Raw genomic sequence first — 56065 nt, forward strand, 5'->3', positions numbered from 1 at the left:
TACAGCACTTTGCTCGCCCACCCCTGGTAACGCAGCTCCTGCTTCTGCGGCGTCTGCGCGAACGTCGGCATTGACGCCGCCCCGGCGACCGTCGCCGAAATATAGAGGATACCGAAGCGTATTGAATCAGGAAAGCGCCAGCGTTTCATGTGAGGTTCCGTGTCAGAGGCGATATGTCCCGTTTAGAACGCGCCGTCGTGCTCGAGCGTGATGCGATGAATGCGTCGCCGTGCGGACCCGTAGTCGCGTGCCGCGTAGTGCTGCACCTGACGGTTGTCCCAAATCGCAACATCGCCCTGCCGCCATTCGAAACGTGCCTGGACCTCGGGTGTCTTGACGAGGTCATACAGATAGTTGAGCAGGTTCTGGCTCGCAGTTTTGGAAACACCGAGCAAATGACTCGTATGTCCCTCGTTGACGAACACGAGCTTGCGGCCGTTTTCCGGGTGCGTCTTGATCACCGGCACCTCGATGGGCGGATATTTCTGCGCGGCGTCGCGCACGCGCGCCAGACCTGCCTCCACGCTGTTCTCCTCGCTGCCTTCCGGAATGTCGTATCCGCTCAGCAACTCGGCAAGTGCGCCCTTCTTCGGCGAGGCGATGAAGGTGTTTACTGCGCTCAGCTTCTCGAAGTAGCGGGCCAGATCGGCATCGAGCAAGTCGTAGACCGCCGCCGCCGAGGACCAGATCGTGTCGCCACCGCCGCCCTCGGGGATCTCCTGTGCGTGGAGGACAGTGGCTTTGGGTGGCTGATGCTGCCACGAGACGTCTACGTGCCAGTTGTCCGTGCCGCCTGAACGCGTGCTGTCGCTGTGCGCAATGACCTCGATCTCGGGAAAGTCCGTCACGGCAGGCAAATAGATGTTCTTGCGGATCGGATTGCCAAAAATGCGCGCGAGCGCCACGTGCTGCGCGGGCGTGAGGGTCTGCTCGCGAAAAAAGATCACGCCGTGATCGACGAGCGCCTGACGTAGTGCCTGCCGGTTCGATTCGCTCAACGGCTTCGAAAGATCGACGTTCTCGATCACCGCTCCGATCAGCGGTTTGTAGCGACGTACGTGCAGTTCCTGATCGGCGTCGGCTTCAGGTTGGGATGGCTTCAGTACCGTGCTCATTGAGTCCTCCGTGGTCAAGGCTGGGAACATCAAACCATCGGCGCTGCCACTCATGCAACGAAGCAATTGAAGGACGCTCTTCAACGTACGCATGCGTTGCATTGACGAATCGATCATTTGCCTTGCCCGCGGTCGTTTTCTATAGTCAAACGTTACGCGGCGTTCCGGCGTTCCGGCGTTCCGGTGCGGCATGGCGAATCAAAGACGTTGTGGCGGGCGGCCTCCACGCGAGAACGTGGCGTCGTCCAGCTTGCGTCGCCGTGCGCGATCTTATCGCGCCTGCGTGTCCACGAAGGCCGCGCAACGGTCGGCGGGCATCGTCAGGCGATCATGGCGCATGCACAACCGGCTCGCCCCCATACTCGAGCCGTAGGCGGAACCGAAAGAAGCCAGTCCGGGCATGCTCGCTTCGAGCAGTGCCCGATCGTCGGCCCAATGCGCGCAGCGCGCGCAAGTCCCGGATGAGGCGTCGCAGGCGCGGGCCGCGCGCACCGCTGGAGCATGCGCGTTCATTGTCCGAGCGCGAGCCAGTACGGGGCGAATACGTGCACCGAGAGCACATAGCCGATCACCACGTTGACCGCCACGCCGGCGGCGAACGCCGCGAGCGGTTTCAGGCCGGTTGACGAGAGCGCCGTGAAACGCGTGGTCAATCCGATGCTGAGAAAGCAGAACGTGAAGGCCCACGTGCGCAATGCGACGATCGGCGCCACGAATGCCGGGGTGACGACGCTGCGATATTCGGCCAGGGTGTAGTGAGAAGCGACCACGGTGACCAGCGCCGACGCGACCGCGAATCCGATGACGAATTTCGGAAACCGCGTCCAGATTTCCTTTGCGCCCGTGCGCGTCTGCACCGTGGCGTCCGTGTCGCGATCCCAGCGCGTGGTGGCGACAATGGCGAGCGCGAAGGCCCAGATGCCGATCCAGATGTCGCGGCCCACGACCTTCATCAACACGAACGCCTGCAGCGCCGCATCGGGCGCACCGGCCACGGCGCCCGTGGCGTGGCGCGCAAAGTCTCCGTATGCCTGGGCAGCGGCGATGCCCGCGGCATCGGCGAACTCGGAGGTGCCGATCCACGCGCCGGCGACACCGGTCGGCAGTCCAAGCACACGCGAGAGCGCCGGGAGAGCGAACACCATCACGATGGCCCAGACCACCACGAGCGTGATCGCCACCGAGGCCTGCTCGCGGCGTGCGCGCACCGCGCCGGCAATCGCAATGGCTGCTGATACGCCGCACACCGCGCCGCCCACACCAAGCACGGCGGCAAAGCGCTGATCGATTTTCAGCGCGCGCGCCACGCCGTAGATCACGAAGAACGTCGCAAGCGAGACGATGGTCGCCTGCCCGATGGCCACGGGTCCTGCCCAGACGATCAGCGTGAACGGCAACGTCGCGCCCAGCAGCACGATACCGACCTTGATATAGAACTCCACCCGCAACGCAGGGGCGAGCCATGCCGGGACCTTGAACAGGTTGGAGACGATCAGACCCAGCACCAGCGCGATCAACGGCGCCTCCAGGTTGTAGCGGTTTGCCTGACTCCACGCGGCAAGCGCGAAAATCAACGCTGACACGGCGAACACGACCGCGAACCCCGCCACGAATCGCACGACCGGCAAGCCGAGCGCCGCGATGGCGACCGAAAAGACGATGGCGAAGGCTGCAAAGAGCGCGAGGTAGCCTCTCGCGTGCGCGGCGGCATCGTGCGCGAGGGCGCCGGAGTCCGACCATCGCGCGGGCGTGACGGCAAGCACCTTGATACTGCTGCCGGACGCGAACAGCGCATACGCGACGGCGATCGCAAACAGGCCGACGGCGACGGCCCACCAGTCCTCGTTTCCCCACGGCCCGCGGCGCTCCTGCACCGACGCCGCGTTTGCGGCTCCACCGTTGCCGGCGCTTCCGGCAATCGACGTATGACTCATGATGTGACCCTGCCCATTCGTTGATCGCTATTTGCAAACGTTGACGTACCCACCGAGGTGCGCAATCCGCGTTTGTCGCGCTCGCGCGCAGATCAGTATGGATTCCAGGTGCACTGAATCTGAAATAATTTATTCACCTTTGCATATCTCGGCTATCTGCCCACCTCGTGTTCGAGGAGAGAGCAGTCACGAGTTTCGAATGAGGAATGACGTGTGGCGGCACACGAATCCGGCACGCGCCACACTAATAAGCTATACAAAACAAATGCGTTAGCTCGCGACAGGTGTGCCCCTATACTCGTCGCACCAGGGTTGCGCATGTGCGCGTGCCTTCGATCTTCGCCCGGTGGGCGAGAAAGTCGGCCCGGGTCAGAAGTGGAGACCCGTTGCGGAGCGCCACCTGAATTTCTGCAACACCTTCCTTTCGGATAGATAGCATGACTAATCGTAGCGCATTGGTAACGGGTGGAATGGGCGGTCTCGGCGAGGCAATCAGCGTACGGCTGTACGACGCGGGATACAGGGTCGCCGTCACCCACTCGCCGGACAACGCAGGCGCAAAGGACTGGCTGGCCAGAATGAAAGAGACGGGCCGCGATTTCCACGCCTGTTCCATCGACGTGGCCGACTACGATTCGTGCCAGCGCGGCGCGCAGAAGATCAAGAATGAACTCGGCCCCGTCGACATTTTGATCAACAATGCGGGCATCACGCGCGACATGACCTTCAAGAAGCTCGACAAGGTCAATTGGGACGCGGTGCTGCGCACCAACCTCGATTCGATCTTCAATATCTCGAAGCCGCTGTGCGACAGCATGGTCGAGCACGGCTGGGGCCGTATCATCAATATCTCGTCGGTGAACGGATCCAAGGGCGCCGTGGGCCAGACGAACTACGCGGCTGCGAAGGCGGGCATGCATGGTTTCACCAAGGCGCTCGCGCTCGAGGTCGCCCGCAAGGGGGTGACGGTGAACACCATCTCACCGGGCTATCTCGCGACGAAGATGGTCACCGCCATTCCTCAGGAGATTCTCGACACGAAGATCCTCCCGCAGATTCCAATGGGGCGCCTCGGCAACCCGGATGAAGTTGCGGCGCTCGTGTTGTTCCTGTGCTCGGACGAGGCAGGCTTTGTGACCGGCGCGAATATCCCCATCAACGGCGGCCAGCACATGCAATGACCGTCGCGCCGGGTCGTCGCGGCGGTCATTGCTGGACGCCCCAGCGCCTTACGGCTAGCGCCGCACTGCCAGCCGGCGCAGCACGGCAATCATCGTATCGACCTCGTCGCAGGTATTGAAGAAAGCGAGCGAAGGGCGCACGGTGGCTTCGAGGCCGTAGCGGCGCAGAATCGGTTGCGCGCAGTGATGCCCCGCGCGGACCGCGATGCCCTCCTCGTTCAGCGCCTGCCCGACCTCTTCCGGGCTGTACCCCTTCATGACGAACGACAGCACGCTTGCCTTGTCCGGCGCGGTGCCGATGAGGCGCACGCCAGGCACAGGTGCGAGCACGCTCGTCGCATAGCCAAGGAGATCGTGTTCATAGCGCGCGATATTCTCGATCCCCAGCCGCGTCACGTAGTCGAGTGCCGCGCCAAGGCCCACGGCGTCGGCAATGTTGCCCGTGCCGGCCTCGAAGCGTCCGGGTGGCGGCTGGAACAGCGTGCGCTCGAACGTGACGTCGGTGATCATGTTGCCGCCGCCCTGCCACGGCGGCATATCCTCGAGAAGCGCGCGCTTGCCATACACGACGCCGATGCCGGTTGGACCGAATATCTTGTGTCCCGAGAAGACGAAAAAGTCGGCATCGATGGACTGGACATCGACGCGCATGTGCGAAACCGACTGTGCGCCATCCACGAGCGCCTTCGCGCCGACACGATGGGCCATCTCGACAATGTCCTTCACCGGCACGATCGTCCCGAGCGCGTTCGACACCTGCGTGACAGCCACGATCTTCGTCCGGTCGCTGAGCAGTTTGCGGTATTCCTCCAGCAGCACCTGCCCCGAATCGTCAACCGGGATCACGCGCAGCACCGCGCCAGTCTGCGCAGCCAGTTGCTGCCAGGGCACGATGTTCGCGTGATGCTCGAGGTGCGAGAGAACAATTTCGTCGCCGGCGCCTACATGCTGGACGCCCCACGATTTGGCGACCAGATTGATGGCCTCGGTGGTGCCGCGCACGAAGAGGATCTCTTCGGCGGACGACGCGCCGATGAAGCGCCGGACCGTTTCGCGCGCCTGTTCGTAGGCATCGGTGGCGCGGCCCGCGAGCGTATGCGCGGCCCGGTGAATGTTCGAATTCTCGTGCGCGTAGAAGTACGCGAGCCGGTCGATCACGGCCTGCGGCTTGTGCGTCGTGGCCGCGTTGTCAAACCAAATCAGCTGCTTGCCGTTGACGCGCTCCTGCAGGATCGGAAAGTCGCGCCGCACCGCATGGACGTCGAACGGCGGATGCGCCGCCGGCGCGAGCGGCGCCGCCGGGTGTGGTCCCTCCGCCCGCTCTCGCCGCTGCGCGTTTTCGAACACGTAGAGCGCGTGGGGGCTGTCGGGCGTGCGCTGCACAAGCGGCAGCAAATCGCCCAAATCGTCTTCGGCAACGAGGCCGAATGCGCGCGGATCGCCGAAGTCGAGGGGCGGCGCAGCGACTTCCCGGGGTTCGCCCCGCCAACCATACTTCGCCGCATCGACGAAATAGAACGGCGATGCCGCCTGCGGGGCATCTGCCTGCGCCGCGGCCAGTTGGGTCGTGGCCATGGAGCGCTCGCCGGCTCCATTCAGTTCCGGCACGCCGAGGACAGCACTGCCGGCCCGGGGTTCGAGCGCGGGCGCGATCATCTGCACATTGTCGGGAATGCCCCGCTGTGCTGCGGCGTGGGGAGCGAGGCCAGGCGCGCGGTTGCCGAGCGAGAGCACGTGCGTTGGCGCACCAGGCAGCAGGTTGACGCCGGGCACGTACCCTTGCGGCGGACTCATGCCGGGCAACCCGGTGCCCGTGCCGCCCGGTCCGGCGAGCGGCGATCCGGCAGGCGCCGGGTTGCTCGCGGACGCAACCAGCGGCGCCGCCGCAGGCAACGCCGATGGCACGCCGCCCACTGCGGCGCTGGCGGCCGACACATCGGGCGCCGCGACGCCGCCTGGCAACGCCGAGAAGAACTCGTTCGCAAGGCGCGCGAGCAATGCGGGATCGGGCAGGCCAGCCGGCGATACGGGCGTGCCGGGCAACGGCAGCGTCGCCAGCGGATCAGCGGTAGGCGTAGTCATAGTCGTGGTACTTGCCGATTTCGACTTCGTCCAGCACCGCGAGCGCGTCCGGCGTATGGACGGCCAAAGAGCAGTACAGCGAGATCAGGTACGAAGCGATTGCCTGATTGTTGATGCCCATGAAGCGCACCGACAGCCCCGGCCCCTGTTCGCCGGCGACGCCGGGCTGATACAGGCCAACTACGCCTTGCCGCTTGTCGCCCACACGCAAGAGCAAAACTTTCGTTTTGCCGTCGGCGACAGGGACCTTGTCGGACGGAATCAACGGAATGCCGCGCCACGTAATGAACTGCGAGCCGAACAGGCTCACCGTCGGCGGCGGCACGCCGCGCCGCGTGCATTCGCGGCCGAACGCGGCGATCGCCAGCGGATGCGTGAGAAAGAACGCCGGCTCTTTCCAGACTTTCGTCAGCAGCTCGTCGAGATCGTCGGGTGTCGGCGCCCCGCTCAGCGGAAAGATCCGCTGATCTTCCTCGACGTTGGCCAGCATGCCGTAATCGGGATTGTTGATGAGCTGGCTTTCCTGCATCTCCTTGATCGTTTCGATCGCAAGACGCAATTGCTCCTTGATCTGATCGTGCGGGCTGCTGTACAGGTCCGAAATGCGCGTATGCACGTCGACAATCGTGCTTACGGCATTGAGGAAGTATTCACGCGGGTGCTCGTCGTATGGCACGAAGGTGGTCGGCAGTGCGCCCTCGTCTTCGCGCGCCGTGCAGGCCGCATGCACGGCCTCGGGATCCCTGACACGGTTCAGACGGTAGATGCCCGCTTCCACGGGCACCCACTGCAAGAGATGCGTGAGCCAGCGCGGCGTGATGGTGGAGAGTTGGGGAACCGTCTTGGTGGCATTGGCGAGCTGCCTTGCCGCGTTATCACCGAGCGCTGTCGGGCTTGCCGCGGGTCCGTTTTCGATCGTCGACATGAATGACTCCGGATTCTTTAGAAAGAACGGGAAAATGCATATGACGGTTCGTCATTATAGGAGTCGAAAATTGGCGGCCCAACAAGAAATTAAACAACCCAAAGAATGCAAACGTCGAGGGTGCAGCCGCTGCGAAATAAGCAACCTGCTAATCCACGAAGGCGCGTTCGATCACATAGTGACCTGGCGAGCTGTTCCTGCCTTCGACCAGACCGGCTTGCTTGAGCAGCTCCGTCGTGTCCCTCAGCATGGCCGTGCTCCCGCACAGCATCACGCGGTCAGCTTCGGGTGAGAACGGCGTCTGGCCGAGATCGTCAAACAGCTTGCCCGACGCGATCAGGTCCGTGATGCGCCCTTCATTCTCGAATTCCTCCCGCGTGAGCGTGGGGTAATACACGAGCTTTTCCCTGATCACCTCGCCGAGATACTCGTGGCCCGGCAGGTCATGCCGGATGTACGCCATGTAGGCAAGCTCGCCCTTGTGGCGGCAGGTATGCGTGAGGATGACGCGCTCGAAACGCTCGTAAATGTCCGGGTCCCGGATGATCGACATGAATGGCGCGAGGCCGGTGCCGGTCGAGAGCAGCCACAACGTCTTGCCGGGCAACAGGTTGTCGGTGACCAGCGTGCCGGTCGGCTTCCTGCCGATCAGGATCGTGTCGCCGACCTTGAGGTGCTGCAGGCGCGACGTGAGCGGACCGTCCTGGACCTTGATGCTGAAGAACTCCAGATGCTCCTCGTAGTTCGGGCTCACGATACTGTACGCACGCGTCAGCGGCTTGCCCTCGACGTCCAGGCCAACCATCGTGAACTCGCCGTTGTTAAAGCGCAGCCCTGGGGCACGCGAGCACGTGAAACTGAACAAGGTATCGGTCCAGTGATGGACGGATTGAACCGTTGCGAGATCGTATTTGCTCATGTTGTCTGAAGAAACGACGTTGGACGGGGCGTGTCCCGCGGGGCGCGCTTGCCGGGTCAGCCCGGACGCGTGCTCGCGATACGGTGGAGGCAGGCCGCGAGCTGGCGTCGCGGGCACCGGAAGGCTCGCCGCGAGGGCCTGGCAACCGCTTGAACGACACACCCCGTCAGCCCGACTGCGTTCTGGCGCATTGTCGTGCCCCAAACGACGCGCTGGAAACGAATTTGTTTTCATATGCAAACCGCTGCCGCGCGAGACCCGGCACAGCGCCCTTGCGCGGCCACGTAATCTGTTCCGCCAGGCGGCAACAGGCCACGCTCCCACTGAAAGATCCGCAAGCGATAGTCGGCCTCCGCTGCTTTGCGCCTGGCGAGGTCTTTTCCGCGAGCCGGCGCTTTCGCAATTGCCTGCGGCTGAGCGCGGCATACATCTGGGATGAGCGAATCGAAGACGGTGTGCGCCGCCTGGGGCGGCTCGCGCAGGCGTTGCTCGCGGGCTGAGTGCGAGGGTGTTTCATATCCGCCCCGCCGTTCCACTCAATCGTCAGAATCGCCCGGAAAGCAGATATCCCGCTTGCGGCACCTGCGCCTTTAGCCCGAGCGTCTTGAGAATCCGGTAGACCGTGGCAACGGACGCGGACAAAACGGGCTTGCCGAGCCGATCCTCAACCGTCTGAATGGAGGGCAGCGACGGCATTTGCACGCATGCCGACAGCACGACGGCATCCGCGTTGCGGATATCGAGGCGATCCGCATGCGCAACGAGGTTCGCAGGATCGAGGCGCCCCACTTCGAGATTGTCCGCGACCTCGAGGCTGATGGAATCCGTCACCTCGATGTCTTCGCTCTCGATGTAGTCGATGACTTGCTGCGTTAGCGACTTCATATACGGCGTAATGATCGCCACACGCTTGAATCCCATCGTCTTGATCCCCTCCACCAGCGCGCCGGCGGAACTCACGATCGGCGTTGGCGCACCATTGCCCTCCACCACCTTCTTCAAACGTGCCTCGGACTGGCGATGATAGCCGGCGCCCTGGCACATGATGGCGACGAGGCAGGCGTACGCCAGCACATCGCATCGCGCGTCGCTGAGCTCGAGCGCGCAGCGGTCGCTGTCCACGTCCATCTTGCGCAGCTCCTCCGGTGTCACGTGCATCATCCGCATGCGCGCCGAGTGAAACGTAAAACGCTCTTCAGGAAAGAGTCCGTAGCGCGACGTCAGCATTGCGGGAATTTCCGTCTCCATCGTGGTGTTGGAGCTCGGTACGATCTGACCAATCCGATAATGCTTCATTTCAAAATCCACCTTTACAAAAGTCATCAATTGCCACTCGTCAGTTCGACACCCCGCGTCTCGCGGAGGGCAAACACGAGCAGTGCGGCGCACACATAAGCGATAGAAGCGATGCAGTAGGTTTTCGTGAAGCCTATGAACGGCATCAGAGCGGGCACCAGCTTGATGCCGGCAATCGCGCCCACCCGGCCGAAGTTGAAGCAGAAGCCGGCGGCCGTCGAGCGCACGCTGGTCGGAAACAACTCCGCATACCACGCACCGAATCCGCTGAAATACCCTGTGAAGAATCCCAGCGCCGCGCTGAGCAACCCGATCACGAGGATGTTGGCCGCCGTCATGGCAAGCTTGCCGTGGGTCAGCGGGAGCATCGTCACGCCATAGGCGAACAACGGCACCGCGATCGCTACGCCCACGAAGAAGGCCGCGAACGCGCGCCGCCTGCCGTAACGCTCGGCGAGAACGCCGTAGTAGAGGTAGCCCAGCGTTGCGCCAATGCCCGTCCACACGAGGAATACCGGTGCTTCATCCACGCGCACATGCAGCACGCTCTGAAGATAGGTGGCGGTGAACGTGGTGATGATCCAGTAGCCGAACATGCCGAGGATGGAGATCACCAGTGCGATGAGCGTCGTGCGCCGGTATTGCGGCGCGAAGATCTGCGTGAGCGAAGCCTTCCTGGCGTTTTGCCGGAGAAATTCCCGATTGGCCAGCCAGACCGGGGATTCCTTGACGAACAGGAGAATGATCGCGCCCATCGCGTAAGCCGGAATCGACGCAAGGATGAAGAGGCGGCGCCACGAATCGGGATCGTTCGCGTTGAGGAAACTCCACGCGAAGATTGCGGCCAGCAAGCTGCCGCCGGACCAGCCGGTCTGCAGGAGCGAAATGGCTCTCGCCCGGCCCGAAGCTGGCCAGATTTCGCTCACGAGTGCGACGGCGGCCGACCAGAGGCCACCCACGCCGATCCCCACGGCAAACCGGTACACATTCAGCTCAGTCAGGCTGTGCGCGAATCCGCACAGCAGCGTGCCCGTGCCATAGGTCAGGACCGAGATCAGCAACGTGCGTTTGCGGCCGATCTTGTCGGACACATTGCCGAGAAAGAATCCACCGATGCCAGTCGCGAAGAGAAACCACGCAACCGTCGATACGACGTCACGCAGCGTTGCAGAGAACGTGTGCGCAACGGAAAGGATGATGAACCCAAAAATCGTGGCATCGAGCGCATCGAATAGCCATGCGCCCCAGCTCCCGCCCAGGTTGACGATGCGTCCGGTACGCGAGAGTTGGCCCGATGCTTCGGTGGGCTTGCTTTCGACCAGCCCTGTGACTTCCGCTGTTTTCACTTGCTCCTCCATTCGCTTCTCGATCGAATGTCTCGTATCGTAGTGAGGCGCCGAATCGGTGTATATCAGTCATTGGCGAGCCTGCCATCGTCAACCGCGATGGCAAGATCTGACCGCGAAAAACCGGTCAGGAATGCGAACGAAGATGATCGAAGAGGAGGCGCGCGACGGGAGATAGCGCATCCAAACGCCGCACGCAGATGAAGAGTTCGCGCGTTGCCCACGGCTCGGCGAGCTTCAGCGTGCGGGTTCCCGGGAGATGATAGATCGCGGCATTGCCGGCGGGCAGAATGCCAATGCCCACGCCAACTTCGACCATGCGGCACAACGCATCGTAGGACGACACCTCGACGTTGGCGCGAAGCGATTTCCCATGCCGGCCGGCGGCCGTGAGCATCTGAAAGCGCAGGTGCGTGCCGGCGCGCAGCACGACATGCTCGTAATCGAGTGTCTCACTGAAGGTGACTTCGTCGCGATCTGCGAGCGCGTGACCCACCGGCACGATCACCGTGAGTTCGTCGGTTCGAAACGGATACACCTCGATATCGGCGCTGTGCGGCAAATACGTGAAGATGCCGATCTCCGCCAGATTGTTGGCGATGCCTTCGGTAATCGTAAGGCTGTCGTGCTCCTGAAGCGAGATATGCACTTCCGGATAGCGCTCGTTGAATGACTTCACGAGCGGCGGCACGAAGGTCGCAATGGCCGAAATATTGGCGAAGACGCGCACCGTACCGCGTCGGCCGTCGGAAAAGTCCCGCATGCGCGCGACGATGTCGTTCAAGCCGTCAAGCACTTCGCGCGCCAGCACCGAAAGGTTCACGCCGGCCGCAGTCGGCGTGATGCCCTTGTTGGTTCTCACGAGCAGCTGGGTGCCGAGCATCTGCTCGAGCTCGCTTAGCCGCTTGCTCACGGCCGCCGCGGCAATATGTTCGCGCGCCGCGGCGCTGGCAATCGTGCCGTCCTCGATAACGGCTATGAAGAGCCGTAGTGACAACGGATCGAGCTTCACGACGCCCTCCACGCGCGGCGATCGCCTGCGGGGAACCTGCCTTGCACGTCAAGCCTTCCCGGAGGATGGCCGTGCGTCGAGCCACTCCACGATATTGCGCACGGTGTCGCCATAGAACGTGCGATAGAGCTCGCGCGAAACGTAGCCGATATGCGGCGTGGCCAGCACGTTGGGCAGCGTGCGGAACGGATGGTTGGCATCGAGCGGCTCGCGGTCGTACACGTCGAGCGCGGCACCGGCCAGCCGCCCGGCCTCCAGCGCATCGACCAGCGCGGCTTCGTCCACAATCGGTCCGCGCGACGTGTTGATGAGCCGGCTCGTCGGCTTCATTTGCGCCAGCTCCGCGGCCCCGACGAGGTGGTGCGTACGCTCGCTCAGGCGGACGTGGATCGAGAGGAAATCGGATGTGGCGAAGAGCGTTGCCTTGTCGACCCGCTGCACGCCCTTTTCCTGAGCACGCTCCAGAGTCAGGTTCTCGCTCCACGCAATGACGTTCATCCGGAAAGCACGGCCAATCACGCCCACGGCAGAGCCTATCCGCCCTAGCCCCAGCAGGCCCAGCGTCTTGCCGGCCAGCTCGGTGCCGAGCGACACCTGCCAGCCGCCGCTTCGTAACGATTCGTTCTCCAGAGGGATATTGCGTGCCATCGCGAGAATGAGCGCCCACGTGAATTCGATGGTCGGCGTCGAGGAGTAGCCCGTGTGGCGCACCTCAATGCCATGCTCCGCGGCCGCCTCGAGGTCGATCGCGGCGTTGGCGGGTCCCGTCGATGCGATCAGCTTCAGGTTCGGCAGTTTCTCGATGAGCTCGCGCGACAGCTCGGTTCGCTCGCGCATCACGCACACCACGTCGAAGGGCTCGAGCCGTTTGGCGATTTCGTCGACTTCGAAAAGGTGGTCCGTAAAGACGGTAATTTCCGCACGCGCCTTGAGCGGCGACCAATCGGCCTCACGCAGCGCGATGTTCTGGTAGTCGTCAAGAATCGCAACCTTGACCGGGAGTGAATCGTCCATGGCGCAGCTTCTCCTTTTATGGTGTGCGCATCGTTGGAGCGGCGGAACTCGAGTGGGTCCGCGCGGGAACGCATGTGGGGCCGATTGCGGAACCTGTGCGTCATGTCCCGCGCACGCCCCGTTGCGCTGACATCACCTCATGCCGTTGTGGCAGCCAGCGCCGGATAGTCGGTGTAGCCGGCACTCGTCGCGCCATACACGTTGGGCCAGTCTAGCTCCGCTAGCGGCGCGACGTTCGCGAAGCGGGCCGGCAGATCCGGATTGGCGATGAAGGGGCGACCGAACGCGACCATATCCACGAGCCCCGCCTCGATCAAGCGGTTGCCGCGCGCGCGATCGATATCGACGTTCGCGATGATCTTGCCGCGATAGCGCTCGCGGAAATGCCTGAACATGCCGTCGCCGGCCAGTGCAGCAAGCGGTGTCGCCCGGAGATCGGCCATCGCGCCCATCAGCAGCAAGTGCGAGAGGTCGAATTCATCGAGACGGCCAATCACGTATTCGGCGGTCGCAAGCGTTTCGTCCGTGGAAACGAAAGCGCCCGTTTCCGATGTCGCCGGACCGGTCTTCACGCCAACGCGATGAGCGCCAACGGCATTGGCCACCGTTTCCAGCACTTCGAACAGCAAGCGCGCACGATTTTCCACTGAGCCACCATATTCGTCGGTACGCAGATTCGTGCGCACGTTCAGGAACTGGTTGAACAGATAGTGGTACCCGCCCTGAATCTGCACGCCGTCAAAACCGGCCTCGATGGCGCGGCGCGCAGCATGGCCGAAATCCGCAACCGTACGGCGGATCTCACCCTTCTCCATGGCGCGTGGAATCACAGTGTCTTTCTTGCCCTGCGCGGTCACGCTCTGCTGCCGCGGATTGACAGCCGAGGCGGAGGGCGGCGCTTTGCCGCCGTGGAAATCGGGGTGTCCGAGCGAGCCCGTATGCCAGAGCTGCGCAACGATCCGCCCGCCGGCCTCGTGAACCGCGTCCGTCGCCCCTCGCCAGCCACGCACCTGGGCGTCGCTCCACAGACCCGGCACGTCGGCCCAGCCCACCGCGTGCGGACTCACGAAAACCCCTTCGCTGATGATCAGCCCCGCCGACGCGCGCTGCGCGTAGTACTCGGCATGCAGACGGTTGGGCGCGAGTTCAGGGTTGGCCGCGCGCATGCGCGTGAGCGGCGCCATCACAATGCGGTTTCGCAGATCGAGGTCGCCCAGCCGGATTGGCGTGAGCAAGGGCTGGTTGCTTTCCGGATGCATGACTTTCCTTTCGTATGACATTGACGGGCTCACCCAATCACAATGGTGGTCGACATTGAGTTTAGGGGTGATCGCCTCGCAAAGTCAATGTCAGTCGACATTGTCTTTTCCGAATGCGGTGATAGAGATCGAGCCGGGCCAGCAGCGCCTGCCTACAGCAGCCCCAGCGCCGACGCCTTCAACGTCGCAGCGGCGCGCGTCGAGCATTCGAGCTTCCGAAACACGCTTTCCACGTGCGTGCGCACCGTGCTCGGGCTCAGGTCGAGCGCGCGCGCCGCTTCCTTGTTGCTGGCGCCGCGGCTGATCGCACGCAGCACGTCGGTCTCGCGCGCGGAGAGCCGGAGCGTCTGTTGCCGGATGCGTGTGGCGTGTGTGGCGCGTGGCGGGGCATCGCGCGCATCGATCAGCGCCTCGACGACTTCGGCGTCGAAGCGGCCTTGGTTCGCCTCGCTGCGCAGTCGTTGCGTCACTTCGCCGGGCGCTAGCGCGTCGCGCCAGGGCCGCTTTTCACCGAGCGCGACGAACGCAACCGCTGCACTCAGCATGCGCGCCTCGAGCGACAACGCCTGCCCGCTTGCACCACGGAAATAGCCGGAACCGTCGAGCCGCTCGTACGCATACGAAGCCAGTTCCGCCGCCTGCGCGAGCGTGCCGGTTTGCTTGCCGGCACGCGCGGTCCAGTACGGCACGAGGCGCACCTTTTCCCACTCCGCAGCGGAGAGGCGCCCTGGCGAATTCCAGATCGCATTCGGCACCGCGGCACGGCCGATGCCGTGAATCAGCGCCGCGGCGTAGACGCGTGCCTCGCTCGCTTCGTCGGCGCCGAGCCGCGCACTGCAGGCGGCCGCGGCGCTGGCGACCGCGCGCGAGTAGCCGGTCATCCACGGCAGCTTGAGGTCGATGACATCGGCAATCAGTTCGGTAGAAGTGGTTGCCAGCATCTGGGGCGTCTGAATCGACTCGTCGAGCCCGGCGGGCTCCCGCGTCGCCAGTCCCTCCAGCCAGTGTGCAGCATGCTTGGCCACGAGCGCGGCCAGATCCGCCGGGTAGCGCGTGCCGGCCTGAGCCGCGATCAGCGAGAGCGCCTGGGGCAAACCGTAGACGCGGCTGAGGATTTCCAGGTCGCCAGCCAACGACACCACGTAGACCGCGCGCGGCACCGCCGCGCCCGCGAGGCCGTCGGGCATGCCGCTGCCGTCCCACGCTTCGAAGATATGGCGCAGCGCCGCTTCGGTCTCTGTCGTCAGGTGCAGGATCCGCGCGACTTCGCCCGAGACCTCGCAGTGAATCTGCGCGAGCGGACGAATCGCGCCCTTAATTTCACCCTGAGTCGCACCTTCCAGGCCTTGCCGTTCAAGCGGCTGGGCCCAGCCCTGCCGCTGCGCCAGCATCGCCTCGCGGCCGGCCACATCGTCGCCGAGCATGTCGGCGAAGCCCGCTGCGTTCGCCGTGCAGCCCGACCAGCGCAGCAGCGCGGCTTGCGCGGACGTCGCGGCTAGCGCGTCGCCCTCGCCTGCCGCGAGGGCAAGCTGGGCGGCCAGCCAGGCCGTGCGCAGCGAATGATCGGTCGGCTGCCCCATGCTGAGGTCGCCAACGAACGCGAGCGCCCTGATGGCGTCGTATGCGCGAACCTGCGCGCGTTCAGCCGGTGTGTTTTCGTTCCCGTTCATGGATCCACCGAAACATGGCGAGCCTCATTGCCCGCGACTATAGCGCGGCAGGTGCGGCCGGGTCGGTCATTTATCCGATACCGGCGCCAGGCTGCCGCTGCGATCCTTCTTCCCACGCCAACGCCCGCCTGGGCGCCCGGCGCGAATCTTATGTAAGGGTCGCCATGAATCACCCGACAATCCATCCCGCCTGGGTGCGCATTTTCCATTGGGTCAATGCAGCCGCCGTCATCGTCATGTGCCTGAGCGGCTGGCAAGTGTACGACGCGTCGCCGGTCTTCCGGGGCATCGAGTTTCCGGCCTCCATCACGCTCGGCGGCTGGCTGGGCGGCGCACTGCTTTGGCACTTCGCGTTCATGTGGATCCTGGTCGCCAACTTTCTCGCTTACCTCGCGCTGAACGTCGCAACCGGACGGCTGCGCAAGAAGCTCTTTCCCGTCAGCATGCGGGCCCTCGCTTCCGACTTCGCGGCGGCCCTGCGCGGCCGGCTCGGTCACGCCGACCTCAGCCAGTACAACGCCGTGCAGAAGTTCGCCTATCTTGCCGTGCTCGCCGATATCGCGCTTCTGGTGCTCTCGGGCCTCGCGATCTGGAAGCCCGTGCAGTTCCCGGTCCTGCGCACGCTGATGGGCGGCTTCGACAACGCGCGCATCGTCCATTTCGTCGCCATGAGCGTGCTGGTCGGCTTTTTCGCGGTGCACGTCGTGATGGTCGCGCTGGTTCCGCGCACCCTGCTCACCATGATTCGAGGCCGCTAATCATGAATACTCCGAAACGTCATCGCGCACCCGATCCGGGGTACCAACCCGATGCGCAATCCATCATCAAGGACGCGCAAAAGGAACTCCAGTCGCCGCTGCGGCGTTTGTTCGGCAAGCGCATCTTGACGCTGGGCGGACTGATGCTGCTATCAGGCTGCGATCTCACGAACGACAAGTCGGTCAACACCCTGCTCCGCCGTGTGTCTTCGTTCAACGACGACGCGCAAGCCCTGCTCTTCGATCCGCGCAAGCTTGCGCCGACCTACCCCGAGTCGATGATCACGCGGCCGTTCCCCTTCAACGCGTACTACGACGTCGACCAGGTGCCGGACGTGGATGGACGGAGCTATCGCCTCGAACTCAACGGGCTCGTCAAGGGCAAACGCATCTGGACACTCGACGAGCTCCATGCACTGCCGCAGGAAAGCCAGGTGACGCGGCATATCTGCATTGAAGGATGGAGCGCGATCGGCAAGTGGGGCGGCGTGCGATTCGCCGACTTCCTTGCGCGAGCCGGCGCCGATACCACCGCGAAGTATGTCGCGCTGCATTGCGCGGACAACTACTGGACGAGCATCGACATGCCGACGGCACTGCATCCCCAGACGCAGCTCACGCTGACGTATGACGGCAGCGTCCTGCCCGCGAAGTACGGCTTCCCGATGAAGCTGCGTATCCCGACGAAGCTCGGATACAAGAACCCAAAACATATCGTTGCCATCACGGTGACCAACGCTTTCCCAAGCGGCTATTGGGAGAACCAGGGCTACAACTGGTTCGGCGGTTCCTGAGCCCTGCCCCCTGTGCCTATGAATTTTTCAACCGCAACCTACTCACTGGAGCACCCATGTCCATTCGACTCAAACTCGCTGTTTCCTTTGCCGCGCTGACACTCGCGGGCGCCGCACTCTCTCAATCCTCCGCCGACAAGCCCGAGCGCATCCGTGGCGAGATCGTCTCGCTTTCGGGCAACACCTTGAAGGTCCACCGCCACAGCGGCGAGACCGTGACGATCGACGTGGACCAGTCGGCCGGCGTGAACGCCGTGAAGGCCATCCAGCTTGCCGATATCAAGCCCGGCTCGTACGTTGGCGCGGCGGCCATGCCGGGACCGGACGGCAAGCTGACCGCGAAGGAAGTGCTAGTGTTCCCCGAAGCCGCGCGCGGCACGGGCGAAGGTCATTACGCGTGGGATCTCGGCGCGAACAGCACGATGACGAACGCCAACGTGGATACGGTCGTGCAAGGAACGAGCGGACGCGATCTCAAGCTTTCATACAAGGGCGGCAGCAACACCATCAACGTCCCGACCAATGTTCCGGTCGTGACGCTGATTCCGGCTACGCGCGCCGAATTGACGACTGGCAAGAAGGTCTTTGTCGTGGCCACGCCGGAGAAAAACGGCAGCTATGACGGTCACCTGGTCGTGGTTGAGAAGGACGGCGTGGCGCCGCCAATGTAAGTCCAGAATCGCCAGACAAAAACAATCGGCGGTTTTGTCCTCTATCGGTCGCTCCGCAGATGCTTCGTGGAGCAGACCGATCTCTTTTGCTGAATTCACGCATCCACGCGCGCTTCGCGCCGGACCGCCTGGGGCGGAACGCCAAACCCGCGCATGAAGGCTTCGCGCATGTGGCGTCGGTCGCGAAAGCCCGTTTCTCTCGCGATGACCTCGAGCGGATGACGGCTCTGCTCAATCATCAGCCGTGCAGCCTCGAGGCGCAGCCCCTCGATAGCCTTGGCCGGAGATTGCCCCGTCTCCAGCGTGAATACGCGGCTGAACTGGCGCGGGCTCAGATGGACGCTCTCCGCCAGTTCCTCCACCGTCAACGCGCGGCCCAGGTTCTGGCGCGCATAGTTCAGCGCATTCTGGATGCGATCGGACTTCGGCGCGAGATCGAGCATTTCCGAATGCTGCGACTGCCCGCCCGCGCGGCGCTGATGCATGACCAGCTTGTGCGCGACCGAACGCGCCGCGTCCGCACCCAGATCCTTCTCCACCATCGCCAGCGCGAGATCGAGGCCCGCCGTCATGCCGGCGGAGGTCCAGATGGGGCCGTCGACGATGTAGATCCGGTCTTCCTCCACGCGGATGTCCGCAAAGCGCTTCTGCATTTCGCGCCCGAACGCCCAGTGCGTCGTCGCGCGCCGGCCGGACAGCAAGCCCGCTTGCGCCAGCACGAACGCGCCGGTGCAGATGCCGGCGATGCGTCTCGCGCGGGCCCCCTTTTCGCGCAGGAAGGCAAGGATCTTGTCGGGTGCCGGCGAGGCGAGCGGATCGTTCACCCCGCCGACCAGCCAAGTGTCCACATCGATCTTGCCGCGCAGCGACCGCGTGCTTACCGCCATGCTCAGCGACGAGCGCACTTCGCCGCCGCTAACCGAGAAGTTTTCGAGCGCATAAAAGGGCTCGCCCGCGACCATGTTCGCGTACTCGAAGACGGCCTGCGGCGCGAGCGCCATGATCTGAAAGCCGTCGCTGATCAAAAAGCCGATCTTGTGCATGTCCGTTCTTCGCCTCGCAATGTCCTGAATCATACCCATCTGCGTCATTTCCGTCATGCCGCTTTGCAGCCAGAATGCACTCACCCAAACATCAACGCAGTTCGAAGCGGAGTGACATCATGGATCAGGCACACAAAGGTACGGCCCTCATTACGGGCGCATCGTCGGGCATTGGCGCGATCTATGCCGAGCGGCTCGCACGGCGCGGCTATGACGTGATTCTCGTGGCGCGCAACCGCGACCGCCTGCTCGCCCTTGCCGAGCGCATCACGAACGAGACGCACCAGAGCGTCGAAATCGTGGACGCGGATCTCGGCGACCGAGCCGCGCTTGCTGCCGTCGAAGCAAAGCTCAAGCAGGACGCCAGCATCACGCTGCTCGTCAACAACGCGGGCGTGGGCACGCATACGCCCCTGCTCGACAGCAACGTCGATGCGATGACGCGGTTGATCGATCTGAACGTTACCGCGCTCACCCGCCTCACGTACGCTGCGATTCCGGGCTTCGTTGCGCGCGGCAAGGGGGCCGTCATCAACATTTCCTCCATCGTGGCCATCTCGCCAGAAACGCTTAATGGCGTGTATGGCGGCAGCAAGGCTTTCGTGCTCGCCTTCAGCCAGTCGCTGCACCACGAGCTCGCCGGCAAGGGCGTGCAGGTGCAGGCCGTGCTGCCAGGAGCCACCGCCACCGACTTCTGGCAGACCGGTGGCCTTCCGGTCGAGCACCTGCCCGAGAGCATCGTCATGTCGGCCACCGACATGGTGGACGCGGCCTTGACGGGTTTCGACCGCGGCGAGCTCGTGACGATCCCCTCCCTGCATGCCGGTGAGGAATGGGAAGCGTTCGAAGCGGCGCGCCAGACGATGGCCCCGCATCTCTCGTCCAACGTTCCCGCGTCGCGCTATACGACGGGGCAATAACCGCAACGATGCATATCCTTAGGATAACGAACGCCTCCCCAACGGATACGCACGCGAGGAACACAGAATGAGCACACTACTTGAAGAGGCCGTGCGGGCGCACGGTGGGATCGAAAACTGGAGGAAGTTCGGCACCGTCTCGGCCGAACTCGACATCGGTGGCGCCATTTGGCACCTGAAGGGCCAGCCCGATATTTTCGAGGGCATCGAGCTGGCGGCGAACCTGCGTGACCAGTCCATGGCGATCGCGTCGCCGGCCGGCGGCTGGCGCGGCACCTACGCCCCGGACGTCGTGCGGATCGGCTCGCTGGACGGCCGCAACGTCGAGGAGCGCCACGCGCCGCGCGGGGCATATGAAGGCCAGACCCAGGAATCGCCGTGGGATCGCCTGCATGCGCTGTACTTTACCGGCTACGCCCTCTGGACTTATCTGACCATCCCGTTTCTCTACACGCTGCCCGGCTTCCATACGGAGGAGCTCCCCGCCTGGAAAGAGAACGGCGAAATCTGGCGGCGGCTGAAGGTCACATTCCCGGAATCGATTACCAGTCATGCGCGCGAGCAGATTTCGTATTTCGGCGAGGATGGCTTGCTGCGGCGCCACGACTACACGGTGGACGTGATGGGCGGCGCGCGGGGCGCGAACTACGCGTCGGACTATCGCAACGTGCGCGGCATCATGGTGCCGATGTCGCGCCGTGTCTACGCTTACGACGACGCGCAGCAAAAGGTCGACGAGCCGCTGCTCGTGTCCATCGATTTTCGCAGTATCGATTTCCAGAGCGAATAAGCCGGACGTATCAGCGAGGAGCACATGCATCGCCGGAGCTCAAAGGCGCTCCGGCGTGCTCGTCTATCTGGCCCAATTCGAGTCGAATAGTATTGACGACCTGAATCAGCCTGGGGCGCACTTCCTGAAAAAGACGCTCGGCAGATAGGTCCTGTGTCGCCCCGCCGACATTGACGACCATTACGGGCAGGCCTCTGCCCGGTCTGAAGGGCATGCCGATGCCACTCACGCCCTTCAGCCACTCGTCCACGGACGAGCAACATCCCGTTTCCGCGTACTCCGCGAGCGCCTTGTCGATGCCCCGCTTGACGGTCGGCCACGCCCCCTCGTCGAAAGAGCGGATCCGCTCCAGCAACTCCGCGCGCTCACCGGGTTCGATCGCGGCGAGATAAGCGCGGCCCATCGACGTGGTGGCGAGCGGGATGCGCGTCCCCACGTCCATATTGAGCGTCACAACGGAGTTGGCGCGACAGCACTCGAGGTGCAACATCGCCATTCGATCGCGTGTTGCCAGTGCCACCAGCGAGCCCACGTCGGCCGCGAGGTCCTGCATCAACGGACGGGCGATCTGCCGTACATCGAGCTTGACCAACATCGCGCTGCCAAGCGCAATAGCGCCCGCACCCAGGCGGTATTTGCCGGTTTCGGGCATCACATACAAGTAGCCGAGCTTCGTGAGCGTATACGTCAAGCGGGTGATGGTCGATCGCGGCAACTGGCACCGCTCCGCAATTTCATGATTGGCGAGGAACGTGTCGCCACTGCGAAAGCAGCGGAGCACGTCCAGCCCCCTCGCCAGCGCGGTCACAAAGTGCCGATCGCCGTCGCCGTCCGTCAATGCGTCGTTGTCGGACACCGGGCTATCGCTCGCGCGCTTCTCCGGGGAAGCGGTCCGCGTGTTCGAAGTCATATCACTCTTCCGAAAGAACTGAGCCAATATACAAGAGCAACTGGCCAGTCCGCTCGGCCCACGCTCCCGGAGAGCAGAAGCAAGCCGCCACCCGTTGAATGCCGGCAGCCGCTTCGCTCATCCCGGGGCGGAAAAATACCATACGGCCGGATGCAACGGATCAAAATCGCGGCACCCGGCTTTTGCCCACTTCCTCGCACGCTGCCAGAGCGTCGTTCAGCCTCGCGGCACTTCCGCCGATTTCATGGCCAGCTCCTTGAGTGCATTTTTCAGAATCTTTCCCGTGGGCGCCGCCGGCAGCTGTGCCATGAAGTGGATCTCGGCCGGGATTTTGTACGGCGACAATCGCGCCCGCAAATGGATTTTGAGTTCATCGGACGTCACCGTCACGCCGGGCGCCATTTCGACGAACGCGATGACCTCTTCGTTACCTTCGACCTCTCTGCCGACAACCGCAGACTGAACCACCGAGGCGTGGCTGTTCAGAGCCTGCTCCACTTCCGTGGGGTACACGTTGAAGCCCGAACGAATGATCAACTCCTTTTTGCGGCCCATGATGAAAACGCCGCCATCGGGCTCCTGCCGGCCGAGGTCCGCGGTATTGAACCAGCCCTCGGCATTGATGGCCTCGCGCGTCATCGCCTCGTTGCGGTAGTACCCCAACATGAGGTTCGGCCCGCGCACCCAGATCGCCCCCACTTCGCCAGGCACCACGTCTTTGCCATGGTCATCGACGATGCGCAACTCCACGCCTGGCACGGGCTTACCGACCGAGCAGTCGCGCCGCGGGTGGGAGAGCACCGTCTGCGTCACCGTCGGGGCCATCTCGGATAGCCCGTAGTTGTTTTGCAGCGCCATGCCAAACGCGCATTCCACGTCCTCTTTCAGTTTGGGCGTCAACGGAGAACCGGCCACACCGATGATGCGCAGACTATGCTTGCTGATATCGATACCCGTGCTGCGACACCAGTCAAGCAGCTTCGCAAACATCACGGGCACCCCAAGCAGGATGGTCAGACGCTCCTCCAGTATCGCGCTGGCAAGCGCTTGCGGTGAGAACCGGTCTTCGAGCAGCAACGTGCTGCCGCACGCGAGAGCCGCCACCAGGTTGCCGGACAGCCCCATGATGTGCGCCATGGGCAGCACGCCATATATCTTGTCCTGCGGCCCAAGACGGCGCACCGTGCGAATCACCTGCGCGATGTGCAGCATGTTGGCGTGACTGAGCATCACCGCCTTCGGCTGCCCGGAGGTGCCTGACGTGTAGATCATGACCGCCGTCTGCTTGCGTGGATCGTCGCAGGCCGGCTCGGCGACGGCCCGTTCATTGAGCGGTCCGATCGCCACCTCGCCGATGCCCGGCCATGATTCCGCAACCGCCCCATGACGGGCAGCATGCTCACCCGCATCCTTGCCAACCGTATGGGTATAAAACGCGCGCCGCGCGCCCGAATGATCGAGGAACGTTTCGATCTCTCGCGCCGAGAGACGGGCATTGAGCACCACGGCCCAGGCGTCGACCGCACTCAGCGCCATCACCAGGACGCCTGCGGCCACACAGTTCTCCGCAACGACCAGAACGCGATCACCGGGGCGAACGCCCAGCGCCATGAGCCGCTCGCTCACATGACGGATCGAAACATCGACTTCGCGGTACGTGAGGCGCCGCTCCTTGTCCTGCAAGGCAACGCCATCGGGACGCTGGCTGACCCACGGCTCGATGATTTGATGGATGCGCGAGTATTGCTCGCTCAACTGCCTGGCTTCTTGCATGACACGTCTCCGTATTGGGTGTCGGGTATCGATCGACAGCGTTCTGCTGTCATCGGAGCTGGCTGAATTGCGGTTTATGAAACTGCATTGCAGAATACATTTCCATGATGATCCATTGCCACCGCTTTACATAGACCCAAAACACTAGGGATTACGCCAATATTGACGCCACAGAAGTCAACGACATAGACTGATATGCAGTTTTTGATTCTGCAATGCAGTTTTAATGCCGAGACCACCACAGGATTCGACCCCACCATGCGAGAAGCCGTCATTGTTTCCACTGCACGCACGCCGATGAGCAAGTCCCATCGCGGCGAATTCAACGCTACGCCCGGCCCCAGCCTTGCTGCCCATGCGGTGCGGGCGGCGGTCGATCGCTCGGGGATCGATCCGGCTGTCATCGACGACGTCATCCTTGGCTGCGGCTATCCCGAAGGCATTGCCGGCGGCAACATCGCACGCCAGACGGTCATTCGCGCCGGATTGCCCATCTCCATTGCAGGCGTCACCGTCAGCCGCTTTTGCGCCTCGGGCCTGCAAGCCATTTCGGCAGCCGCGGGCCGCATCGTGGTCGATGGCGTTCAGGCCGTGGTAGCCGGCGGCGTCGAAAGCATCACGGGCCTTCGCTCACGGGAGAACGGGCTGCGTGAACGCGATCCGTGGATCGTCGAGCACAAGCCGGACCTGTACGTCACGATGATCGAAACGGGCGACACCGTCGCCGCGCGCTATGGCATTAGCCGTGAGGCTCAGGACCAGTTCTCGTTCGACAGCCAGCGCAAGACGGCCGAGGCGCAACGCGCCGGCCGGTTCGACGACGAGATCGTGCCGGTTACCACCACGATGGCGGTGCGAGACAAAGAGACGGGCGAGATCCGCTATCGATCGGCCACGCTCAGCGCCGACACGTGCAATCGCCCGGACACCACCCTTGAGGGTCTGGCGAAGCTGGAGCCGGTGAATGGGCCCGACAAGTTCGTGACCGCCGGTAACGCCTCGCAGCTCTCGGACGGGTCATCGGCCTGCGTGATGATGGAAGCGAAGGATGCGGAGCGCGCAAACCTCTCGCCGCTCGGCGTATTCCGGGGGATGGCGGTGGCCGCCTGCGAGCCCGATGAAATGGGCATTGGTCCCGTGTTCGCGGTACCCAAGCTCCTCAGGCAGCACGGTCTGAAGGTCGAGGACATCGACCTTTGGGAGCTCAACGAGGCCTTCGCGTCGCAGGCGCTCTATTGTCAGCAGCGTCTCGGCATCGCGCCCGGGAAGTTGAACGTCAATGGCGGCGCGATCTCGGTCGGCCACCCCTTCGGCATGACGGGCGCCCGCCTTGCCGGCCATGTTCTGCTGGAAGGCCGCCGTCGCCGTGCGAAGTACGCCGTCGTCACGATGTGCATTGCCGGCGGCATGGGTGCCGCGGGTCTGTTCGAAATCTACTGAGCGATCTGCCATCAACTTGGCGATCAGGATCATCATCTCAAACGTTACCTGTCACGCGGAGAATGAAATGTCGGACAAGAAAGCAATTCTGGTCATTGGCGCAGGCGATGCAACGGGCAGCGCGATCGCGCGCCGGTTCGCCCGCGAAGGGTATATCGCGTGCATGACGCGCCGCCAGGTGGACAAACTCGCACCGGTCGTCGAAGAGATCAAGGCGGCCGGCGGCGACGCGTACGCGTTCGGCACCGACGCACGCAAGGAAGAGGAAATGGTGGCGCTCATCGAGCAAATCGAACGCGACATTGCGCCCATCGAGGTTGCTGTCTTCAACATCGGCGCGAACGTCCAGTTCAGCATTACCGAAACCACCGCGCGCGTGTACTTCAAGGTGTGGGAAATGGCTTGCTTCAGCGGGTTTCTCATGGGCCGCGAAGTCGCCAAGGCCATGTTGCCGCGCGGACGCGGGACGATCATCTTCACGGGCGCCACGGCCAGCTTGCGCGGCCGTGCTGGCTATGCGGCGTTCTCGGGTGCCAAGCACGGACTCAGGGCGCTCGCCCAAAGCATGGCGCGAGAGTTGTGGCCCAAGGGCATTCATGTTGCGCATCCGATCATCGACGGCGCCATCGACACCGAATTCATCCAGAGCAACTTCCCGCAGCGTTACGCGCTCAAGGAACAGGACGGCATCGTCAATCCCAACTCCATTGCCGACGCCTACTACCAGATTCACATGCAGCCCCGCAATGCCTGGACTCACGAGACGGAACTGCGCCCGTGGATGGAGGCCTGGTAATCACGACGACAGAGATCTCCTGATATCCAGGCGGCACAGTCCGTTTTCAAACCACCGAAGCCTTGGCACCATTCCCTACGACTAGCTCATGACATCGTCTCGTGTCCAGTTCCTGTTCGACTTTGGCAGCCCGAATGCGTACTTCTGCCATAAGGTCATTCCGACCATCGCCGCCCGCACGGGTGTCGAGTTCGAATACGTGCCCATTCTATTGGGCGGTCTGTTCAAGCTGACCGGCAATCGCTCCCCTGCTGAAGCGTTCGCCGGCATCGTGAACAAAGTGGCTTACGAGAGGCTGGAAACTCAGCGTTTCATCGCCAAAAATAACATCGATGGCTATCGCCAGAATCCCTTTTGGCCGATCAACACCCTGCAAATCATGCGGGGCGCAATGGCGGCACAGCGTCAAGGATGCTTCATGCCATACGTGAACGCCGTCTATGCTCACGTGTGGGAGCAACAGCGCAACATGGAAGATCCCGAGATCATCGTGCAATCCCTGCAGGAAGCCGGCCTCGATGGCAAGGCAATCTACGCAGGCACGCAAGATCCCGAGGTGAAAGCCACGTTGCTGGCGAACACTCAAGCTGCCTTCGAGCGCGGAGCCTTTGGTTCGCCGACGTTTTTTGTGGGTGACGAGATTTTCTTCGGCAAAGACAGATTGCACGAAGTCGAAGAAGAGATCGTTCGAGTCGCCAGGCTGAAACAAGCAAGCTAGCGTCAGGATCCAGCCGACGGCAGCGAGGTTTCCGAAACGTTCGCCCCACTCCACCCCGTTCACGCGCTTTGACACGTGAACGGAACGCTTCGCATGACATGACTTCTATTTCCCTTTTCGGGAGGCCACTGTTTCCATGAAAACAAGAATCACCGAACTTTTTGGCATCGAGTATCCGATCATTCAAGGTGGGATGCACTACGTCGGACTCGCCGAACTGGCATCAGCCGTCTCCAACGCGGGCGGCCTGGGTATCCTGACCGCACTCACCCAGCCGACGCCCGATGCGCTGGCAGCCGAAATTCGCCGCTGCCGCTCGATGACGGACAAGCCATTCGGCGTGAATCTGACCTTCCTCCCTTCGCGCAATCCACCCGATTATCCCGGCTATGTCCGCGCCATCATCGAAGGTGGCGTGAAGGTTGTCGAAACCGCCGGCAACAATCCCGAAAAGTGGTTGCCCGCGCTTCGAGAGGCAGGCATCAAGGTCATCCACAAGTGCACCTCGGTGCGCCACGCGCTGAAAGCCGAGCGCATTGGCTGTGACGCCGTCAGCGTGGATGGCTTCGAGTGCGGTGGCCATCCAGGCGAGGACGACGTTCCGAACTTCATCCTGCTGCCGCGCGCGGCCGAAACGCTCAAGGTGCCGTTCGTCGCCTCGGGCGGAATGGGCAACGGCCGCTCACTGGTCGCCGCGCTCGCGCTCGGCGCGGAGGGCATCAATATGGGCACCCGGTTCGTGGCGACGCAAGAAGCGCCCGTTCATATCAACGTCAAACAGGCAATCGTCGCCGCGACGGAACTCGACACGCGCCTCGTCATGCGGCCGCTGCGCAACACCGAGCGGGTGCTGACCAATGCTGGCGTGGAGCGGCTTTTGGAGAAAGAAAGCCGCATGGGTAGTGCGATTACGTTCGCCGACATCGTAGAGGAAGTCGGTGGCGTGTACCCCCGCGTCATGGAAAACGGCGACATGGATGCGGGTGCATGGTCTTGCGGCATGGTCGCCGGCCTGATTCACGACATTCCGTCGGTCAAGGATCTGATCGAGCGAATCATGCGCGAAGCCAGGCAACTGGTATTGGAGCGGCTGAAGTCGATGCTTGCTCTTCAGTAGTGAGCGTCTCTGCTTGATGCATTGAACGAGCGGAGCTGCCGCTTCGTCCCGTTCAGTGTGTGAATCTATAAACCCTCGATATTCAATTCACAATTCTAATTGCTACTATTCCCCAGTACGTTATGTAGTCAAAACAAGAAGCACGAGGAAATATTGATGCGCGTGTTTGGCAGACTTGGGGGGCGATACTTTTGGCATTCGCTGGCCGTGCGCAGGCGCACCCTCTCAAAACCAGACCGCCTCTCAGTGCTGGCGCCAGACTCCGCGCTACGGCACCCAGCTCTCTCGTCACTCGGCGACCGAATTGGGACGACACGCCGATTGAGTCCGCACGCGTCGCACGGTGAAGAAATTGATCATGTTAATTGTGTTAATTAAGGAAATGCTGATCAAGTCGACCGTTCATGCGCCTTTGAAGTACTGGTCGAGCGCCAGTTTCGCGGCTTGATCAGCATAGCCCTAAGCGCAGGCACGAAAAAATGGAGCGACGCTCCATTTCGTCATATTTGATTGACTTAGATCCGCTTAATCAAGAAGCTGAAAATCAATCTAGTCAGACAGCCATCATCTCTTGACTTTTTAACTTCCCGGCCTAACCTTTTAGGCGACACAGCTTTCGGGTGTCACTCGTAGTAGTTTGTTGTGATGTTTGCGATAAGGAGTGAAGCATGTGCAAACTCACTAAAGTTGCTGTCGGTTCAGCATTTGTTGCATTTTCCTCTTTTTCCTTTGCGCAACATTCCCTCACTGGCTTTGCGTCAGTCTCCACAGGTGCAGCCTCCGCCAATGCTCAGACCGTTGGAGCCGGAACAACCAGCAGTTCCGTGCAATCATCGGGAACCACGGTCGCTAATTCGAGCTGCAATCCTCTATGTGGTTCAGCTAGCGCCACAGCAACTGCAACTAATAATGGTGTATTTTCGATTCATACGACTACAAGTGTTACGCCAGTATCATCGCCGTAAGGCTGTAAGGGCAGATGCTACTGATTTGATGGTGAGTGCTATGTTTGATGCTCACCATCAACTGTGAAGAAGTATGGCCTCGCCCCTGTTTCACGTTTCCCATAGCGAGGCCATCAGGCCGCTTGACCCGGGCCGGCATTGGTGTTTTGCGGGAAACCGTCATCAGCCCCGTGGCGATCTTGTGCATGAATTCGATGCCGCCGAGCAGGAGAACAGGATCCCCGAAAGCCTTTGCGGGGAGCGCTCCGCTCCGCCGCGATCTGTCTGTAGCCCTGCGAAACTCAACTCCGCGCGCAATTCGAGCGACCTCGAACCTTGCTTGTCTGCAATCGAATTGGCTTCGAGGATACACACTCGTGTTTCTTCGTAGTACGACGTTTCTCTGAAATTTTCTCCCATCTTTCGCCCACTACGGGCGCACCTTTGCCGTAAAGCGACCTCGCGACAGGGGTTAAGGTTCTCCAGCCGGGAGACCATGCGCCCAGTGCGCGCCCCATTCCTCGAGCGTCTCGTTGTTCACCGCCTGCGCGATGAGGCTCGTGGAGATCTGGCGCAGCCGCTCGTCGGTGTGTAGCTGCAATCGCATGGCATCGGCCGCGCTCGACGACATGTCGATCAGATCGAGGATCAGGGGTTCGAGTAGCGCGGTTCCGGCACGGCCAGCACGGTCGAATCAATCTAGAGCGGACGCCACCATGGCATCGAACAGGCTCCAGTTTTTCACGAAAACGTGACGCACAATACCCCTATAAAGATAACTTTTCTTATCATAAGGCATGTATTTATGACTTAAACTCGTGGGCATGAAAAACCGCCTCACCCACCCTCACGTTCCGCCTGGCGCCGAACCACCCGGTTTTCCCGATGCCGACGAACTCGCGATGCTGCGCGCGTGGTATGCCGGCCTGCCCGTACGCCAGGCGGTCGTTCGCTACCTGCCTTCCAGGCTCGGTGAGAACAAATCCGCGCGCGGCGTGCTCGGCGCGATCCGGCGCAGGCTGCTGGACATCGCGCGCGCGGCGCATCGTGACGATCTCGCTGCCCTGCTCGACCATCCCGCCGAGGAACGCGAGCGCCACGCGAAGGCCGTCGCGCAGTCCATCGATACCCTGCGCACCGCGCGCCCTCCGGAGCCCCAGATCGCCGACGACATCGCGCAGTGGTTCACGCCGCGCGCGGTTCGCGTGCTGCATGCGCACGGCATTACGACGCTGGCCGACCTCACCGTGCGCATCCCGCGCCGCCGCCAGTGGTGGAAAGCCGTGCCGGGACTCGGCATGGCGAGTGCCCGCGCCATCGAGGCGTTCTTCGCCGCCTGGCCCGCGCTCACGGAAAAGGCGCGCGCGCTCGTGGTCGCGGGCCAGCGCGGCCCGATGGACATGATGTGCGTGCCGTGGGAAGCGATCCGGGTGCCCCACGAGGTCGACGGCTCCGATGGCACCTTCCGCGCGCCGCCCGCCACCTGCACGCTCGACGCGTCCAATGACTACGAGGCCGTGCAGACCTGGCTCGCGCTGCACGAGTCACCCGCCACCCAGCGCACCTACCGGAAGGAAGCCGAGCGCCTGATCCTGTGGGCCATCGTCGAACGGGGCCGCGCGCTCTCGTCGCTCACCACGGAAGACGCCATCGCCTACCGCACCTTCCTGCGCCATCCGTCACCGCGCGGGCGCTGGGTGGGCCCCGTGCGTGCGCGCACCTCGCCGGACTGGCGGCCGTTCAACGGCAGCCTCTCGGCGCGCTCGGTCGCGCATGCCCTGTCGATCCTCGGCGCCCTGTTCCGCTGGCTCATCGAGCAGCGCTATGTGCTCGCGAATCCGTTCGCCGGTGTGAAGGTGCGCGGCGGCAACGCGGCATCGGCGCTCGATGCCTCGCACGCGTTCAGCGAGGGGGAATGGGCGCTCGTGCGCGCGATCGCGGACGGTCTGGAATGGTCGTACGGCTGGTCGGCCCCCGCCGCACGGCGCCTGCGCTTTCTGCTGGACTTCGCGTATGCGACCGGGCTGCGCGCAAGCGAGCTGGTCGGCGCGACGCTGGGCCATGTCGAAACGGATCCGCACGGCGATCACTGGCTGCGCGTGACGGGCAAGGGCAAGAAGCTGGCGCGCGTCGCGCTGCCGCCGCTCGCGTGGGACGCGCTGGCAAGCTACCTGGCCGGGCGCGAGCTGCCGGTGACGCCGGTGCGCTGGAATCCGTCCACGCCGGTCATCGGCAGCCTTGACGTGGACACCCGCGCCGGCAGCGACGCGGCGATCAGCGGCGTGCGCCTCTGGATGGTGATGCGGCGCTTCTTTTTGCTGGCCGCCGGCGCGATCGAGGCCGACCACGCGCCGCTTGCGCAAAAGCTGCGCCGCGCGAGCCCTCACTGGATGCGCCACACGCACGCGACGCACGCGCTGAGTCGCGGCGCGGAACTCACCACCGTGCGGGACAATCTGCGGCACGCCTCCGTATCCACGACTTCGCTCTACTTGCACAGCGACGAGGTCAAGCGCGCGCGGCAGATCGGCGAGGCTTTTGGGAGAACAAAGTGAGTTGCCGCACGGCTAGTTCGGTACGGGCGGCCAGGCTCGGCCAGATCGGCGCCAGTTACGCACGGCGGCGGCACATTCGACGTATCGGCCAAAATTGGCGAGAATGCCCCGCAGCGCCGTTTATCAGACGCACTCCGCCCCCGGAGTCGCTGCTCAATCTGGAAAGCACCATGAAATTGAAACGCCTCTTGCTCGCTGCGCTCGCGGCCACTTCGTTCGTGACCTGCGCACATGCGCAAAGCAGCGTGTCCGACGCGCTCACGACACCCGCTGGCACCCTGCAATTCGTGCGCGACGACCGCGATTACCTGGCTCTGCTCGACAAGCAAATTTTCGATCGTTTCGGCGCGAAGACGCTCGAGCACTTCGATGACGTGGGCCACGGCGGCGGCACCATCACGCGCATGCTCGTGCAGACCGCTTACGGCCCCGTGCTCTACGATTTTCGCAGCCGTCCGCCGCTGGTGAAGCGCGCGAACGTGCGCATGACGGTCAAGCGCGTGTACTGGCAACCCGATGAAGTCGTGATGCAAGGCCCGGACGGCTGGTTCCGCTTCAAGGACGGCACGCTGACGAAGCTGCAATCTTCGACCACGACGTACCACTGAGCGCGCGCGTACGCCTCTGCCTCGCCATGGAGCGGCAGTGGAGGCATCGCGTTCTCGCCGCTTTCCAGCCGCCGTCGAACGGACTAGCATATTAATTCTCGCGTCGAAGGAGGTGACCATGGCTACGTTTGCTGTCGACGGGGTGCGTATCAGCGCGTCAACGGATCGGGTGACGCACGTGCGCTGGGCGCCAATTGACCCTCATTCCCATGACTGGCTCTCGCCGCCCAGGATCTCGGAAGTGGCGGATGTCGCGCACGATATTCGCCTGGGCGCGGTGGTGTATTCCGTTTTCACGCTGGGCGGCATGAAATTCCTTGGGCCAAAGATCAAGACGGTTCCTCACCCGAATGGGGTTGACGGAATCGATATGGAAGTCCCGGATGGCAGCGTCGAAAAATCGATGGACGACCTGCCCCGCGTCTAGCGAAAACCGTATGCGTTCCCGCGCGACATTTCCGGCCTGGCTGGCGCTCGTCGCCCCCTCGTGAGAGATGGCCACCGCCCAGGCGCCGGAAGGTTGCCATGACACACATACGCACCGAGCGTCTTGCCCTGCCCGTCGCCCGCCTGGGTCCGGCCAACCCGTTGCCGATTTTCCGCTGGCAACAGCCCACGGCGGCGAATCCCGCGCCGCCCGCCAACAATCTGGGCGCGGACGAACGCAAACATGCGTTCGTCTGGGGCGAGGCATCGATACTGCCTTACCGTGTCCAGGACGATTACGACCGTCACTTGCAGCCGGGCCTTCTCGATGCAGTCGTGCTCGACAATGGCTTGATGCGCGCCACCGTGCTCCCGGGACTCGGCGGGCGCCTCGCTTCGCTCATCGATCTGAGCAACGGGGCGGAACTCCTGTTTCGCAACCCGGTGTTTCAACCCGCGAATCTGGCCGCGCTCAATGCGTGGTTTTCCGGCGGCATCGAATGGAATGGCTTGATTCCCGGGCATACGCCTTTTACTTGCGCAGCGGTTTTCTGCAGCGTCGTCGAAACCGACGAAGGCCCGTTCCTGCGGCTCCATGAATTCGACCGAGTCCGCGAGGCCAGTTGGCAAGTCGATCTCTTCCTGCCGCACGGCGAAAGCCGCCTTTACGTACACGGCCGCATCGTCAACCCCAATCCCGCCGAGATTGCCTGCTATTGGTGGACCAACGCCGCGGTTCCGTATCGGCCCGGCATGCGCGTGCTCGCGCCCGCCGATTACGGCATCGAACACGTGTTGCCGGACAATCATCTCGAGCGGTTCGCGCTGGACGCCCATGGTTTCGACGCCAGCTATCCGGCGCGATGGAATGCCGCCACGTCGGTGTTCTTCCGCAAGCCCGATGCGGACCGGCTCTGGATCGCCGCGCTCGACGGCGAGGGGCGCGGCATTCTGCAAACCGCGACCTCCGGGATGCGCGGACGCAAGATGTTTTTCTTCGGCACCGGCGCCGGCGGACGACACTGGATGGAGGTGCTCGGGCGGCCCGGCGACACGGAGTATGTCGAGATCCAGGCCGGTATCGCGCCAACGCAGGATCAGGAGTTCATGCTGCCCGGCGGCGGCGCGCTCGAATGGACCGAGTGCTGGATGCCGTTCGCGCTCGACGCCCGGGCCGCGCACGATCCGGGCTGGCATGCCGCCTGCTCGGCGGTCCGCAGCGCGCTCGACGCGCAACTTCCGGCGCACAAGCTTGCCTCGCGCGACGCGCGCATGCGGGTTCACGCGTCGAAGCCGGTGTCGCGCCGGCTGCATCGCGGCGCGGTCTGGGGGCATCTGCACGAAGTCCTGACTGGGCGGCCCGTTGCATCGGGGCTCGATTTCGACGCGCCGCCGGATGTCGCGCGTCCATGGGCAGAGCTTGCGGCGACCGGCCGGTTCTCTGCCGAGTCGCTCGCGGCTCCGCCCGAGATCTGGGTTGCGGGCGACCTATGGCAGCAGGCGTTGCTCGATTCGTCGGCGAAACATGGCGAGACCTGGCTGCATGCGCTCGCGCTCGGCATCATCGCACTCGATCGCGGCCATACGGCGCCTGCCCATGCTTTTTTCAAGCGTGCACACGCGTTGCGGCCCAATGCGCTCTCGCTGCGCAACCTCGCATTGTCCGAGGCCAACGTGCAAGCGGCCGAGCGGCTCTATCTGAGCGCGTGGGATGCGCCCGATGCGCCGCCCCAACTCGCCACCGAAATCGCCGAATGGCTGTTGCGGCACGACCGGATCGCCGCGCTTAGGCGTTTCCTCTCCGGGTTGGGTCCGGACGCCGAACGCCACGAGCGCATCCGGCTGATACGCGCGCGGCTCGCTTTGCTCGATGGGAATCTCGACCTTGCCGAACATTGGCTCGACTACGAATTCGCGACGATCCGCGAAGGCGAAACGGCGCTCGACGAGATTTGGTCTGCACTCCAGATCACGCGCGCAAGCCGGCGTCTTGGCCACACGCTGAGCCCCGACGAAGAACGCGCGGTGCTCGTCGCGGCCCCGCTTCCATACCGGCTCGATTTCCGCATGGTGCGCGATCCGCGAGCCGGCTAAGGCGGCGCTCACGTGGGCCATTATCCCGCCGCGAATCAGGGCCACAAAATCGGCCACCAATCTACCACCTGCCGGGCGCCCTGCAATCAGGCGCCGCGAACCGATAAAATCGGGGTTTGCGCGCGCCGGCGCACACGCTGCGAATGTCCAGCCGCCCGGCGCTGCGACCCTGATTCCAACTCAACGCATCGCGCCATGGCCCGCATCGAGCTCCATTTTCCCGAAGACCAGTATTACTATTCGACGCACCTCACGGTGCGCGTCACCGACATCAACTCGGCGAACCACCTCGCGAACGACTCGATGATCTCGATGATTTCGGAGGCGCGGGCGCGCTTCCTCTTCGATGCCGGCGTCGAAGACATGAAGGACGCCCACACCAGCATCATCGTCACGGACCTCGCAACCACTTATCGCGCCGAAGCCTACGCGCGCGACCAGCTATGCTTCGAAGTGGGGATCATGGATTTCAACAAATACGGCGGCGACATTATTTTCCGCATTACGCGACCCTCGGATGGCGCGCTCGTCGCGATGGCAAAGTCGGGGTTTGTTTTCTTCGACTACGAGGCGAAAAAAGTCGTGCCGATGCCGCCGGCATTCCGCGCGAAATTCCCGAACGTCAACTCGGTCGCCTGAAGCGCCGCGCGTATTCAGCGCGGCTGAAACGCGATGAGCGCCATGCCGCCCAGCGCTAGCGTCATGCCGGCCCAATCCCACGGGCTTGGCCGGATCGCTTCCACCGCCCACAGCCACAGCATCGCCACGCAGACATATACGCCGCCGTAAGCGGCGTAGGTGCGCCCCGCGGCGCTCGGATGCAGCGTGAGCAGCCACGCGAAGAGCGCGAGCGAGACGGCGGCGGGCACGAGCAGCCACGCACTCGCGCCCTCGCGCAGCCAGCGATACGGCAAGTAGCAGCCGACGATCTCGGCAAGCGCGGTGGCGACGAAAAGCAGAAACGTCTTCATGAATGGCACATTCGGCGGTGGCGTCGAGGGGGGCCATGGTAGCGCAGACCGCGCTAAACGGTAAAACGGCCTGATACTGGCCAATGCCGGCTAATTCACTAATCCGGCCGGCGTCCGGATTATTATCCGATCGGGAATAAATATTTTCTGAATTTCAAATTATTGAGCAATTCACGCGCAGGATTCCATTTCAGGCTCAAATTCAATGCGATATAAATCAATATATTTTCGAAGCGGCATTGAATTTATCCGCAATCGGTGAATAATCTTTTTCCGCAGTACGCATTTTAAAAATGATTATCAACCGCCAAGGAAAGCAATCATGAGAAACGCCGTCCGCGCCAAATGCCTTGCCGTCACATTCGTGCTTGCCGCCACTGCCCTGCCCGCTAGCGTCTCGCTGGCCGCCGATGACGCCGCCACCGCCACCGCATCCGCCGCGCTGCCGCGCGTGGCCGTGCTCGCCACCGGCGGCACGATTGCGGGCCAGGCGGACACACGCGCGGCCAACGCCTACAACGCGGGCGCCGTGGGCGCGCAGCAACTCGTGCAAGCGGTCCCTGGCATCGAAAAGCTCGCCCACCTCAGCACCGAGCAGGTGGCGTCAATCGGCTCGCAGGACATGAACGACAAGGTCTGGTTCACGCTCGCGCGGCGCATCCAGGAAATCTTCGACCGTAACGAAGCCGACGCCGTGGTCATCACGCATGGCACCGACACGCTCGAGGAAACGGCCTTCTTCCTCGACAACGTGCTGCGTACCGACAAGCCCGTCGTGCTGGTGGGCTCGATGCGGCCATCCACGGCCACGAGCGCGGACGGCCCGGGCAATCTCTACGAAGCCGTCGAAGTGGCGGCGAGCCCGGCGGCGCGCGGGCGCGGCGTGATGGTGGTGCTCAACGACACGATCCAGTCGGCGCGCGCGACCACCAAGACGAACACGACGAGCGTGCAGACCTTCGCTTCGCCCAACAGCGGCCCGATCGGCTACGTCGATCCCGCAAGCGTGCGCTTTCTCGCGCCGGCGTTCCAGCCGGACAGCCACAAGTACGCGCTGCCGTCGGGCGAGCAGTTGCCGCGTGTCGAGATCGTTTATTCGCACGCCAACATGGACGGCGTGCAGATCGACAACGCCATCGCCAACAAGGCCAGGGGCATCGTGCTGGCGGGCGTCGGCGACGGCAACACCTCGAAGGCGGCGCTCGAGGCGCTGCAGCGCGCCGCGAAGCAAGGCATCGTGGTGGTGCGCGCCACGCGCGTGGGATCGGGATTCGTGAACCGCAACGTTGAAGTGAACGACGACACGAGCGGCTTCGTCGTCTCGCTCGACCTGAATCCGCAGAAGGCGCGTGTACTCACACAATTGCTGATCGCCAACGGCATTACCTCGCCCGCTCAGGTGCAGAAGGCGTTTGCCGCGACGTGGTGAACGGCGCGGCATGATCGGGCGAACCGGGTTCAATCGCCCATGAAGAGGCGATTCTGGCGGCGTCTGGCCGCCAGAATCGCGCTCGCACCTGACGAGGCCAGGTCAGGACGACTCAGCGCAACTCAGGGGCGCTCGCCGCGCGCGAGCCGCGTCTCGATTTCCGTGACCACGGGCAGCAGGTCAGCGACGCTGTCGATCACATAGTGCGCGCCCGCGGCGCGCAGGCGTTGCGCGGCCGCTTCGCGGCGCTGCGCGAAGTCTTCCGGCGAGAGCGCGCGGACTTCGTCCTCGGTGAGGCCGAACGCGTTACCGCTGACGGCCACGCCCACGGTCCAGGTGCCACCGTTGATGCCCTCTTCGATACCCACTTCGGTGTCGTCCACCTTGATCGCTTCGCGCGCGCGCCACACGCCGAGCTGCGGCAGCGTCCGGTAGATCATGTACGGCGACGGGCGGCCTTCGGGCGTGTCGCCCGTGCACACGATGCTGTCCGCGGTGAAGCCCTGTTTGGCCGCGCCCGGCACGATCTGGTCGATGATCTCGCGCGTGTAGCCCGTGGTCGAGCCGATGCGCACCCCATCGGCGCGCAGTTGCGAGGTCACGGCCGCGACGCCCGGGATCACGTCGCTGTATTGCGCGGCCACGGCAACGTTCTTCGGCACGAACACGTCATAGACGGCGTCGATGTCAGCCTCGCCGGGCGCGTGGCCATGGCGTTCTTCCCAGGCCTTGGCGACGCGCGGCAGCGCCATCAGGGCCGCGATGTGCGGCCGCTTGGCCATGCCCATAGGGCCGCGTGCCTCTTCGATCGTGATCGGCACGCCGAACTGCTCGAAAGTCTCGACGAATGCGCCCATCGGTGCGCGCGAACCGTAGTCGACCACCGTGCCGGCCCAGTCGAAGATCACTGCCTTGACGTATTTCATTTCCGTAAATCCTGGGTGATGCGCTTGAAAATGCGCTGCAAATGTTTCGTGTGTGTGTCTGGATGAGTCAGCGTGGCTACGCGTCCGGGAACGCGCAGCGCCTATACGGGCTTCAGGCTGTCCTTAGGCCGCGAGCGCCTCGCGGGCGTCGAGCGCCGCATGCTCGGGTGCGCCGCTGGGCACGCCAAGCGCGCGCAAAGCCGTGCCGCAAGCCTCAACGACGCGCCGCATGACCGTCTCGTCGAGCGCGCCGATGCAGCCGATGCGAAAGCTCTCGACGTTGGTGAGCTTGCCCGGATAGATGATGAAGCCCTGCTCTTTCATCAATTCGTAAAAGCGCGTGAAGCTGAACGACGGATGGGCGGGCGAGAAAAACGTGACGATGATCGGCGAGCGCCACGCCTCGGTCAGCAGCGGCTCGAAGCCGAGCGCGCGCATGCCTTCGACCATGACGTCGCGATTGCGCGAGTAACGCGCGAGACGTCCCGGCTGGCCGCCCTCGGCCTCATGCAGGCGCAGCGCTTCGAGAAACGCGGCCACGGCGTGCGTGGGCGGCGTGAAGCGCCACTGGCCGGTGCGGTTCATGACGTCCCACTGATCGTGCAGATCGAGTGCGAGCGAGTGGCTATTGCCCTTCGCGGCCGCGAGCGCCGCCTTCTTCGCCACGACGAAGCCGAAACCCGGCACGCCCTCGATGCACTTGTTCGCCGACGAGACGAAGGCCTCGCACGGCAGCGTGCGCATGTCGAGCGGCACGGCGCCGAAGGCGCTCATCGAGTCGACCAGCAGGCGGCGGCCATGGCGCGCCGTGACGGCGGCGATCTCCTCGATCGGATTGAGAATGCCGGAGCTCGTTTCGCAATGCACCACGACGACGTGCGTGATGTCGGCGTGGGCGACGAGCAGGCGCTCGACGTCGGCTGCGCGCGGCGGCAGGTAGTCGCCCGTATCGTGCACGGTGTGGCGGCGGCCCAGATAGCGCAGCGTAGTGGCAATGCGCTTGCCATAGGCGCCGTTGGCGAGCACGAGCGCGTGGCCGTCGCGCGGCACGAAGCTGCCGAGCATTGCCTCGACGCAGTAGCTGCCGCTGCCCTGCAGCGGCACGCAGTCGTATTCGCCGTTGGCATCATCGGCGTCGCAGCCGGCGATCTCCAGCAGCGCACTGCGCAGACGCGCCGTCATTGCCCGGAAATCGGCGTCCCACGAGCCCCAGTCGCGCAGCATCGCGGCTTTCGTCGAAGCGGCCGTGGTCAGGGGGCCGGGGGTCAGCAGGTACGGGTCTGCAGGGATGGTCATGCGACTGCTCCAGTGATAGTCAGCAGGAAAGCCGACACGTTACTGCAGCGCAGCACATAGGTAAAATCGATATAATCGATGTTGATATCGATAGAACTTATACCCCTGTCGCTCTGCCCGATCGAACCGGGTCGAGCGGCGATGGGTGAATCCTCGAGCCGGAAGCCAACCACCATGCAATACGCCCAATTGCGCGCCTTTCACGCCGTTGCCGAGCACGGCGGCTTCTCGCGCGCCGCGCAGGCGCTCTCGCTCACCCAGCCGGCCGTCTCCGACCATGTGCGGCGGCTCGAAGCGGACTTCGGCGTGAAGCTGTTCGAGCGCGCGCCGCGCGGCGTCGAGCTCACCGACCTCGGGCGGCGGCTCTACGCGGTGACGCGCCAGATGGTGGGCTGCGAGCGCGACGCGCGGCGCCTGCTCGAAGCGGCGGGTGCGCTGGAATCGGGCGAGCTGGCGCTGGTCGCCGACGCGCCCGACCTCGCCGTCAAGCTGATCGGCGCGTTCCGGCGCCGCTATCCGGGCGTGGTCGTGAAGCTCGCCATCGCGAACGCCACCGAGTGCATGCGGCGCGTGCTGTCGAGCGAGGTGGACGCCGCGATCACGGCGGCGCACCAGGTGCACAGCCGCCTGCACTCGCGCGTGCTGCGCGAGGACCCGCTGGTGGCGGTCGTGCCCGCCGAGAGCGCCGCGGCGAAAAAGCGCCGCATGACCTACGAGGAACTCGTGCGCGAGCCGATGATCTTTCGCGAGGCGCAATCGGTCACGCAGCAGATGCTCGAGGCGGAACTGGTACGCAAAGGTCTGCAGGTCGAGCCCGTGCTCTACGTGGATGGCCGCGAGGGGCTGCAGACCGCCATCGCACAGGGCGTGGGCGCGGGGGTCATCGCGGGCGCGGAATTCGGCGAATCGCGGCGGATTCGCGCGATCCCGCTCGTGGATTGCCAGGTGCACATGGTGGAAACGCTGGTGCGGCTCGCCGAGCCTTCGTCGTCGAATCTGCTCGACGCACTGTTCGCGACGCCGCTCGACTGAGCGCCAGCACGCTCACGACACGACGATGTCCGCCCCCACCTGGTGCAGCAGGTCGCGCAGCGTCTCGGCCTGCTCCATGCGCGCGCCATGGCGCAGATGAATGCGCAGCGCCTGCCCCGCGATGCCGTCCACGGGCCGCACCAGCGTGAGCTCCAGCGCGAGCCCGAGCCCGTCGGGCGCATCGGCTTGCGCGGGCTCGACGACCCGCGGCGCGAAATTGGCGGGGGAACCGGCTGAAAGGCGGGACGAAAAACAGGCGGAATCGGACATGGCACGGACCTCGTCGATGAAAGGTTCGAGGCCATCGTAACCATGCCGGCGTGCCGCGCCAAACGAGAAATCGGCGTATGCAAATGAGCGCGCGGCTGCGAAGCATGCGCCTGAATGCCAGTCATTCCCGGGCGCCCTTTTTTGTCCGCGATTTCCGCTCACGCAGGTGCAGCACGTGGCACACTGAACGGATCGTTCCACCTCAGCAATGCACGGGACCGGAGTCGCTCATGCAACGTCCCTTCACCGATCGCCGCGAAGCAGGACAAATGCTCGCCGCGCAACTCGCGCCCTATGCGGGGCGCCCCGATATCGTCGTACTCGCGCTGCCGCGCGGTGGCGTGCCGGTTGCGTTCGAAGTCGCCGAGGCGCTGCGCGCGCCGCTCGACGTGCTGCCCGTGTGCAAGCTCGGCACGCCCTGGCAGCCGGAGCTCGCAATGGGCGCGCTCTCTTCGAACGGTGCGCAATATGTCGACGAAACGCTGATCCGCGAAGCCGGCGTGAGCGAGGCGCAATTGCAAAGCGCGCTCTCGCTCGCCCGCATCGAGCTGGGCAGGCGCGAGGCGCGCTACCGCGGCACGCGGCCGCCTGTGCCCGTGGCCGGACGCGTGACGCTGCTGATCGACGACGGCATGGCCACGGGCGCCTCGATCAAGGCCGCCGCGCGTGCGCTCGCCTCGCTCGGGCCCGCACGCATCATCGCGGCGCTGCCGGTCGCGCCGGCCGGCGCGCGCGCACGGCTCGCGGGCGCTGTCGACGATCTCGTCTGCGTGCAGATGCCCGTATCGTTTATGAGCGTGGGCCAGTTCTATTTCGACTTCGACCAGGTCGACGACGAAACCGTGCGCGTATTGCTCGAGCGCGCGGCAACGGACGATTGAGGCCTGGCAGGCGACAGCGGCTGGCCGCTGTGGATCACGAGCATGCCGGGGCCGAAAACATTGCGTGCGCAGCCATCCAAGACGCACCGGCTACACGACTGCGCTCGCGCACCAAGGGCGCCCTGGGCGCACTGCGCGCCAGCAATCAGCGCACCGGATTCGCCGCGTGCTTCCCGACCACCGTCTGCCAGGGCCGCACGCGCCACGCCTTGACGAGGCCCGCCGTCACATAAGGATCGGCGCGCGCGAACGCTTCCGCAACCGCCGGGCTATCGCCCTGGAATAGCAGCAGCGCCCCGTCCACCGGGTCGGCGATGGCGCCCGCGAGCAGCAGCTCGCCGCGCCCGGCCGCCGCCCACGCGAGCGCGAGGTGCTCGTCGCGGTGCTCCGGGCGGCGTTCGAGATAGTCGTCGGCGAGGTCGTACATCAAGAGGTAATGCATCGTCTGTCTCCCGTGGCATGCAAAGCATGCCGGTGGTTTGCACTGCAACGCATGCAGCGCAGCATCAACGCATGGCATTGTGCCTGAAGCGCGGGTCAACCGAAGGCACCGCCGGTTCGTTTTCAGGGTGGCTTTGCCATAATGGTTGCAGCGATGGGCAAAGATGGACCGGACATGGCGCCTGCTCGCGCGACTACCGACAACAATGTCGATATCCCATGGGAGTGAACAATGAAGATTCAATCCGTCATTGCTGCAATCGCGCTGGGCAGCGCGCTGGCCGCGCCGGCGTTCGCACAGACCGCCGCACCCGCAGCGCCGGCTTCGGGGGCCATGAGCCCGAATAGCCAGCAGTCGAAGATGAAGACGTGCAACACCCAGGCCGGCGACAAGAAAGGCGACGATCGCAAGGCCTTCATGAAGCAGTGTCTCTCGGCCGCTGGCGTGCCGGCGCCGACGATGTCGCAGCAAGCGCGGATGAAGGCGTGCAACACGCAAGCCGGCGACAAGAAGGGCGACGACCGCAAGGCGTTCATGAAGCAGTGCCTCTCGACCAAGAGCTGACCCGCCGCGCGACCGGAGCGCCTGGTTTGCGCCCGGTCCCGGCTTCAACGCGGCTTTGACCTCATCGCGACGCGCCCCGGCCTATGCTGCGGCGCGTCGTTTTTTCATGGCGCGGCCGCCTTTGCGCCTCCGCTTGCGCACTCCGGCACCGCACGTGCGCCTGCGCACTTCCGGGCTTGCGCCTGCGCGCCATTTTTCTCCTATGATGGCTGCAGCGGCGCCCCTTCCCTGATACGTAATCAAGCAGAAACCATCGGGCCGCCGAGCGAAGTTGATGCCTGGATGATGCCTGGATGATGCCGGTAGCATCGTACGGAGGCGCGGATGGTGTGGAAACGCAAGAACCGCTGGTTTCGCCGCTGGCTGGTGGTGATCGTTTTCTGGCTCGTGCCGGTGATGATCGTCGTGGTGCGCGAGGCACAGGACGAGATGGCCTATAACCGCGCCGATCTTCAGCGCGCGCTCACGAGCTGGACTTTCACCGACGCCGAACGTGCCGCCGGCGCGCCGCTGCACTGCCAGGGCACACCCGAGCGCGCTCGCGCGCTGGGCTGCCCCGCTACCGTGCTCGCAGAAAACGCCGCGCCCCAGCAGGCGGCGCTCGACGAATATGCCACGCGACGCGCCACGCTCGTGAGCTATCTATGGCATGCGTTCGTCGGCTACTGGGTCGTGCCGGCGCTCACGCTGCTCGCGATCGGCATCGTCCTGGGCGGCGTGAAGCGGGCGCTGCGCCGCCCCCCTGCCACCAAGCCCGTGCCAGAGCGCTGACGCGCGCCTCTCACTGCACCGTCTCGAACAGGCAAATCAGGGGCCTGTGATATAACGGCCGAAGCTGATCCCGTCATCGGCAAAGCGCCATGGCGGCACGGCTTTCGGATATTTCGGAACCCAGAGCGGAGAACAACATGCAAGCACGCCGTTTCGTCCTGAAGACTTCTGTCGCCATCGCGCTCGCGAGCGCCGCATTGGCTGGCTGCTCCACCACCGGCAGCAACCCGCCGCCCACCGCCCAAACCAACGACGCGCGCCGCCAGTCGATCGACGCTTCCGTCGACGGCACGCTGTCGCGGCTGTTCCAGACCGTGCCGGGCTCGCGCGAGCTCGTAGGCAAGGCGCGCGGCGTGCTGGTGTTCCCGCAGGTGATCCAGGCGGGCATCGGCATTGGCGGCGAACATGGCGATGGCGCGCTGCGTGTCGGCGGCAGCACGGTCGGCTACTACAGCACGACCGGTGCATCGGTGGGCGCGACGCTCGGCATGCAGTCGAAAGCCGTCGTCTACCTCTTCATGACGCAGGACGCGCTGGATCGGCTGCGGACCTCGGAAGGCTGGTCGGTCGGCGGCGACGCCTCGGTCGCGCTCGTGAAGGTCGGCGCGAACGGCTCGATCGATACCACCACGGCGGTCAAACCCGTGGAAGTCTTCGTGCTCACGAACAGCGGCCTGATTGGCGATCTCTCGCTCGGCACCACCAAGATCACCCAGCTGAAGCTGTAACCCCCCGCGTGCGCGAGCGCCGCGGTTCGCCCGAGTCTCGTCGGCTCGGGCGGCTGACCCGGGCCACATCGGGCGCTTGAGCCGCTCAGCTCGCGGACGTGTCGATCACCTTGAAGCGCGCACGCCGGTTCGCGCGTATCACCGCCTGGTACGCCTCGATGTACTGCTGCGCCATGCGGTGCGACGTGAATCGCTCTTCGAAGCGGCGCCGCACACCGGCGCGCGGCACGCGTGCAAGCCGGTTCACGGCCGCGACGGCGCCAATTTCGTCCTCGACGATAAATCCCGAAACGCCCTCATCCACCACTTCCGGCACCGCGCCGCGATTGAACGCGATCACGGGCGTGCCGCAGGCCATCGCCTCGATCATCACGAGCCCAAACGGCTCGGGCCAGTCGATCGGAAACAGCAGCGCATGCGCGCCGGAGAGAAACTCGGCCTTCTGGCTATCGTTGATCTCGCCGACGAACTCGACATTCGGGAGTGCGAAGAGCGGCTTGATCTCGCGTTCGAAATATTCGCGGTCGGCCTCGTCGACTTTTGCCGCGATGCGGATCGGCAAGCCGCAGCGCTGGGCGATGCGGATCGCGGTGTCCACGCGCTTCTCGGGCGAGATGCGGCCCAGGAACGCCAGATAGCGCTGCTCGACGGGCTGCGGCACATAGAGCGTCTCGGGCAGGCCGTGATAGACGGTCTTGAGCCATTTGGCCTGCGGCATCGGCTGGCGCTGCGAGTTCGAGATCGAGATCACGGGGGCCGTGTCGAACGTGTCGAACACCGGCTGCTGCTCCGGCAAGTCGAGGCGGCCGTGCAGCGTGGTCACGAACGGCGTTTCCTGGCGCTTGAACACCGAAAACGAGTAGTAGTCCATATGGAAGTGCAGCACGTCGAACTGGTCGGCCTGGCGGCGCACCATCTCCATGAGCAGCATGTGCGGCGCGACCCGGTCGCGAATGCCGGGGTCGAGGCGCAGCGCGCGCGGCCACACGGGTTCGAGCTTCGCCCGCGTTTGCGAATCGCCGCTTGCGAACAGCGTCACGTCGTGCCCGAGATCGACCAGCGCCTCGGTGATGTACGACACGGCGCGCTCGGTGCCGCCGTAGAGCTTGGGCGGCACCGATTCGGTCAACGGGGCGATCTGCGCAATTCTCATCGGGTGTCTCCTTCGTATTCCGCGCGAGAGGCACGCGGGGAAAGCCAGTAGCCGGTCCGAGCCATTGTAAGGCAAGCCAGATACCGTGACCGCGCCGCCGGGCATTGAAGGGACAGACCCGTACAGCGCACGACCGAGCGGCTGGAGGCGACTCATGTGGCGATTATTCGCCCTGCGCGGCGCACGCGCTGCGAGTCTTTCAATTGCTATATCGACTTACAGGTGGAAACAACTTGCGGGGCGCAGCCGGCTCGGCTCCGGCACTCAGCGCGACGGCCACTTCCACGCCGGAACGTCGAGCGCGTCTTCGTCGGCGAGCGCCGTCGCGCCGAGGCGCCGCTCCAGCACGATCGACTGGCTGCCCGCCTCGCGCTCGAGCGCCGCAACAAGCCGCGCCGCATGCGAGACCACCAGCACCTGCGAGTGCGCCGAGGCGCGCGCGATGAGCCGCGCGAGCGACGGCAGCAAGTCCGGGTGCAGGCTCGTCTCCGGTTCGTCGAGCACGAGCAGCGCCGGCGGCCGCGGGCTCAGCAACGCCGCCGCGAGCAACAGATAGCGCAGCGTGCCGTCAGAAAGCTCGGCGCCGCGCAACGACCGCAGCAGCCCTTCCTGACGCAGCGCCACCTCGAAGCGCCCCTCGTGGTTGACGATTTCGACGCGCGCGCCGGGAAACGCATCGCCGATCGCCGTGTCGAGCGCTGCGCCGTCGCCGATCTCGCGGATCGTCTGCAGCGCGGCGGCAAGGTTCGCGCCGTCGTCGGCGAGCACCGGCGAATGGGTGCCGATCTGCACCTGGCGCGCGGGGGCGTGCTCGTCGGTGCGGAAGTGGTCATAGAAGCGCCACGAACGGATCTGCTCGCGCACCGCAATCATCTCCGGCGCGCTGCGCGGGTCGGCGAACTCCGTCATCATGCTGTCGAAGCTCGCCACCGGTTGTGCGAGCGTGGTCCACTCGCCGCGCCCCGCGTCTTCGTCGCGGATGCGGATCATCGGCCCCTGGCGGTCGACAAGCAAAGCCGACGGACGCAGCACCGGCCCACCCCAGATGCATTCGCGCTTGATGACCGGGTCGAGCGAGAAATACGACGAACCGGGCATCGGCAAGCCCAGGTCGATCGCATAGCCGAAGGTCTCGCCCGAGAAGCCGAGCTTCAGGCTCACGGCGTCTTTGCGCACGGTGCCCTGCACCGCGTACTCGCCCTTGGCGACCGCACGCGAGAAACGCTCGGGGCCGGCCCACAGCGTCGATTGCAGGCCGCCCTCGCGCGCCAGCGACGGGATCACGCCGCCGCGCGCGGTCAATGCGAGCAGGCGCAGCGCCCGATAGAGATTGGACTTGCCGCTGCCGTTCGGTCCCGTGATGACGTTCAGCGGGCCGAGCGGCACGATCAGCTCGCGCAGCGAGCGGTAGTTGGCGATGGCGAGGGTGGAGAGCATGAGTCGTAGCGAGCGCGCCTCGCGCGCGGGTTGAGCCAGCGCCCGATGATACGCAATCGGGCATGGCGCGCGTTGTCGCCGGACGGCTGCGCAGACGAATGGGCAAGCGGGGACGGCCGCGTGAACACTCAGCGCGGCTGCGGCACGGCCGCGAGGTCGGAGAGGAAGCGGTCGCGCCAGACACCCAGATCGTTGCGGCGCAGCGCCTCCATATTGGTGTGGTAGCGCGCCTTGCGCTCTTCGAGCGGCATCGAAAGCGCGTGGCCGAGCGCCTCAGACATGCCGGCCGCGTCGTGCGGATTCACGAGCAGCGCACCGCTGAGCTCGGCGGCGGCGCCCGCGAAGATCGACAGCACCAGCACGCCGGGATCCTCGGGATTCTGCGCGGCCACGTACTCCTTCGCGACCAGATTCATGCCGTCGTGCAGCGGCGTGACATAGCCCACCTGCGACTCGCGAAACAGCGACATCAGCTTCCAGCGGTCGTATTGCTGGCTCAGGTAGCGGATCGGCGTGTAGTCGAGCCCTGAATAGCGGCCGTTGATGCGCCCCGCCTCGCGCTCCAGTTCCTCGCGGATGACCTTGTAGCTCGCCACGTCGGAGCGCGTGGGCGGCGCGATCTGCACGAGCGTGACCTTGCCGCGCCATTCGGGCGCATGCTCGAGCAACTGCTCGAACGCCTGAAAACGCTCGACGAGGCCCTTCGAGTAATCGAGCCGGTCCACGCTCATGATGAGCTTGCGCCCTTCGAGACTCTGCTTGAGGTCGAGCACGTGCTGGCGGCTCTCGTAGCGCGCGGCCTGCTCGGCGATCTCGTCGGGAAACACGCCGATACGATAGACGCCCGTGCGCAGCTTGCGCCCGTATGCCTCGACCTCGCCCTCCTCCTTGTTCTCGCCATGCTCGCGCACCGTGCCGCGCGCGGCCCGCACGATGTAATCGTGAAACGCCTGCTGGTCGTTGCGCGTCTGGAAGCCGAGCAGGTCGTAGCAGCACAGCGACTTCACGAGTTCTTCGTGCGGCGGAATCGTCTGCAGGACTTGCGGCGAGGGAAACGGAATATGCAGAAAGAAGCCGATGCGATTGCGCAAGCCCTCCGAGCGCAGCGCCTCGGCGAACGGGATCAGGTGGTAGTCGTGGACCCAGATCATGTCGTCGGGCTGGATCAGCTTGATGAGCTTGTGCGCGAGCCACGCGTTCACGCGCCGGTAGCCGGCGTATTCGTCGCGCTCGTAGCGCGCGAGATCGTTGCGGTAGTGAAAGACCGGCCACAGCGTGGCGTTGGAGAAACCGCGGTAATACTGGTCGTAGTCCTTCTTCGTGAGCCCGGCCGTCGCGAACGTGACGTGGCCCTCCTCGGCGAGCGTCGGGCCCGCGTTCGCGACCGTCTCGCTCACGACATCCCCGCTCCAGCCGAACCACACGCCGCCCGCGTCCTTGAGCGCACCGAACACCCCGACGGCGAGCCCTCCTGCGGAGCCCTTCGTCTCCGTGGGCGTCGCCACGCGGTTCGAGACGACTATCAGTCTGGCCATCGGGATGCTCCTCCTGTTTGCTTCATTGCTTCCTCTGCTGTTTCCGGCGGTTTCTTTTGCCGCTTCTTATTTATAGGCTTGCTCGCGGGCTCGCATGGCTGGGCGGCATGCAAACATGCCATCCGGTCAGGCTTTGCAGCCCGGCGATCAGATTGCCCAGCACGGGACGTGCCACGCGAGTCGCCACGGCCGCCGGGCCCGGCAGGCTGGCGCCAATCTGGCGCACGTTCGGGACAGTCATGAGCGCGGTGCCCATGCCGAAGATAATGAACACGACCGTCACCGTGAGCACGGCGTGCGGGCTGATGGATGACGTGCACGTACGGCGCTGTCCAAGGCAACGGCGCCTGACGTCACGGTACGTGAGTGCGCGTAAAAATGCGCTAAAGAATGTACGCGGCCGGCCTGAGCGGCCAAGTGGAACATGCGGTTTGGAGCGCGCGGCGGCGCGATCCCCCAGGCAGGCGGCCAGACTAAGAACTACTTACCGACCCGGTTGCTGGCTCAATCGCTGACTCAGTTACTGGTCTTGCACGGAAACGCTTTACCGAGCCCGAGCGAGATCGCCGTGCTGGCGTTGTAACCGGCGACATTCGGATTGTCGGCGATGTATTTGCGCACGGCGTCGGTGAGTTGCGCCGAGCGCGCGTCCGCCGGCAGGCAGAAGTATTGGCCGACGCGCGGGCCGGTCGTGCCGCCAATTGCGTCGATGGTATTGAAAATGCCGTCAGCGGCCCCTTCGATGTAGGCGGCGCATGCGCTGCGCGACGCCACGTCGGTCTTCGAGCACAGCCGGTTCAGATCGGAAGCGGTAAAGGCGAAAGCCGAAATCGGCACAGCGAGCGCGCCGGCGCAGATCAGAGCCCGCAGCATGATTCTCCTTGATTCGTCGTTGGGGGCGGCGCGTGCCGCGCCGCGAGCCGCCCGCTGGCGGCCGGCGGCAACCCCGGTATTGTGCACTGTTTTTGCGGGCGCGCCGTGCGGCGCCTCATGAAAGGGCCAGCGACCGGCAGCGGGCGGCCCTGCCGTGGCCTTACTTCGCCGCTTGACCCATACGCGCCGAGAGATCCTTGATGGCGTCGGGTGCCTTGTACTGCTTGGCGAAATCGAGCGCGTTCATGCCGATCTGGTTCTTCGCGTTGAGATTGGCGCCGTGGTCGAGCAGCAGCTTCGCCGTGCTCATGTGGTCGCCGCGTGCAGCCATCATGAGCGGCGTCGTGCCGTTGGGCGACAGCGCATTGACATCGGCCGAATAGCCGATCAGCAGCTTCGCCACGTCATCCTGGCCGTTCGCAGCGGCATAGTGCAGCGCGGTCCAGCCCTGTTTGTTCACCTCGGCGCCCTTGGTGATGAGCAGCTTCACGAGCTCCATGTCGCCGTTGAGCGAGGCCAGCATCAGCGCATTCTCGCCCGCCTTGTCCTCGGCGGCGATGTTGGTCTTCGGATTGTCGAGCAGCAGCGCCGCCACCTTGTCCGACTTCTCACGCGCGGCCAGCACGAGCAGCGGCATGCCCTGGCTGTCGGTGGCGTTCGGGTCCATGCCGTCGGCGATGTCCTTGGCGACGCCCTTGTCGTCGTCGAATTTCACGGCCTTCACGAGCGAATCGATCGGCGCGGCGTGGACCGGCGTGCTCGCGAGGAAGGCGGCGCTCATGCCGATGGCGAGCGCGGCGGCGATGCGGCGCACGCCTGCGGCGCGCGGGGCTTGCGTAGCGTGGACGGTGGACGTAAGCGGATTCGAGTTCATGTCAAGCCTTAACGTTATTCGCTATCTAATTGATAATAAATAATAAACAGAAATTGGCTGCAAGCGGTTCGCCACTCAGGCCGTGGCCGGAATCTTGAAGAGCCGGAAAAAATTCTGCGAGGTGGCAGCGCCGAGTTCGGCGTCCGGCAATCCGCGTTGCTGCGCAATGAATCTTCCGACATGGCTAACGTACGCAGGTTCATTGGGTTTGCCACGATATGGCACTGGCGCAAGATACGGCGAATCCGTTTCGATCAGCAATCGCTCGAGCGGCACGCGGCGCGCGACGTCCTGAACCTCCGTCGCGCTCTTGAACGTCACGATGCCCGAAAGCGAGATGTAAAAATTCTGCGCGAGGGCGCGCTCGGCGATCGCCCAGGGTTCCGTGAAGCAGTGCATCACACCGCCGGGCTCCCCGGCGCGCTCCTCCTCCATGATGCGCAGCGTGTCGTCCGAGGCCGCGCGTGTATGCACGATGAGCGGCTTGCCCGTGGCGTGCGCCGCGCGGATATGCACGCGAAAGCGCTCGCGCTGCCACTCCATGTCCTCGATCGTGCGCTCGCCGAGGCGATAGTAATCGAGCCCCGTTTCGCCGATCGCCACGACCTTCGGGTGCTGCGCCAGCTCCACGAGGTCCGCGACGGTGGGCTCCTGGACATCCTCGTGATCGGGGTGCACGCCCACCGACGCATAGACGTTCTCGTAGCGGCTCGCGATGTCGAGCACCGAGGGCAGCGTCTCGAAGTCGACCGAGACGCACAGCGCGTGCGTGACGGCCTGCGCGCGCATATTTTCGAGCAGCTCGGGCAGCCGATCGGCCAGGCCCTCGAAGTTGATGTGGCAATGCGAATCGACAAACATGGGCGGTCCTGCGATGACGATGGAGTGACAGGTAAAGCTGACTGCGCTAAATCAACGAAAAAGCCGGCGGCCAGGCGGGTGCCTCTGAGGCCTCAATGCGCTTATCGAGGGCGGCATCACCAGTAGACAAGGCGCAAGGTCCGGCGGCGCACGCCGGCACCGGCCGGACACGCTCGGACACCGATCTCAGGCGAACATTTCACGATAGCCGAGAAAAAGCTCCTCGAACACGAGACGCGCATTCAGCGGATGGTTTTCCACGGCACGCTGGCGCGTGACGGTCTTCAGATAGCGCGCCAGTGCCGGTGCGTCCAGATGCGCCGCGCAGCGCGCGAGGGCCGTTGCCGACTGCGGGTAGTAGCGCGGACGGCCCGCCGCGCGCTCGGCCAGCAGGTCATAGACCCAGCGCTGCAGCCAGCCGAGCACGAGCGGCACCGGCAGTTTTTGCAGCGTCTCGCCACAGGCGAAGGCGTCGCACGCGGCGCCCGCCGCGAGTTGGCCGAGCGTCCAGTCACGCAGCGCGCGGTTGTCGTCCTGCGAGAGCGCGAGCGCCGCAAGCGGCGCACCGCCCGCTTCGGCGAGCAGGCCCGCCGGGTCGGCCACGCCCTGCGCCGTCAGCCACGCCTGCGCCTCCCCGGGCGCGGGCGTGCTCATCGGCCATTGGCGACAACGGCTGATGATGGTCGGCAACAGCCGGTCGATGCGCGCCGAGACGAGCAGGAACACGACGCCCGAGGGCGGTTCTTCAAGCGTCTTCAGGAGCGCGTTCGCGGCAGCGACGTTGAGCGCCTCGGCCGGATACAGCACGACCACGCGCAGGCCTCCGCGATGCGAGCCCACACCCGTGAAATCGAGTAGCGCGCGCACCTGCTCGATGCGGATCTCCTTGCTGGGCGCGCGGGTCTTCTTGCCCTCGTCGCCGTCGCCCTTATCGGCTTTGGCGTCTTCCTTGTCGTCGCCGCCGGCGGGGCCGACGAGGCCGGCCAGCGCCTCGGGCACCACCGCGCGGTAGTCGGGATGGTTGCCCTGCGCAAACCAGTTGCACGCCGGGCATGCGCCGCACGGCTGGCCGTCGGCATGCGGCGACTCGCACAGCAGCCCCTTCGCCAGATGCTGCGCGAACTGAAGCTTGCCGATGCCGGCCTGGCCATGCAGCAGCAGCGCATGCGGCCAGTGGCTGCGCAGTTGCTGAAGGCGCTCCCAGTCGCCGGATTGCCACGGGTAGATCATGTTTTAAATCAATCTATTAAGCGATATTTCGGAGAATTGACGCGAACCCGATCGGATGCCATAAGAACGGCAAATAACCCTTCAATCAGAGCGCTGCGATCACTTGTTCGAGCTTCTTGCGAATCTCGTCGATGCTTTGCGAAGAGTCCACGATCGCGAAGCGGTACGGCGCCTCTTCCGCGCGGCGCAGATACTCGGCGCGCGTGCGCGTGAAGAACGCGTCGGTCTCGCTCTCGAAGCGGTCCGGCTCGCGCGCGGCGCCACGACGCTCGCTCGCGGTATCGGGCGCAATGTCGAACAGCACGGTCAGATCGGGCTGGAAGCCGCCCTGGACCCAGCGCTCGAGCGCTTCGAGCTTGTCGCGCGGCAGGCCGCGGCCGCCGCCCTGGTAGGCGAAGGTCGCGTCGGTGAAACGGTCCGAGAGCACCCAGTCACCGCGCGCGAGCGCCGGCTCGATCACGCGGGCCAGATGCTCGCGGCGGGCGGCGAACATCAGCAAAGCCTCGGTTTCGAGGTCCATCGGCTCATGCAGCAGAATCTCGCGCAGCTTCTCGCCGAGCGGCGTGCCGCCGGGCTCCCGCGTCATGACCACCGAACGGCCCGCGGCGGATAGCTTCTGCTCGAGCTGCTCGCGAAACCACGCCAGATGCGTGGTCTTGCCCGCGCCATCGATGCCCTCGAACGTGATGAATCGGCCCCGCGCCATTTAATTACCCCGGATGTACTTGTCGACGGCCTTGTTGTGGTCGACGAGATTGTCAGAAAAAACGCTGCTGCCGTCGCCGCGCGCCACGAAGTACAGCGCAGCGGTCGAGGCGGGATTGAGTGCCGCCTGCAGGGCGGCCGCGCCGGGCAGCGCGATGGGAGTCGGCGGCAACCCGGGATGCAGGTAGGTATTGTAAATAGTGTTGGCCTGCAGATCGCTCTTGTGCAGCCGCCCCGTGTAGCTCGCGCCGAGCCCGTAGATCACCGCGGGATCGGTCTGCAGCGGCATGCCCGCCTTGAGCCGGTTTGCGAACACGGCCGCCACGAGCGGACGGTCGCCAGCCTTGCCGGTCTCCTTCTCGACCAGCGAGGCGAGCGTGAGCGCCTCGTACGGCGACTTCAGCGGCAGGCCCTGCGCGCGCGCGGCCCACGCCTCGTTCAAGCGCGTCTGCATCAGCTTGTAGGCGCGGCGATAGACGTCCAGATCGCTCGAGCCCTTGTCGAACAGGTAGGTGTCGGGGAAGAAGAGCCCCTCGCCGCTGCCCTGCGGCGCGGCCGGTGCGCCGATCGCCGCGAGCAGCTGGGCATCGCTCATGCCGGCGCTGTCGTGACGCAGTGCCGGATTCGCATCGAGCTCGTCGCGCATGCGCTTGAAGGTCCAGCCTTCGATGATGGTCGCGACCGACTCGTTGACGTCGCCAAGCGCCATCTTCTGCAGGACCTCATAGGGCGTGATGCCGGCCTTGAACTCGTAGTTGCCGGACTTGAGCTGGCTCTGCAGGCCGAGCACGCGCGTCATCAGCACGAACAAATCGGTCTGCACGGGCACGCCGCCACGGCGCAACTGCGCGGTGACGCTGCGCACGGAGCTGTGCGGCTTGATCGTGACATCGAGTTGCGGAACGGCGAGCGCCACAGGCGAGCTCGCCCAGTGCCAGACACCGCCCACGGCGACGGCGCCAAGCACGACGAGGCCAGCGCCGGCAACAAGGCATTTCTTGAGGAGGGACATGCGTAACGTGACTCAGGCGGACCTCATATAATAACTGCTTGCCCTCGCCAAAGTCAGGATTGACTGTTCCCCGAATCCATGAACTCCCCGCTCGCATCCAGTACCCTGTCCTCCATCGCCGCGCCCGCCGCAGAAGACTTCGACGCCGTTCTCAAGGGCGGCGGCTTTGCGATCCTGCCGCAGTTCGGCGTGATCGACGCCAATGGCGACGACGCAGCCACCTTCCTGCACAGCCAGCTCACGAACGACATCCAGCATCTGGACGTCACCGGTGCGCGCCTTGCAGGCTACTGCTCGCCCAAGGGGCGCCTGCTCGCCTCGTTCCTCACGTGGAAGACCGGCGACACGATCCGCATGCTCATTTCGAAGGACGTGCAGCCTGGCGTGCAAAAGCGCCTCTCGATGTTCGTGCTGCGCGCCAAGGCCAAGCTCACCGACGACAGCGACAAGCTGCTCGTGGTGGGGCTCGCGGGCGACGTGCGCGGCGCGCTCGCGCGCGTGTTCGATGCGCTGCCCGATGGCGTGCACGTGAAGGTGGACGATCCCGCTGGCACGCTAATCCGCATGCCCGATGCGCACGGCCGCCTGCGTTATCTGTGGGTCGGGCCGAAAGCCGCCGTCGAGGCGAAGCTCGCCTCGCTCGGCGACGCGCTCAAGCCCATCTCGCCTGCCGTTTGGGACTGGCTCGACATCCGCGCGGGCGAGCCGCGCATCACCCAGCCCGTGAGCGAGCAGTTCGTCCCGCAGATGGTCAACTACGACGTGCTCGGTGGCGTGAACTTCAAGAAGGGTTGCTATCCGGGCCAGGAAATCGTGGCGCGCAGCCAGTACCGCGGCACGATCAAGCGCCGCACCGCGCTCGCGAGCGTCGCGGCCGGGCTCGACGCCGCACGCCCCGGTGCGGAGCTCTTTCACTCCGACGACCCGGGCCAGCCCTGCGGCATGATCGTCAACGCGGCGGCGGCGCCCGAAGGCGGTGTCGATCTGCTCGCGGAGATCAAGCTCGCGGCGCTCGAATCGGGCAGCGTGCATCTGGGTGCCGCCGACGGCCCCATGCTGCGCATCCTGCCGCTGCCGTACGCACTGCCCGCCGAGGTCTGACGCCTTGGCGCCGGGTTGCAGCGTGACGCGGGCCGCGCCGCGCTTTGCGCGGACCGCTGCATCGTCGTTCGCGCGCCTTGCCGCGCCGAAGGCGTTGCGCGCTTCACATGCGGCGTCTGCCATGGCTGCCGGAGACCGTGCGCCATGTGCCTGATCGTCTTCGACTGGCGGCCGCACGCCGCCGATGGCGCGCTCTTGACGCTCGCCGCGAACCGCGACGAATTCCTGCGCCGCACCGCCGAGCCCATGCAGTGGTGGAAAGACGCGCCCGGCGTGCTCGCGGGCCGCGACCTCGTGGGCGGCGGGACATGGCTTGGCATGACGCGCGACGGCCGCTTCGCGGCCCTCACCAACTACCGCGCGCCGCATGAGATGCGCCCCGACGCGCCCACGCGCGGCACGCTGGTTTCGCGCTGGTTGACCGGTCCCGGCGGCGCCGAAAAACTGCCCGATACGCCGCTGGACTATCTCGAGGAAGTCGCGCGCGACGGCGAGATGTATAACGGCTTCAACCTGGTCGTCGGCGACTGGAGACGGCGCGAGCTCGCCTGGTATTGCAACCGCGGCGATCGCGTGCCCGCCCTGCTGCCCGAGGGCACACACGGCATTTCCAATGCCGTGCTCGACACCCCATGGCCGAAGCTCGTGCGCAAGCGCGCGGGGCTCGCCCAACTCACGGCGGACGGCCCGGACGTCCCGCTCGAGCAATTGATCGAGTTGATGCGCGACCCGAGCGTCGCGCTCGATAGCGAGTTGCCCGCGACCGGCATTCCGCTCGAGCGTGAGCGCGCGCTTTCGGCGGCGTTCATCGAGACGCCCGAATACGGCACGCGCGGCACCACGGCGCTGCGCGTGCGCGTGAATGGCGATCGATTAAGCGTGGAAGCGCGCGAGCGCAGCGACGATGACGGCTCGCACCGCATTGCGCGGCCTGGCGCATTCGAGCGCCATGAGCGCTTCACGGTCGACGCCGCGCCTGGAACCTGTTCGCGCTAGTCGCCGGCCCTGATCGAAGGCCGAGCGCGAACCGCCCGCCTGATCAATCCTCCGTGCCGAACGCCGCGCGCAAGGCTTGCGCAGCTTGCGCCTGTGCACGCCGCGCATCCTCCACGAAGCCCCCCATCTTGAAGAACTCGTGGATCATGCCGTCGAATCGCACGAGCGTGACCGCGTTGCCCGCCTCGCGCAGCTTCTGCGCATAGGCTTCGCCCTCGTCGACGAGCGGATCGAATTCCGCGACCGCGATCCACGCCGGCGCCACGCCGCGAAAATCGGGCGCGCCGCGCGTGCCGTCGAGCGGCGCGAAGCGCCAGTCATTGCGATCGGACACATCGCGCACGTAGTGATTGAAGAACCATTGCACGGTGGGCGCCGTGAGCAGATACCCCTGCGCGAGACGCTCGTGCGATTCCGTTTGCTGATGGCCGCCCGTGCCCGGATAGATCAGCAGCTGCAACACGGGCGGCATGCCCGCGTCGCGCGCGAGCACTGCGCACACCGTCGCGAGCGTGCCGCCGGCGCTGTCTCCGCCTACTGCGAGCCGGGTCTCGTCGATCGCGTATTCGGCCGCGTGCGCGTGCAGCCAGGCATAGGCGTCGAACGCGTCGTTCACGGCAGTCGGGAACTTGTGCTCGGGCGCGAGCCGGTAGTCGACCGAGAGCACCGCGCAACGCGCGTCGCGCGCGAACATGCGGCACAAGGCGTCGTGCGTGTCGACGCTGCCCACGGTGAAGCCGCCGCCATGGTAATAGACGAGCGCAGGCAGCGGTTCGGACCATTGCGGCTCGACCGGCAGGTAGAGCCGCGCGCGAACGGACGCGCCGTCACGCGTGGGCACCTGCAGGTCTTCGACCGAGTGCATCGG

Annotated in this window: 54 protein-coding genes and 1 pseudogene (2 of these 55 only partly in view); 23 read left to right on the forward strand and 32 right to left on the reverse strand. The window is 64.6% G+C overall.

The genetic code is table 11. The features are described from left to right. The 3 genes from BO1_RS03350 to BO1_RS03360 all read right to left on the reverse strand — a co-directional run. On the reverse strand, positions 1–149 hold the start of the coding sequence (locus BO1_RS03350; protein ID WP_028216339.1) for an ABC transporter substrate-binding protein. It extends 880 nt beyond the left edge of the window; only the first 149 of its 1029 coding nucleotides appear in the window; it begins with the start codon at positions 147–149; its stop codon lies beyond the left edge, outside the window. A 33-nt stretch (positions 150–182) separates the two neighbouring features. Further along, complete coding sequence (locus BO1_RS03355; protein WP_028216340.1) at positions 183–1115, reverse strand: TauD/TfdA dioxygenase family protein; 933 nt, start codon at positions 1113–1115, stop codon at positions 183–185. Between the two features lie 509 nt (positions 1116–1624). After that, positions 1625–3049: a YeiH family protein gene (locus BO1_RS03360; protein WP_028216341.1), complete on the reverse strand. Its 1425-nt coding sequence runs from the start codon at positions 3047–3049 to the stop codon at positions 1625–1627. Between the two features lie 437 nt (positions 3050–3486). Here BO1_RS03360 and phbB point away from each other — a divergent pair, with 437 nt between their 5' ends. Next, complete coding sequence (gene phbB, locus BO1_RS03365; RefSeq protein WP_043283663.1) at positions 3487–4230, forward strand: acetoacetyl-CoA reductase; 744 nt, start codon at positions 3487–3489, stop codon at positions 4228–4230. A gap of 54 nt (positions 4231–4284) precedes the next feature. Here the strand turns inward: phbB and BO1_RS03370 are convergent, their stop codons facing one another. The 9 genes from BO1_RS03370 to BO1_RS03415 form a co-directional block, all read right to left on the reverse strand. Further along, positions 4285–6312 carry a family 2A encapsulin nanocompartment cargo protein cysteine desulfurase gene (locus BO1_RS03370; RefSeq protein WP_043283664.1) on the reverse strand — a complete coding sequence of 676 codons (2028 nt, stop codon included), beginning with the start codon at positions 6310–6312 and terminating at the stop codon, positions 4285–4287. Continuing rightward, positions 6293–7237 carry a family 2A encapsulin nanocompartment shell protein gene (locus tag BO1_RS03375; RefSeq protein ID WP_028216344.1) on the reverse strand — a complete coding sequence of 315 codons (945 nt, stop codon included), beginning with the start codon at positions 7235–7237 and terminating at the stop codon, positions 6293–6295. The genes BO1_RS03370 and BO1_RS03375 overlap by 20 nt, the downstream gene beginning before the upstream one ends. 148 nt (positions 7238–7385) lie before the next feature. Beyond that, a complete protein-coding gene (locus BO1_RS03380) occupies positions 7386–8156 on the reverse strand; it encodes a ferredoxin--NADP reductase (RefSeq protein ID WP_028216345.1) in 771 nt (256 codons plus the stop codon). Positions 8157–8699: 543 nt separating this feature from the next. Continuing rightward, positions 8700–9452, reverse strand: coding sequence for a maleate cis-trans isomerase family protein (locus tag BO1_RS03390; RefSeq protein WP_028216347.1), 753 nt, complete (start codon positions 9450–9452; stop codon positions 8700–8702). A gap of 26 nt (positions 9453–9478) precedes the next feature. Beyond that, positions 9479–10798 carry an MFS transporter gene (locus BO1_RS03395; RefSeq protein ID WP_028216348.1) on the reverse strand — a complete coding sequence of 440 codons (1320 nt, stop codon included), beginning with the start codon at positions 10796–10798 and terminating at the stop codon, positions 9479–9481. Between the two features lie 127 nt (positions 10799–10925). Next, a complete protein-coding gene (locus BO1_RS03400; protein WP_028216349.1) occupies positions 10926–11810 on the reverse strand; it encodes a LysR substrate-binding domain-containing protein in 885 nt (294 codons plus the stop codon). 48 nt (positions 11811–11858) lie between these two features. Continuing rightward, positions 11859–12824 (reverse strand): D-2-hydroxyacid dehydrogenase family protein, encoded by a 966-nt coding sequence (locus tag BO1_RS03405; protein ID WP_028216350.1) that lies wholly within the window; start codon positions 12822–12824, stop codon positions 11859–11861. A 137-nt stretch (positions 12825–12961) separates the two neighbouring features. Then, a complete protein-coding gene (locus tag BO1_RS03410; RefSeq protein ID WP_028216351.1) occupies positions 12962–14083 on the reverse strand; it encodes an alkene reductase in 1122 nt (373 codons plus the stop codon). Between the two features lie 152 nt (positions 14084–14235). Continuing rightward, positions 14236–15753, reverse strand: coding sequence for an HD domain-containing phosphohydrolase (locus BO1_RS03415; protein ID WP_028216352.1), 1518 nt, complete (start codon positions 15751–15753; stop codon positions 14236–14238). A 164-nt stretch (positions 15754–15917) separates the two neighbouring features. Between BO1_RS03415 and BO1_RS03420 the strand changes: the two genes are divergently transcribed. Genes BO1_RS03420 through BO1_RS03430 form a run of 3 tightly spaced genes read left to right on the forward strand, consistent with a single transcriptional unit; the run spans position 15918 to position 17976 of the window. After that, positions 15918–16511, forward strand: a complete 594-nt coding sequence (locus tag BO1_RS03420) for a cytochrome b/b6 domain-containing protein (protein ID WP_028216353.1) — start codon at positions 15918–15920, stop codon at positions 16509–16511. Positions 16512–16513: 2 nt separating this feature from the next. After that, positions 16514–17305: a molybdopterin-dependent oxidoreductase gene (locus tag BO1_RS03425; protein WP_028216354.1), complete on the forward strand. Its 792-nt coding sequence runs from the start codon at positions 16514–16516 to the stop codon at positions 17303–17305. A gap of 56 nt (positions 17306–17361) precedes the next feature. Beyond that, a complete protein-coding gene (locus BO1_RS03430; RefSeq protein WP_028216355.1) occupies positions 17362–17976 on the forward strand; it encodes a hypothetical protein in 615 nt (204 codons plus the stop codon). A gap of 95 nt (positions 17977–18071) precedes the next feature. Here BO1_RS03430 and BO1_RS03435 read toward each other — a convergent pair whose 3' ends face one another. Beyond that, entirely contained in the window at positions 18072–19019 is a 948-nt protein-coding gene (locus tag BO1_RS03435) for a GlxA family transcriptional regulator (protein ID WP_028216356.1), read from the reverse strand. A gap of 119 nt (positions 19020–19138) precedes the next feature. Between BO1_RS03435 and BO1_RS03440 the strand changes: the two genes are divergently transcribed. Continuing rightward, positions 19139–19939: an SDR family NAD(P)-dependent oxidoreductase gene (locus BO1_RS03440; RefSeq protein WP_028216357.1), complete on the forward strand. Its 801-nt coding sequence runs from the start codon at positions 19139–19141 to the stop codon at positions 19937–19939. Positions 19940–20006: 67 nt separating this feature from the next. Next, complete coding sequence (locus BO1_RS03445; protein WP_028216358.1) at positions 20007–20729, forward strand: hypothetical protein; 723 nt, start codon at positions 20007–20009, stop codon at positions 20727–20729. 10 nt (positions 20730–20739) lie between these two features. Here the strand turns inward: BO1_RS03445 and BO1_RS49515 are convergent, their stop codons facing one another. Together BO1_RS49515 and BO1_RS03455 are read right to left on the reverse strand one after the other, a co-directional pair. Next, the gene (locus BO1_RS49515) at positions 20740–21639 is read right to left on the reverse strand and encodes an IclR family transcriptional regulator (protein ID WP_084687749.1); all 900 of its coding nucleotides are present in this window, start codon (positions 21637–21639) and stop codon (positions 20740–20742) included. Positions 21640–21855: 216 nt separating this feature from the next. Next, positions 21856–23412 carry a class I adenylate-forming enzyme family protein gene (locus tag BO1_RS03455; protein WP_028216359.1) on the reverse strand — a complete coding sequence of 519 codons (1557 nt, stop codon included), beginning with the start codon at positions 23410–23412 and terminating at the stop codon, positions 21856–21858. A 258-nt stretch (positions 23413–23670) separates the two neighbouring features. Here BO1_RS03455 and BO1_RS03460 point away from each other — a divergent pair, with 258 nt between their 5' ends. The 4 genes from BO1_RS03460 to BO1_RS03475 all read left to right on the forward strand — a co-directional run bounded on the left by BO1_RS03460 (position 23671) and on the right by BO1_RS03475 (position 27483). Beyond that, the gene (locus BO1_RS03460) at positions 23671–24852 is read left to right on the forward strand and encodes an acetyl-CoA C-acyltransferase (protein ID WP_028216360.1); all 1182 of its coding nucleotides are present in this window, start codon (positions 23671–23673) and stop codon (positions 24850–24852) included. A gap of 67 nt (positions 24853–24919) precedes the next feature. Further along, positions 24920–25648 (forward strand): SDR family oxidoreductase, encoded by a 729-nt coding sequence (locus tag BO1_RS03465; protein WP_028216361.1) that lies wholly within the window; start codon positions 24920–24922, stop codon positions 25646–25648. An 88-nt stretch (positions 25649–25736) separates the two neighbouring features. Beyond that, the gene (locus BO1_RS03470; protein ID WP_028216362.1) at positions 25737–26366 is read left to right on the forward strand and encodes a 2-hydroxychromene-2-carboxylate isomerase; all 630 of its coding nucleotides are present in this window, start codon (positions 25737–25739) and stop codon (positions 26364–26366) included. Positions 26367–26502: 136 nt separating this feature from the next. Beyond that, positions 26503–27483: an NAD(P)H-dependent flavin oxidoreductase gene (locus BO1_RS03475; RefSeq protein ID WP_028216363.1), complete on the forward strand. Its 981-nt coding sequence runs from the start codon at positions 26503–26505 to the stop codon at positions 27481–27483. 1416 nt (positions 27484–28899) lie between these two features. Here BO1_RS03475 and BO1_RS58800 read toward each other — a convergent pair. Then, positions 28900–29058 (reverse strand): hypothetical protein, encoded by a 159-nt coding sequence (locus BO1_RS58800; RefSeq protein ID WP_156992096.1) that lies wholly within the window; start codon positions 29056–29058, stop codon positions 28900–28902. A 193-nt stretch (positions 29059–29251) separates the two neighbouring features. On the opposite strand from BO1_RS58800, the gene BO1_RS03490 reads away from it, so the two are divergent. The 5 genes from BO1_RS03490 to BO1_RS03510 all read left to right on the forward strand — a co-directional run bounded on the left by BO1_RS03490 (position 29252) and on the right by BO1_RS03510 (position 34749). Continuing rightward, positions 29252–30982: a site-specific integrase gene (locus BO1_RS03490; protein WP_028216365.1), complete on the forward strand. Its 1731-nt coding sequence runs from the start codon at positions 29252–29254 to the stop codon at positions 30980–30982. Between the two features lie 176 nt (positions 30983–31158). After that, positions 31159–31590 (forward strand): hypothetical protein, encoded by a 432-nt coding sequence (locus tag BO1_RS03495; RefSeq protein WP_028216366.1) that lies wholly within the window; start codon positions 31159–31161, stop codon positions 31588–31590. Between the two features lie 118 nt (positions 31591–31708). Next, positions 31709–32017 (forward strand): hypothetical protein, encoded by a 309-nt coding sequence (locus BO1_RS03500; RefSeq protein WP_028216367.1) that lies wholly within the window; start codon positions 31709–31711, stop codon positions 32015–32017. 98 nt (positions 32018–32115) lie between these two features. After that, positions 32116–34110, forward strand: coding sequence for a DUF5107 domain-containing protein (locus BO1_RS03505; protein ID WP_028216368.1), 1995 nt, complete (start codon positions 32116–32118; stop codon positions 34108–34110). 195 nt (positions 34111–34305) lie between these two features. Then, a complete protein-coding gene (locus tag BO1_RS03510) occupies positions 34306–34749 on the forward strand; it encodes a thioesterase family protein (protein ID WP_028216369.1) in 444 nt (147 codons plus the stop codon). Positions 34750–34763: 14 nt separating this feature from the next. On the opposite strand, the gene BO1_RS03515 is transcribed toward BO1_RS03510, so the two are convergent. Then, a complete protein-coding gene (locus BO1_RS03515) occupies positions 34764–35081 on the reverse strand; it encodes a YnfA family protein (protein ID WP_028216370.1) in 318 nt (105 codons plus the stop codon). A gap of 322 nt (positions 35082–35403) precedes the next feature. On the opposite strand from BO1_RS03515, the gene BO1_RS03520 reads away from it, so the two are divergent. Further along, the gene (locus BO1_RS03520; protein ID WP_043283669.1) at positions 35404–36510 is read left to right on the forward strand and encodes an asparaginase; all 1107 of its coding nucleotides are present in this window, start codon (positions 35404–35406) and stop codon (positions 36508–36510) included. Between the two features lie 122 nt (positions 36511–36632). On the opposite strand, the gene phnX is transcribed toward BO1_RS03520, so the two are convergent. Then, entirely contained in the window at positions 36633–37436 is an 804-nt protein-coding gene (phnX, locus tag BO1_RS03525) for a phosphonoacetaldehyde hydrolase (RefSeq protein WP_028216372.1), read from the reverse strand. A gap of 123 nt (positions 37437–37559) precedes the next feature. Continuing rightward, entirely contained in the window at positions 37560–38732 is a 1173-nt protein-coding gene (locus BO1_RS03530; RefSeq protein WP_028216373.1) for a 2-aminoethylphosphonate--pyruvate transaminase, read from the reverse strand. 174 nt (positions 38733–38906) lie between these two features. Between BO1_RS03530 and BO1_RS03540 the strand changes: the two genes are divergently transcribed. After that, positions 38907–39764, forward strand: coding sequence for a LysR substrate-binding domain-containing protein (locus BO1_RS03540; protein WP_028216375.1), 858 nt, complete (start codon positions 38907–38909; stop codon positions 39762–39764). 12 nt (positions 39765–39776) lie between these two features. Here the strand turns inward: BO1_RS03540 and BO1_RS03545 are convergent, their stop codons facing one another. Next, entirely contained in the window at positions 39777–40034 is a 258-nt protein-coding gene (locus BO1_RS03545) for a hypothetical protein (RefSeq protein ID WP_028216376.1), read from the reverse strand. Positions 40035–40264: 230 nt separating this feature from the next. On the opposite strand from BO1_RS03545, the gene BO1_RS03550 reads away from it, so the two are divergent. Next, the gene (locus BO1_RS03550; RefSeq protein ID WP_028216377.1) at positions 40265–40915 is read left to right on the forward strand and encodes a phosphoribosyltransferase; all 651 of its coding nucleotides are present in this window, start codon (positions 40265–40267) and stop codon (positions 40913–40915) included. 145 nt (positions 40916–41060) lie between these two features. Here the strand turns inward: BO1_RS03550 and BO1_RS03555 are convergent, their stop codons facing one another. Next, positions 41061–41357 (reverse strand): YciI-like protein, encoded by a 297-nt coding sequence (locus tag BO1_RS03555; RefSeq protein ID WP_028216378.1) that lies wholly within the window; start codon positions 41355–41357, stop codon positions 41061–41063. A gap of 231 nt (positions 41358–41588) precedes the next feature. Here BO1_RS03555 and BO1_RS03560 point away from each other — a divergent pair, with 231 nt between their 5' ends. The 3 genes from BO1_RS03560 to BO1_RS03570 all read left to right on the forward strand — a co-directional run bounded on the left by BO1_RS03560 (position 41589) and on the right by BO1_RS03570 (position 43420). After that, complete coding sequence (locus BO1_RS03560) at positions 41589–41921, forward strand: PsiF family protein (RefSeq protein ID WP_028216379.1); 333 nt, start codon at positions 41589–41591, stop codon at positions 41919–41921. Between the two features lie 324 nt (positions 41922–42245). Next, entirely contained in the window at positions 42246–42692 is a 447-nt protein-coding gene (locus tag BO1_RS03565) for a hypothetical protein (protein ID WP_028216380.1), read from the forward strand. 137 nt (positions 42693–42829) lie between these two features. Then, positions 42830–43420 (forward strand): BPSL1445 family SYLF domain-containing lipoprotein, encoded by a 591-nt coding sequence (locus BO1_RS03570; RefSeq protein ID WP_028216381.1) that lies wholly within the window; start codon positions 42830–42832, stop codon positions 43418–43420. Positions 43421–43505: 85 nt separating this feature from the next. Here BO1_RS03570 and BO1_RS03575 read toward each other — a convergent pair whose 3' ends face one another. The 10 genes and pseudogenes from BO1_RS03575 to mltG all read right to left on the reverse strand — a co-directional run bounded on the left by BO1_RS03575 (position 43506) and on the right by mltG (position 53100). Then, complete coding sequence (locus BO1_RS03575; RefSeq protein WP_028216382.1) at positions 43506–44573, reverse strand: glycosyltransferase family 4 protein; 1068 nt, start codon at positions 44571–44573, stop codon at positions 43506–43508. A 264-nt stretch (positions 44574–44837) separates the two neighbouring features. After that, positions 44838–46010 (reverse strand): AAA family ATPase, encoded by a 1173-nt coding sequence (locus BO1_RS03580; RefSeq protein ID WP_028216383.1) that lies wholly within the window; start codon positions 46008–46010, stop codon positions 44838–44840. Positions 46011–46138: 128 nt separating this feature from the next. Continuing rightward, positions 46139–47545, reverse strand: coding sequence for an alpha,alpha-trehalose-phosphate synthase (UDP-forming) (gene otsA, locus BO1_RS03585; protein ID WP_028216384.1), 1407 nt, complete (start codon positions 47543–47545; stop codon positions 46139–46141). Between the two features lie 133 nt (positions 47546–47678). Beyond that, positions 47679–47831: pseudogene (locus BO1_RS03590) on the reverse strand (mechanosensitive ion channel family protein); the annotation flags it as partial. A gap of 230 nt (positions 47832–48061) precedes the next feature. Beyond that, positions 48062–48418, reverse strand: coding sequence for a Rap1a/Tai family immunity protein (locus BO1_RS03595; RefSeq protein ID WP_028216386.1), 357 nt, complete (start codon positions 48416–48418; stop codon positions 48062–48064). A gap of 160 nt (positions 48419–48578) precedes the next feature. Beyond that, positions 48579–49292, reverse strand: a complete 714-nt coding sequence (locus BO1_RS03600; protein WP_028216387.1) for an ankyrin repeat domain-containing protein — start codon at positions 49290–49292, stop codon at positions 48579–48581. A gap of 75 nt (positions 49293–49367) precedes the next feature. Then, the gene (locus BO1_RS03605) at positions 49368–50153 is read right to left on the reverse strand and encodes a TatD family hydrolase (RefSeq protein WP_028216388.1); all 786 of its coding nucleotides are present in this window, start codon (positions 50151–50153) and stop codon (positions 49368–49370) included. A 186-nt stretch (positions 50154–50339) separates the two neighbouring features. Then, positions 50340–51383, reverse strand: a complete 1044-nt coding sequence (locus tag BO1_RS03610) for a DNA polymerase III subunit delta' (protein ID WP_028216389.1) — start codon at positions 51381–51383, stop codon at positions 50340–50342. An 85-nt stretch (positions 51384–51468) separates the two neighbouring features. Further along, complete coding sequence (gene tmk / locus BO1_RS03615; RefSeq protein ID WP_028216390.1) at positions 51469–52089, reverse strand: dTMP kinase; 621 nt, start codon at positions 52087–52089, stop codon at positions 51469–51471. Then, positions 52090–53100 (reverse strand): endolytic transglycosylase MltG, encoded by a 1011-nt coding sequence (gene mltG / locus BO1_RS03620; RefSeq protein ID WP_028216391.1) that lies wholly within the window; start codon positions 53098–53100, stop codon positions 52090–52092. It lies immediately after the preceding gene. Between the two features lie 78 nt (positions 53101–53178). On the opposite strand from mltG, the gene ygfZ reads away from it, so the two are divergent. Together ygfZ and BO1_RS03630 are read left to right on the forward strand one after the other, a co-directional pair. Continuing rightward, complete coding sequence (gene ygfZ / locus BO1_RS03625; RefSeq protein ID WP_028216392.1) at positions 53179–54201, forward strand: CAF17-like 4Fe-4S cluster assembly/insertion protein YgfZ; 1023 nt, start codon at positions 53179–53181, stop codon at positions 54199–54201. 144 nt (positions 54202–54345) lie between these two features. Further along, positions 54346–55197 (forward strand): NRDE family protein, encoded by an 852-nt coding sequence (locus tag BO1_RS03630; RefSeq protein WP_028216393.1) that lies wholly within the window; start codon positions 54346–54348, stop codon positions 55195–55197. Positions 55198–55240: 43 nt separating this feature from the next. Here BO1_RS03630 and BO1_RS03635 read toward each other — a convergent pair whose 3' ends face one another. Beyond that, positions 55241–56065, reverse strand: the 3' portion of a protein-coding gene (locus BO1_RS03635) for an alpha/beta hydrolase (protein ID WP_028216394.1). It continues 138 nt past the right edge of the window; only the last 825 of its 963 coding nucleotides appear in the window; the start codon falls outside the window, past its right edge; it ends in the stop codon at positions 55241–55243.

It is taken from the genome of Paraburkholderia oxyphila NBRC 105797, assembly GCF_000685075.1.
Taxonomy (GTDB): Bacteria; Pseudomonadota; Gammaproteobacteria; order Burkholderiales; family Burkholderiaceae; genus Paraburkholderia; species Paraburkholderia oxyphila.

Excerpts from the sequence above, each read along its gene's own strand:
- BO1_RS03355 (WP_028216340.1), bottom strand. The coding sequence starts at position 1,115 with ATGAGCACGGTACTGAAGCCATCCCAACCTGAAGCCGACGCCGATCAG.
- BO1_RS03360 (WP_028216341.1), bottom strand. The coding sequence starts at position 3,049 with ATGAGTCATACGTCGATTGCCGGAAGCGCCGGCAACGGTGGAGCCGCA.
- phbB (WP_043283663.1), top strand. The coding sequence starts at position 3,487 with ATGACTAATCGTAGCGCATTGGTAACGGGTGGAATGGGCGGTCTCGGC.
- BO1_RS03370 (WP_043283664.1), bottom strand. The coding sequence starts at position 6,312 with ATGACTACGCCTACCGCTGATCCGCTGGCGACGCTGCCGTTGCCCGGC.
- BO1_RS03375 (WP_028216344.1), bottom strand. The coding sequence starts at position 7,237 with ATGTCGACGATCGAAAACGGACCCGCGGCAAGCCCGACAGCGCTCGGT.
- BO1_RS03380 (WP_028216345.1), bottom strand. The coding sequence starts at position 8,156 with ATGAGCAAATACGATCTCGCAACGGTTCAATCCGTCCATCACTGGACC.
- BO1_RS03390 (WP_028216347.1), bottom strand. The coding sequence starts at position 9,452 with ATGAAGCATTATCGGATTGGTCAGATCGTACCGAGCTCCAACACCACG.
- BO1_RS03405 (WP_028216350.1), bottom strand. The coding sequence starts at position 12,824 with ATGGACGATTCACTCCCGGTCAAGGTTGCGATTCTTGACGACTACCAG.
- BO1_RS03410 (WP_028216351.1), bottom strand. The coding sequence starts at position 14,083 with ATGCATCCGGAAAGCAACCAGCCCTTGCTCACGCCAATCCGGCTGGGC.
- BO1_RS03415 (WP_028216352.1), bottom strand. The coding sequence starts at position 15,753 with ATGAACGGGAACGAAAACACACCGGCTGAACGCGCGCAGGTTCGCGCA.
- BO1_RS03420 (WP_028216353.1), top strand. The coding sequence starts at position 15,918 with ATGAATCACCCGACAATCCATCCCGCCTGGGTGCGCATTTTCCATTGG.
- BO1_RS03425 (WP_028216354.1), top strand. The coding sequence starts at position 16,514 with ATGAATACTCCGAAACGTCATCGCGCACCCGATCCGGGGTACCAACCC.
- BO1_RS03430 (WP_028216355.1), top strand. The coding sequence starts at position 17,362 with ATGTCCATTCGACTCAAACTCGCTGTTTCCTTTGCCGCGCTGACACTC.
- BO1_RS03435 (WP_028216356.1), bottom strand. The coding sequence starts at position 19,019 with ATGCACAAGATCGGCTTTTTGATCAGCGACGGCTTTCAGATCATGGCG.
- BO1_RS03440 (WP_028216357.1), top strand. The coding sequence starts at position 19,139 with ATGGATCAGGCACACAAAGGTACGGCCCTCATTACGGGCGCATCGTCG.
- BO1_RS03445 (WP_028216358.1), top strand. The coding sequence starts at position 20,007 with ATGAGCACACTACTTGAAGAGGCCGTGCGGGCGCACGGTGGGATCGAA.
- BO1_RS49515 (WP_084687749.1), bottom strand. The coding sequence starts at position 21,639 with ATGACTTCGAACACGCGGACCGCTTCCCCGGAGAAGCGCGCGAGCGAT.
- BO1_RS03455 (WP_028216359.1), bottom strand. The coding sequence starts at position 23,412 with ATGCAAGAAGCCAGGCAGTTGAGCGAGCAATACTCGCGCATCCATCAA.
- BO1_RS03460 (WP_028216360.1), top strand. The coding sequence starts at position 23,671 with ATGCGAGAAGCCGTCATTGTTTCCACTGCACGCACGCCGATGAGCAAG.
- BO1_RS03465 (WP_028216361.1), top strand. The coding sequence starts at position 24,920 with ATGTCGGACAAGAAAGCAATTCTGGTCATTGGCGCAGGCGATGCAACG.
- BO1_RS03470 (WP_028216362.1), top strand. The coding sequence starts at position 25,737 with ATGACATCGTCTCGTGTCCAGTTCCTGTTCGACTTTGGCAGCCCGAAT.
- BO1_RS03475 (WP_028216363.1), top strand. The coding sequence starts at position 26,503 with ATGAAAACAAGAATCACCGAACTTTTTGGCATCGAGTATCCGATCATT.
- BO1_RS58800 (WP_156992096.1), bottom strand. The coding sequence starts at position 29,058 with ATGTCGTCGAGCGCGGCCGATGCCATGCGATTGCAGCTACACACCGAC.
- BO1_RS03490 (WP_028216365.1), top strand. The coding sequence starts at position 29,252 with ATGAAAAACCGCCTCACCCACCCTCACGTTCCGCCTGGCGCCGAACCA.
- BO1_RS03500 (WP_028216367.1), top strand. The coding sequence starts at position 31,709 with ATGGCTACGTTTGCTGTCGACGGGGTGCGTATCAGCGCGTCAACGGAT.
- BO1_RS03505 (WP_028216368.1), top strand. The coding sequence starts at position 32,116 with ATGACACACATACGCACCGAGCGTCTTGCCCTGCCCGTCGCCCGCCTG.
- BO1_RS03510 (WP_028216369.1), top strand. The coding sequence starts at position 34,306 with ATGGCCCGCATCGAGCTCCATTTTCCCGAAGACCAGTATTACTATTCG.
- BO1_RS03515 (WP_028216370.1), bottom strand. The coding sequence starts at position 35,081 with ATGAAGACGTTTCTGCTTTTCGTCGCCACCGCGCTTGCCGAGATCGTC.
- BO1_RS03520 (WP_043283669.1), top strand. The coding sequence starts at position 35,404 with ATGAGAAACGCCGTCCGCGCCAAATGCCTTGCCGTCACATTCGTGCTT.
- phnX (WP_028216372.1), bottom strand. The coding sequence starts at position 37,436 with ATGAAATACGTCAAGGCAGTGATCTTCGACTGGGCCGGCACGGTGGTC.
- BO1_RS03530 (WP_028216373.1), bottom strand. The coding sequence starts at position 38,732 with ATGACCATCCCTGCAGACCCGTACCTGCTGACCCCCGGCCCCCTGACC.
- BO1_RS03540 (WP_028216375.1), top strand. The coding sequence starts at position 38,907 with ATGCAATACGCCCAATTGCGCGCCTTTCACGCCGTTGCCGAGCACGGC.
- BO1_RS03545 (WP_028216376.1), bottom strand. The coding sequence starts at position 40,034 with ATGTCCGATTCCGCCTGTTTTTCGTCCCGCCTTTCAGCCGGTTCCCCC.
- BO1_RS03550 (WP_028216377.1), top strand. The coding sequence starts at position 40,265 with ATGCAACGTCCCTTCACCGATCGCCGCGAAGCAGGACAAATGCTCGCC.
- BO1_RS03555 (WP_028216378.1), bottom strand. The coding sequence starts at position 41,357 with ATGCATTACCTCTTGATGTACGACCTCGCCGACGACTATCTCGAACGC.
- BO1_RS03560 (WP_028216379.1), top strand. The coding sequence starts at position 41,589 with ATGAAGATTCAATCCGTCATTGCTGCAATCGCGCTGGGCAGCGCGCTG.
- BO1_RS03565 (WP_028216380.1), top strand. The coding sequence starts at position 42,246 with ATGGTGTGGAAACGCAAGAACCGCTGGTTTCGCCGCTGGCTGGTGGTG.
- BO1_RS03570 (WP_028216381.1), top strand. The coding sequence starts at position 42,830 with ATGCAAGCACGCCGTTTCGTCCTGAAGACTTCTGTCGCCATCGCGCTC.
- BO1_RS03575 (WP_028216382.1), bottom strand. The coding sequence starts at position 44,573 with ATGAGAATTGCGCAGATCGCCCCGTTGACCGAATCGGTGCCGCCCAAG.
- BO1_RS03580 (WP_028216383.1), bottom strand. The coding sequence starts at position 46,010 with ATGCTCTCCACCCTCGCCATCGCCAACTACCGCTCGCTGCGCGAGCTG.
- otsA (WP_028216384.1), bottom strand. The coding sequence starts at position 47,545 with ATGGCCAGACTGATAGTCGTCTCGAACCGCGTGGCGACGCCCACGGAG.
- BO1_RS03595 (WP_028216386.1), bottom strand. The coding sequence starts at position 48,418 with ATGCTGCGGGCTCTGATCTGCGCCGGCGCGCTCGCTGTGCCGATTTCG.
- BO1_RS03600 (WP_028216387.1), bottom strand. The coding sequence starts at position 49,292 with ATGAACTCGAATCCGCTTACGTCCACCGTCCACGCTACGCAAGCCCCG.
- BO1_RS03605 (WP_028216388.1), bottom strand. The coding sequence starts at position 50,153 with ATGTTTGTCGATTCGCATTGCCACATCAACTTCGAGGGCCTGGCCGAT.
- BO1_RS03610 (WP_028216389.1), bottom strand. The coding sequence starts at position 51,383 with ATGATCTACCCGTGGCAATCCGGCGACTGGGAGCGCCTTCAGCAACTG.
- tmk (WP_028216390.1), bottom strand. The coding sequence starts at position 52,089 with ATGGCGCGGGGCCGATTCATCACGTTCGAGGGCATCGATGGCGCGGGC.
- mltG (WP_028216391.1), bottom strand. The coding sequence starts at position 53,100 with ATGTCCCTCCTCAAGAAATGCCTTGTTGCCGGCGCTGGCCTCGTCGTG.
- ygfZ (WP_028216392.1), top strand. The coding sequence starts at position 53,179 with ATGAACTCCCCGCTCGCATCCAGTACCCTGTCCTCCATCGCCGCGCCC.
- BO1_RS03630 (WP_028216393.1), top strand. The coding sequence starts at position 54,346 with ATGTGCCTGATCGTCTTCGACTGGCGGCCGCACGCCGCCGATGGCGCG.